The organism is Mesorhizobium sp. LCM 4576 (assembly GCF_001854815.1).
Taxonomy (GTDB): domain Bacteria; phylum Pseudomonadota; class Alphaproteobacteria; order Rhizobiales; family Rhizobiaceae; genus Mesorhizobium; species Mesorhizobium plurifarium.
Genome location: NZ_MDDT01000031.1, coordinates 57,672 through 115,342 on the forward strand (window position 1 = coordinate 57,672; position 57,671 = coordinate 115,342).

The 57,671-nt window shown below is 63.7% G+C and carries 54 protein-coding genes (2 of these 54 cut by a window edge); 23 read left to right on the forward strand and 31 right to left on the reverse strand.

Annotated features, from left to right (window positions below):
• Both LCM4576_RS19695 and LCM4576_RS19700 read right to left on the reverse strand, forming a co-directional pair.
• A protein-coding gene (locus LCM4576_RS19695) for a prolyl oligopeptidase family protein (protein WP_071034096.1) crosses the window boundary here: on the reverse strand, window positions 1-616 show its beginning. Its footprint begins 1,454 nt before the window's first position; 616 of the gene's 2,070 nt are visible here — the first part of the coding sequence; its start codon is at window positions 614-616; its stop codon lies beyond the left edge, outside the window.
• Window positions 617-689: 73 nt separating this feature from the next.
• Window positions 690-1,847, reverse strand: a complete 1,158-nt coding sequence (locus LCM4576_RS19700; RefSeq protein WP_407067386.1) for an MFS transporter — start codon at window positions 1,845-1,847, stop codon at window positions 690-692.
• A gap of 237 nt (window positions 1,848-2,084) precedes the next feature.
• Between LCM4576_RS19700 and LCM4576_RS19705 the strand changes: the two genes are divergently transcribed.
• From LCM4576_RS19705 to LCM4576_RS19720, 4 genes are all read left to right on the forward strand, one after another.
• Entirely contained in the window at window positions 2,085-3,662 is a 1,578-nt protein-coding gene (locus LCM4576_RS19705) for a trimethylamine methyltransferase family protein (protein ID WP_071034098.1), read from the forward strand.
• Between the two features lie 76 nt (window positions 3,663-3,738).
• Window positions 3,739-6,309 carry an FAD-dependent oxidoreductase gene (locus LCM4576_RS19710; protein WP_071034013.1) on the forward strand — a complete coding sequence of 857 codons (2,571 nt, stop codon included), beginning with the start codon at window positions 3,739-3,741 and terminating at the stop codon, window positions 6,307-6,309.
• 182 nt (window positions 6,310-6,491) lie between these two features.
• The gene (locus LCM4576_RS19715; RefSeq protein ID WP_157901221.1) at window positions 6,492-8,003 is read left to right on the forward strand and encodes a glycosyltransferase family 39 protein; all 1,512 of its coding nucleotides are present in this window, start codon (window positions 6,492-6,494) and stop codon (window positions 8,001-8,003) included.
• Between the two features lie 16 nt (window positions 8,004-8,019).
• Window positions 8,020-9,360, forward strand: a complete 1,341-nt coding sequence (locus LCM4576_RS19720; RefSeq protein WP_071034017.1) for a Xaa-Pro peptidase family protein — start codon at window positions 8,020-8,022, stop codon at window positions 9,358-9,360.
• Here the strand turns inward: LCM4576_RS19720 and LCM4576_RS19725 are convergent.
• Both LCM4576_RS19725 and LCM4576_RS19730 read right to left on the reverse strand, forming a co-directional pair.
• Window positions 9,328-10,164: a phosphate/phosphite/phosphonate ABC transporter substrate-binding protein gene (locus tag LCM4576_RS19725; RefSeq protein ID WP_071034019.1), complete on the reverse strand. Its 837-nt coding sequence runs from the start codon at window positions 10,162-10,164 to the stop codon at window positions 9,328-9,330. The genes LCM4576_RS19720 and LCM4576_RS19725 overlap by 33 nt on opposite strands.
• A 76-nt stretch (window positions 10,165-10,240) precedes the next feature.
• Window positions 10,241-11,242 carry a fatty acid desaturase gene (locus LCM4576_RS19730; protein WP_198540273.1) on the reverse strand — a complete coding sequence of 334 codons (1,002 nt, stop codon included), beginning with the start codon at window positions 11,240-11,242 and terminating at the stop codon, window positions 10,241-10,243.
• A 248-nt stretch (window positions 11,243-11,490) separates the two neighbouring features.
• Between LCM4576_RS19730 and LCM4576_RS19735 the strand changes: the two genes are divergently transcribed.
• The 3 genes from LCM4576_RS19735 to bmt all read left to right on the forward strand — a co-directional run bounded on the left by LCM4576_RS19735 (window position 11,491) and on the right by bmt (window position 14,116).
• A complete protein-coding gene (locus LCM4576_RS19735; protein WP_071034020.1) occupies window positions 11,491-12,348 on the forward strand; it encodes a helix-turn-helix domain-containing protein in 858 nt (285 codons plus the stop codon).
• Between the two features lie 65 nt (window positions 12,349-12,413).
• On the forward strand, window positions 12,414-13,016 hold the full coding sequence (locus tag LCM4576_RS19740) for a DUF1989 domain-containing protein (RefSeq protein WP_083361443.1): 603 nt from the start codon (window positions 12,414-12,416) through the stop codon (window positions 13,014-13,016).
• Between the two features lie 83 nt (window positions 13,017-13,099).
• Entirely contained in the window at window positions 13,100-14,116 is a 1,017-nt protein-coding gene (gene bmt, locus LCM4576_RS19745) for a betaine--homocysteine S-methyltransferase (RefSeq protein WP_071034024.1), read from the forward strand.
• Window positions 14,117-14,127: 11 nt separating this feature from the next.
• Here bmt and LCM4576_RS19750 read toward each other — a convergent pair whose 3' ends face one another.
• The 6 genes from LCM4576_RS19750 to LCM4576_RS19775 form a co-directional block, all read right to left on the reverse strand.
• The gene (locus LCM4576_RS19750; protein ID WP_071034026.1) at window positions 14,128-14,400 is read right to left on the reverse strand and encodes a hypothetical protein; all 273 of its coding nucleotides are present in this window, start codon (window positions 14,398-14,400) and stop codon (window positions 14,128-14,130) included.
• Window positions 14,401-14,539: 139 nt separating this feature from the next.
• Window positions 14,540-16,720 (reverse strand): VWA domain-containing protein, encoded by a 2,181-nt coding sequence (locus tag LCM4576_RS19755; protein ID WP_071034027.1) that lies wholly within the window; start codon window positions 16,718-16,720, stop codon window positions 14,540-14,542.
• Between the two features lie 2 nt (window positions 16,721-16,722).
• Window positions 16,723-17,286 carry an RNA polymerase sigma factor gene (locus LCM4576_RS19760; protein WP_040981864.1) on the reverse strand — a complete coding sequence of 188 codons (564 nt, stop codon included), beginning with the start codon at window positions 17,284-17,286 and terminating at the stop codon, window positions 16,723-16,725.
• A 222-nt stretch (window positions 17,287-17,508) separates the two neighbouring features.
• Window positions 17,509-18,240 (reverse strand): dienelactone hydrolase family protein, encoded by a 732-nt coding sequence (locus tag LCM4576_RS19765; RefSeq protein ID WP_071034028.1) that lies wholly within the window; start codon window positions 18,238-18,240, stop codon window positions 17,509-17,511.
• Between the two features lie 107 nt (window positions 18,241-18,347).
• Window positions 18,348-19,037 (reverse strand): 4Fe-4S dicluster domain-containing protein, encoded by a 690-nt coding sequence (locus tag LCM4576_RS19770; protein WP_071034029.1) that lies wholly within the window; start codon window positions 19,035-19,037, stop codon window positions 18,348-18,350.
• A gap of 89 nt (window positions 19,038-19,126) precedes the next feature.
• Window positions 19,127-20,701 carry a trimethylamine methyltransferase family protein gene (locus LCM4576_RS19775; RefSeq protein WP_071034030.1) on the reverse strand — a complete coding sequence of 525 codons (1,575 nt, stop codon included), beginning with the start codon at window positions 20,699-20,701 and terminating at the stop codon, window positions 19,127-19,129.
• A 270-nt stretch (window positions 20,702-20,971) separates the two neighbouring features.
• Between LCM4576_RS19775 and LCM4576_RS19780 the strand changes: the two genes are divergently transcribed.
• Window positions 20,972-21,670, forward strand: coding sequence for a B12-binding domain-containing protein (locus LCM4576_RS19780; RefSeq protein WP_040982454.1), 699 nt, complete (start codon window positions 20,972-20,974; stop codon window positions 21,668-21,670).
• An 85-nt stretch (window positions 21,671-21,755) separates the two neighbouring features.
• On the opposite strand, the gene LCM4576_RS34940 is transcribed toward LCM4576_RS19780, so the two are convergent.
• Entirely contained in the window at window positions 21,756-21,890 is a 135-nt protein-coding gene (locus LCM4576_RS34940) for an entericidin A/B family lipoprotein (protein ID WP_083361444.1), read from the reverse strand.
• A gap of 53 nt (window positions 21,891-21,943) precedes the next feature.
• On the opposite strand from LCM4576_RS34940, the gene LCM4576_RS19790 reads away from it, so the two are divergent.
• Window positions 21,944-22,576, forward strand: coding sequence for a DUF1638 domain-containing protein (locus tag LCM4576_RS19790; protein ID WP_040981874.1), 633 nt, complete (start codon window positions 21,944-21,946; stop codon window positions 22,574-22,576).
• 12 nt (window positions 22,577-22,588) lie between these two features.
• On the opposite strand, the gene LCM4576_RS19795 is transcribed toward LCM4576_RS19790, so the two are convergent.
• Window positions 22,589-23,503, reverse strand: a complete 915-nt coding sequence (locus tag LCM4576_RS19795; protein WP_071034034.1) for an NAD(P)-dependent oxidoreductase — start codon at window positions 23,501-23,503, stop codon at window positions 22,589-22,591.
• A gap of 125 nt (window positions 23,504-23,628) precedes the next feature.
• On the opposite strand from LCM4576_RS19795, the gene LCM4576_RS19800 reads away from it, so the two are divergent.
• The 6 genes from LCM4576_RS19800 to LCM4576_RS19825 all read left to right on the forward strand — a co-directional run bounded on the left by LCM4576_RS19800 (window position 23,629) and on the right by LCM4576_RS19825 (window position 28,248).
• Entirely contained in the window at window positions 23,629-24,204 is a 576-nt protein-coding gene (locus LCM4576_RS19800; RefSeq protein ID WP_040981878.1) for a DUF4893 domain-containing protein, read from the forward strand.
• 94 nt (window positions 24,205-24,298) lie between these two features.
• Entirely contained in the window at window positions 24,299-25,081 is a 783-nt protein-coding gene (locus tag LCM4576_RS19805) for a formyl transferase (protein ID WP_071034102.1), read from the forward strand.
• 135 nt (window positions 25,082-25,216) lie between these two features.
• Complete coding sequence (locus tag LCM4576_RS19810) at window positions 25,217-25,519, forward strand: virulence factor (RefSeq protein WP_040981879.1); 303 nt, start codon at window positions 25,217-25,219, stop codon at window positions 25,517-25,519.
• A complete protein-coding gene (locus tag LCM4576_RS19815; protein WP_071034036.1) occupies window positions 25,512-26,102 on the forward strand; it encodes a methylenetetrahydrofolate reductase C-terminal domain-containing protein in 591 nt (196 codons plus the stop codon). The genes LCM4576_RS19810 and LCM4576_RS19815 overlap by 8 nt, the downstream gene beginning before the upstream one ends.
• On the forward strand, window positions 26,099-27,190 hold the full coding sequence (locus tag LCM4576_RS19820; protein WP_071034038.1) for a methylenetetrahydrofolate reductase: 1,092 nt from the start codon (window positions 26,099-26,101) through the stop codon (window positions 27,188-27,190). Before LCM4576_RS19815 ends, LCM4576_RS19820 begins: the two co-directional genes overlap by 4 nt.
• Before the next feature lie 80 nt (window positions 27,191-27,270).
• Window positions 27,271-28,248: a methyltetrahydrofolate cobalamin methyltransferase gene (locus tag LCM4576_RS19825; protein ID WP_071034040.1), complete on the forward strand. Its 978-nt coding sequence runs from the start codon at window positions 27,271-27,273 to the stop codon at window positions 28,246-28,248.
• A gap of 79 nt (window positions 28,249-28,327) precedes the next feature.
• Here LCM4576_RS19825 and LCM4576_RS19830 read toward each other — a convergent pair whose 3' ends face one another.
• The gene (locus LCM4576_RS19830; protein ID WP_244510850.1) at window positions 28,328-28,570 is read right to left on the reverse strand and encodes a hypothetical protein; all 243 of its coding nucleotides are present in this window, start codon (window positions 28,568-28,570) and stop codon (window positions 28,328-28,330) included.
• Between the two features lie 101 nt (window positions 28,571-28,671).
• Between LCM4576_RS19830 and LCM4576_RS19835 the strand changes: the two genes are divergently transcribed.
• Window positions 28,672-30,741, forward strand: coding sequence for an ASKHA domain-containing protein (locus LCM4576_RS19835; RefSeq protein ID WP_071034042.1), 2,070 nt, complete (start codon window positions 28,672-28,674; stop codon window positions 30,739-30,741).
• 7 nt (window positions 30,742-30,748) lie between these two features.
• Here the strand turns inward: LCM4576_RS19835 and LCM4576_RS19840 are convergent, their stop codons facing one another.
• Window positions 30,749-31,789: an acyltransferase gene (locus LCM4576_RS19840; protein WP_040981891.1), complete on the reverse strand. Its 1,041-nt coding sequence runs from the start codon at window positions 31,787-31,789 to the stop codon at window positions 30,749-30,751.
• A gap of 292 nt (window positions 31,790-32,081) precedes the next feature.
• On the opposite strand from LCM4576_RS19840, the gene LCM4576_RS36835 reads away from it, so the two are divergent.
• On the forward strand, window positions 32,082-32,267 hold the full coding sequence (locus LCM4576_RS36835; protein WP_071034104.1) for a hypothetical protein: 186 nt from the start codon (window positions 32,082-32,084) through the stop codon (window positions 32,265-32,267).
• A 310-nt stretch (window positions 32,268-32,577) separates the two neighbouring features.
• Entirely contained in the window at window positions 32,578-33,540 is a 963-nt protein-coding gene (locus tag LCM4576_RS19850; protein ID WP_071034044.1) for an alpha/beta hydrolase, read from the forward strand.
• Between the two features lies 1 nt (window position 33,541).
• Here the strand turns inward: LCM4576_RS19850 and LCM4576_RS19855 are convergent, their stop codons facing one another.
• The gene (locus tag LCM4576_RS19855; RefSeq protein ID WP_071034046.1) at window positions 33,542-34,441 is read right to left on the reverse strand and encodes a LysR substrate-binding domain-containing protein; all 900 of its coding nucleotides are present in this window, start codon (window positions 34,439-34,441) and stop codon (window positions 33,542-33,544) included.
• A 221-nt stretch (window positions 34,442-34,662) separates the two neighbouring features.
• Here LCM4576_RS19855 and LCM4576_RS19860 point away from each other — a divergent pair, with 221 nt between their 5' ends.
• The 3 genes from LCM4576_RS19860 to LCM4576_RS19865 all read left to right on the forward strand — a co-directional run bounded on the left by LCM4576_RS19860 (window position 34,663) and on the right by LCM4576_RS19865 (window position 36,568).
• Window positions 34,663-34,848: a hypothetical protein gene (locus tag LCM4576_RS19860; protein ID WP_040981897.1), complete on the forward strand. Its 186-nt coding sequence runs from the start codon at window positions 34,663-34,665 to the stop codon at window positions 34,846-34,848.
• 345 nt (window positions 34,849-35,193) lie between these two features.
• Window positions 35,194-35,328, forward strand: coding sequence for a hypothetical protein (locus LCM4576_RS37545; protein ID WP_112099240.1), 135 nt, complete (start codon window positions 35,194-35,196; stop codon window positions 35,326-35,328).
• 301 nt (window positions 35,329-35,629) lie between these two features.
• A complete protein-coding gene (locus tag LCM4576_RS19865; RefSeq protein ID WP_407067387.1) occupies window positions 35,630-36,568 on the forward strand; it encodes a GlxA family transcriptional regulator in 939 nt (312 codons plus the stop codon).
• Window positions 36,569-36,588: 20 nt separating this feature from the next.
• Here the strand turns inward: LCM4576_RS19865 and LCM4576_RS19870 are convergent, their stop codons facing one another.
• The 16 genes from LCM4576_RS19870 to LCM4576_RS19945 all read right to left on the reverse strand — a co-directional run bounded on the left by LCM4576_RS19870 (window position 36,589) and on the right by LCM4576_RS19945 (window position 55,871).
• Complete coding sequence (locus LCM4576_RS19870; RefSeq protein ID WP_071034106.1) at window positions 36,589-37,380, reverse strand: ABC transporter ATP-binding protein; 792 nt, start codon at window positions 37,378-37,380, stop codon at window positions 36,589-36,591.
• A complete protein-coding gene (locus LCM4576_RS19875) occupies window positions 37,377-38,153 on the reverse strand; it encodes an ABC transporter permease (RefSeq protein WP_071034049.1) in 777 nt (258 codons plus the stop codon). Before LCM4576_RS19875 ends, LCM4576_RS19870 begins: the two co-directional genes overlap by 4 nt.
• A 67-nt stretch (window positions 38,154-38,220) precedes the next feature.
• The gene (locus LCM4576_RS19880) at window positions 38,221-39,171 is read right to left on the reverse strand and encodes an ABC transporter substrate-binding protein (protein ID WP_071034051.1); all 951 of its coding nucleotides are present in this window, start codon (window positions 39,169-39,171) and stop codon (window positions 38,221-38,223) included.
• Window positions 39,172-39,318: 147 nt separating this feature from the next.
• Window positions 39,319-40,161 (reverse strand): DUF1194 domain-containing protein, encoded by an 843-nt coding sequence (locus LCM4576_RS19885; protein WP_071034053.1) that lies wholly within the window; start codon window positions 40,159-40,161, stop codon window positions 39,319-39,321.
• 79 nt (window positions 40,162-40,240) lie between these two features.
• On the reverse strand, window positions 40,241-41,182 hold the full coding sequence (locus LCM4576_RS19890) for a phosphoribosylaminoimidazolesuccinocarboxamide synthase (protein ID WP_071034054.1): 942 nt from the start codon (window positions 41,180-41,182) through the stop codon (window positions 40,241-40,243).
• A gap of 58 nt (window positions 41,183-41,240) precedes the next feature.
• The gene (locus LCM4576_RS19895) at window positions 41,241-42,008 is read right to left on the reverse strand and encodes a site-2 protease family protein (RefSeq protein WP_071034056.1); all 768 of its coding nucleotides are present in this window, start codon (window positions 42,006-42,008) and stop codon (window positions 41,241-41,243) included.
• Between the two features lie 99 nt (window positions 42,009-42,107).
• Window positions 42,108-44,669, reverse strand: a complete 2,562-nt coding sequence (locus tag LCM4576_RS19900; protein WP_071034058.1) for an FAD-dependent oxidoreductase — start codon at window positions 44,667-44,669, stop codon at window positions 42,108-42,110.
• 143 nt (window positions 44,670-44,812) lie between these two features.
• Complete coding sequence (locus tag LCM4576_RS19905; RefSeq protein WP_071034060.1) at window positions 44,813-45,571, reverse strand: FkbM family methyltransferase; 759 nt, start codon at window positions 45,569-45,571, stop codon at window positions 44,813-44,815.
• Window positions 45,568-46,800 (reverse strand): hypothetical protein, encoded by a 1,233-nt coding sequence (locus LCM4576_RS19910; RefSeq protein ID WP_071034062.1) that lies wholly within the window; start codon window positions 46,798-46,800, stop codon window positions 45,568-45,570. The genes LCM4576_RS19905 and LCM4576_RS19910 overlap by 4 nt, the downstream gene beginning before the upstream one ends.
• A gap of 12 nt (window positions 46,801-46,812) precedes the next feature.
• Window positions 46,813-48,288, reverse strand: coding sequence for an aspartate aminotransferase family protein (locus tag LCM4576_RS19915; RefSeq protein WP_071034064.1), 1,476 nt, complete (start codon window positions 48,286-48,288; stop codon window positions 46,813-46,815).
• A 24-nt stretch (window positions 48,289-48,312) separates the two neighbouring features.
• On the reverse strand, window positions 48,313-49,320 hold the full coding sequence (locus LCM4576_RS19920; RefSeq protein ID WP_071034066.1) for an NAD(P)-dependent oxidoreductase: 1,008 nt from the start codon (window positions 49,318-49,320) through the stop codon (window positions 48,313-48,315).
• The gene (locus LCM4576_RS19925) at window positions 49,317-49,766 is read right to left on the reverse strand and encodes an EamA family transporter (protein WP_041011856.1); all 450 of its coding nucleotides are present in this window, start codon (window positions 49,764-49,766) and stop codon (window positions 49,317-49,319) included. The genes LCM4576_RS19920 and LCM4576_RS19925 overlap by 4 nt, the downstream gene beginning before the upstream one ends.
• A 123-nt stretch (window positions 49,767-49,889) precedes the next feature.
• Complete coding sequence (locus tag LCM4576_RS19930) at window positions 49,890-51,242, reverse strand: FAD-binding oxidoreductase (RefSeq protein WP_071034068.1); 1,353 nt, start codon at window positions 51,240-51,242, stop codon at window positions 49,890-49,892.
• The gene (locus LCM4576_RS19935) at window positions 51,242-52,675 is read right to left on the reverse strand and encodes a UbiA family prenyltransferase (RefSeq protein WP_071034070.1); all 1,434 of its coding nucleotides are present in this window, start codon (window positions 52,673-52,675) and stop codon (window positions 51,242-51,244) included. Before LCM4576_RS19935 ends, LCM4576_RS19930 begins: the two co-directional genes overlap by 1 nt.
• A gap of 260 nt (window positions 52,676-52,935) precedes the next feature.
• Window positions 52,936-53,199, reverse strand: coding sequence for a hypothetical protein (locus LCM4576_RS19940; protein ID WP_071034071.1), 264 nt, complete (start codon window positions 53,197-53,199; stop codon window positions 52,936-52,938).
• Between the two features lie 182 nt (window positions 53,200-53,381).
• Window positions 53,382-55,871, reverse strand: a complete 2,490-nt coding sequence (locus LCM4576_RS19945) for a mechanosensitive ion channel family protein (protein WP_071034072.1) — start codon at window positions 55,869-55,871, stop codon at window positions 53,382-53,384.
• 194 nt (window positions 55,872-56,065) lie between these two features.
• Here LCM4576_RS19945 and LCM4576_RS19950 point away from each other — a divergent pair, with 194 nt between their 5' ends.
• Window positions 56,066-57,325: a sarcosine oxidase subunit beta family protein gene (locus LCM4576_RS19950; protein ID WP_071034073.1), complete on the forward strand. Its 1,260-nt coding sequence runs from the start codon at window positions 56,066-56,068 to the stop codon at window positions 57,323-57,325.
• A gap of 70 nt (window positions 57,326-57,395) precedes the next feature.
• Window positions 57,396-57,671: the 5' portion of a sarcosine oxidase subunit delta gene (locus LCM4576_RS19955; RefSeq protein WP_071034075.1), read on the forward strand. The gene runs 18 nt beyond the window's last position; only the first 276 of its 294 coding nucleotides appear in the window; its start codon is at window positions 57,396-57,398; the stop codon falls past the right edge of the window.

The window sequence follows — 57,671 nt, forward strand, 5'->3', positions numbered from 1 at the left end:
GTTTTATCACGCGCGGATAGCCGGACTGTGTCTTGTCTTCCTCTTCGAAAGCAGCCGAGACGAGCACCGTGTCCTTGTCCAGCCAGGAAAAGCCCGACTTGGACGCCGGAGCGCGAAATCCGTCCTCGACGAAGGATTTGGTCGCGATGTCGAACTCGCGCATCTCGCTGGCGTCGCCGCCGTCGGGCGACATATAGAGCAGGCAGCGGTTGAAATCGGGATAGAGCCGGCTCGCCCCGCCGAATACCCATTTGATGCCCTCTTTCGCCGAGAGCTGGTCGAAGTCGATGATCGTTTCCCACTCCGGCTTCTCGGTCTTGTAGGAAGCGACGGGCGTGCGCCGCCACAGGCCCAGCGCATTGGTCTTGTCCTGCCAGAAATTATAGACGTGGCCGGCAAGCGCGGCCCCGACCGGGATATTGTCCTCGGCGGTCATCAGGTCGAGCGCGGTTTCGAAAGTCGCCTGGTAGGAAGGATCGCCCTGCAATTCGGCGACGGTGAGCGCATTCTGGCGATGAACCCAGTCCAGCGCTTCCTTGCCGTTGCGGTCTTCCAGCCAGAGGAAGGGATCGTCAGCGGTCAATTCGGGCTGGGTCTTGGTCATCGTGCTGGTCATGCGGGTCTCCATCTGGCGGCCCCGCCTACATCGCGTTCGCTGCGCCGATATTCAAGTGCCGTGGCGGGATCGGCTACAAAACCCGCCTGCGCACGACCGTCGCCGCCGCCAGCGCGGCGCAGATCGCACCCAGCGTGACCGGCAGGCCGGCGGCGCCGATGACATCCATCACGCTGCCGGTGAGCGGCGGGACGATGATGCCGCCAAGGCCCCACATCAGCGAGAAGGCGGCGTTGCCGGCGACCAGCGCCGAGCCGGTGAAGCGTTCGCCGAGCTCGATGATCGACATCGTGTAGATACCGTAGGAAACGGCGCCCCAGATGAAGACGCACCCCCAGATCAGCGGTGTCTCGATCAGCGCCGGCAAAAGCAGGCACCCAAGGATGGTCACGGCGACGCAGCCGAAGCGAACCAGGCGCGCCGTCAGCCTTTCGGCGAGYAGGCCGAGCGGCACCTGCATGGCGATGTTGCCGGCGATCATTGCCGACAGCAGCGCCGACATGCACGCTTCGGGAATGCCGTGATGCGTTCCATAGACCGGCAGTAGCGCCAAGATCGCCTGCTCGAAACCGGCCGCGACGACCACAGCCGACAGAAGCAGCCAGGCCAATGGTATGAAGCCTAGCATAGACACCTTGTTCTCGGGCTCATCGACCTTCGGCAAACGCTGTACAACGACCGCCAGGCAGGCGCCGCAGAAGACGAAAGCAAAAATGCCGACCAGGAAAGGCGGCCAGCCCTCGGTGCCGACGGCGAGCAGGCAGAGCGGCCCGGCCGCGAAACCCGCCGAGATGATAGTGGAATAGATGCCCATGACGCGACCGCGGCGCGACGGCGGCGCCAGCGCGATCACCCAGATTTCACTGAGCACATAGAGGGGATTGGTCACCACGCCGATCAGGAAGCGCAGCGGAAACCACAGATAGACATTCTGCGTCCAGCCGATCAGCGCCAGCACCAGTGCCGAGAGCGCCGCGCAGGTCAGCGCGGTGCGCCCTGCCCCGAAACGGCGCGCCAATCCCGGGATCAGCGGCGAGGACAGGATGAAGCCGACCGGCGTCATCGCCGCCGACAGCCCGATCACCGCCGGCGAAACGCCTTGCCGCTGCAGGATGAAGCTGAGCAACGGATAGGAAAGCCCTTGCGCGATGGCGAACACCGACACGGTCGCGATCACGCCGGTGATCGCGGCCCACTGCACCGTCTCGTCGCGCTCCGCGAGAGCCATCATTCCCGCTCCATTCGCTCGGAGGCTTAGCCGTTGTAGCCGGTTGCCGTAAGCCCCACCGCCGGCGAAAGCGGATGCTCCAGCCAAACCCTGTCAGGAACACTGGCGCTGCGGTGAGGCGCTCGCAAGCTCCCCTTCCGTCATGTCGCTTCCCTCGCCCTAGTGGTCGCCGCCTCCTCACCGGCAGCATTGCCGGCGGTCCATTATGCCGGCCAATTTCGCATTCTCACGAGGCTTTTCATGACTGCCGCCCTTCATCCCGCCGAACCGGCTCTGGCAACCGATCGCGCCCGCCGCGGCGGCCGCGCGGGCAAGCGCGCCGGCGGCTCGGCCGCCTTCGAGCAGCCCGCCTTCCGGCAATTGAAGAACCCGCTGACGCCAACCAAGCTGGTGTCCGACGACGAGCTGGAATCGATCCACCTCGCCTCGCTGCGCGTGCTGAAGGAGATCGGCGTCGACGTCCTGCACGAGGAAGCCCGCCGCATCATGAAGGCACATGGCGCGGACGTGCGCGACGGCTCGGAGCGCGTGCGCTTCGACAGCGACATGATCCTCGAGCTTGTCTCGCACTGCCCGTCTGAATTCACCCTGCATGCCCGCAACTCGGCGCACAATCTGCGCTTCGGCGGCAACAACCTCATCCTGTCGATGATGGCTTCGGCGCCGAACTGCTCCGACCTCGACCGCGGACGCCGGCCGGGCAACCAGGCGGACTACCGCAATTTCCTGCGCCTGGCGCAGATGCACAACATCCTGCAGTGCACCGGCGGCTATCCGGTCGAGCCGATCRACATCCACCCGTCGGTCCGCCACCTAGAGTGCATCCGCGACCTCGCCATGCTGACCGACAAGGTCTTCCACATCTATTCGCTCGGCAAGGAGCGCAACGTCGACGRCATCGAGATCACCCGCATCGCCCGTGGCATCAGCCGCGAGCAGCTGATGGCCGAACCGTCGGTCTTCACCATCATCAACACCAATTCGCCGCTCAAGCTCGACGTGCCGATGATGGAAGGCATCATCCAGATGGCGAGCATGGGCCAGGCCGTGATCGTCACGCCGTTCACGCTGTCGGGCGCCATGGCGCCCGTCACCGTCGCCGGCGCGCTGGTGCAGCAGAACGCCGAGGCACTTTCCGGCATCGCCTTCGCGCAGATGGTCAAGAAAGGTGCGCCGGTCGGCTATGGCGGCTTCACCTCCAACGTGGATATGAAATCCGGCGCGCCGGCCTTCGGCACGCCCGAATACATGAAGGCGCAGCTTGTCGGCGGCCAGCTCGCCCGGCGCTACAACATCCCCTACCGCACCTCCAACACCTGCGCCGCCAACACGGTCGACGCGCAGGCCGCCTATGAAAGCGTGTTCTCGCTCTGGGGCGCCATCCAGGGCGGCGGTAATCTGATGATGCATGGCRCCGGCTGGCTGGAAGGCGGCCTGCGCTGCTCCTACGAAAAGACCATCCTCGACATCGACCTTCTGCAGATGGTGGCTGAGTTCCTCACCCCGCTCGATCTCTCCGAGGACGCGCTCGGCTTCGACGCCATCCAGTCGGTCGGCCCCGGCGGCCATTTCTTCGGCACCMAGCACACGCAGGAGCGCTACAAGACCGCCTTTTATTCGCCGATCGTCTCCGACTGGCGCAATTTCGAGACCTGGACCGAGGCCGGCTCACCGACGGCGATGGAGCGCACCAACAAAGTCTGGAAGGAGCGCCTTGCCTCCTACGAGGAGCCCTATATGGATCCGGCCATCCGCGAGGAACTCAACGACTTCGTCGAAAAGCGCCGCGCCGAAGGCGGCGCGCCGACGGATTTCTGATCATCGTTCGACCGGGCAAATGCCCGCCATTCATCTCCCTTTCTGACTCCACATTGCACAAGACGGAACTATCTTCATGAAATCCCACGTAAAAGCGGTTGTCATCGGCGGCGGCGTCGTCGGCTGCTCGGTGCTCTATCACCTCGCCAAAGCCGGCTGGACCGACATCATGCTGATCGAGCGCTCGGAGCTGACCTCCGGCTCGTCCTGGCATGCGGCTGGCGGCTTCCATACGCTCAACGGCGACCCCAACGTCGCCAAGCTGCAGGCCTACACGGTCCAGCTCTACAAGGAGATCGAGGAGCTCTCCGGCCAGTCCTGCTCGCTGCATCTGACCGGCGGCGTCATGATGGCCGACACGCCGGAGCGCATGGACTTCCTGCGGCTCGCACATGCCAAGGGCCGTTATCTCGGCATGGACACCGAGCTGATCACGCCCTCGGAAGCGAAGGCCATGTTCCCGCTGATGGACGAGAAGAATTTCGTCGGCGCCATGTGGGATCCGGTCGAGGGCCATCTCGACCCTTCCGGCACCACCATCGCCTATTCCAAGGCGGCGAAGAAACTCGGCGCCGAGATCGTGCTGCGCAACCGCGTCGTGGACCTGACGCAGCAACCGGACGGCACCTGGAATGTCGTCACCGAGCAAGGCACGGTGCATGCCGAGCATGTCGTCAACTGCGGCGGCCTCTGGGCGCGCGAGATCGGCCGCATGGTCGGCGTCGAGCTGCCGGTGCTGGCCATGGAGCATATGTACCTCTTGACCGAGCCGATGCCGGAGGTCGAGGAATTCAACAAGTCGACCGGCCGCGAGATGATCGGCGTGCTCGACTTCAAGGGCGAGATCTACACCCGCCAGGAGCGCAACGGCATCCTGCTCGGCACCTATGAGAAGGCCTGCAAGCCATGGTCGCCGGTCAACACGCCGTGGGATTTCGGCCATGAATTGCTGCAGCCCGACATCGACCGCATCGCGCCGTCRCTGGAAATCGGCTTCAAGCATTTCCCCGGCATCGAGAAGGCMGGAATCAAGCAGATCATCAACGGCCCCTTCACCTTTGCGCTCGACGGCAACCCGCTGGTCGGCCCGGTGCAAGGCCTGACCAATTTCTGGTGCGCCTGCGCCGTCATGGCCGGCTTCAGCCAGGGCGGCGGCGTCGGCCTCGCGCTGTCGAACTGGATGGTGCATGGCGATCCGGGCTTCGACGTCTGGGGCATGGACGTCGCCCGCTTCGGCGAATGGGCCACCCTGCGCTACACCAACGCCAAGGTGCGCGAGAACTATTCGCGCCGCTTCTCGATCCGCTTCCCGAACGAGGAGTTGCCGGCCGCCCGTCCCGCGCAGACGACGCCGCTCTACGACACCATGCTCGCCAACAACGCGGTCATGGGCGATTCGTGGGGCCTCGAGACGCCGCTCTGGTTCGCGCCGAAGGGCACCGAGCCGAAGGACATCGTCTCGTTCCATCGTTCCAACGATTTCGGCCCGATCGGCGAGGAAGTGCGCGCCACGCGCGACAAGGTCGGGGTCACCGAGATCGCCAACTTCGCCAAATACGAGGTCTCAGGCCCGGGCGCGGAGGATTTTCTCAACCGGCTGATGACCAACCGCATGCCGAAGGTCGGCCGCATCGTGCTGACCCCGATGGTCAACGAGTTCGGCAAGCTGATCGGCGATTTCACCATCGCCAAGACCGGCGAGGACCGTTTCATGATCTGGGGCTCTTCCGCCGCGCAGAAATACCATATGCGCTGGTTCGAGAAGCACCTGCCCAAGGATGGTTCGGTGCGCATCCATCGCTTCGACCAGACGCTGGTCGGCCTGTCCATCGCCGGACCGAAATCGCGTGACCTGTTGCAGAAGCTGGTCGACGTCGACGTCTCGACCAAGGCCTTCCGCTTCATGGATTTCCGCGAGATGGCGGTCGGCGGCGCGCCCTGCATGGTCAACCGCATCACCTATACCGGCGACCTCGGCTACGAAATATGGATGGCCCCCGCCTATCAGCGCCTCGTCTACAAGGCGATCAAGGAAGCCGGCGCGGAATTCGGCATTGTCGACTTCGGCATGCGCGCGCTGCTTTCGATGCGTCTCGAAAAGAACTTCCCCACCTGGTTCCGCGAACTGCGTCCGATCTACGGCCCGTTCGAAGGCTCGATGGACCGTTTCATCAAGCTCGAGAAGAACGACTTCATCGGCCGCGAAGCGTCGGCCAAGGAGCATGCCGAGGGTCCGAAACTGCGCCGCGTTTCCTTTATCGTCGATGCCATCGATGCCGACGTGATGGGCGACGAGCCGATTTGGGCCAAGGTCTCCAAGGACTACGGCACGGTGGAGAAGCCGCACGGTTACRGCGCGCCGCGCTTCGATGAAACGGGCAAGGAAGTCCGCGGCTCGAAGGCCGCCGAAGGCGCTTCCGCCGTGCGCGGCATCGTCGATGGCGAATGGCGCGTCGTCGGCTGGGTGACCTCCGGCGGCTATGCGCATTACGTCCAGAAGTCGATGGCGCAGGGCTACGTCCCTGCCGCTCTGGCTGAGGACGAAAGCGCCGGCCTGTTCGAGATCGAGATTCTCGGCCACCGCCGCCCGGCCCGCATCAATGTCGAGCCGCCCTTCGATCCGAGCGGCGAGAAGATGCGGACCTGACGCGAGAGCAATTCCAAGAAAAGTGTGACACGGTTTCCCGCCCGGAATTGCGTAAAACAGATAGACAGAGCGGTTTGCCGTTTAGGAAACGGTGAACCGCTCTGGCGAATTGTTGGATTGCGCCGGTCGCCATGGCATGGTTAAGCCCGCTACCGGCGCATCAGCACGAGAAGACAATCCCCTTGCGGCAGCTTGAGAAATGGACCGATTGGCTCTGCGATGAACGGGTCGGTCCATTCAGTGCCGCTGTCGCGCTCGCCCTCCTCTACTGCCTGACACAGATCGCGGTGATGGCGCTGCTGTCCCACGTTGCGGGCACGGGCGTTGGTGTCGACGATTCCGAACAGCTGATGGAAATGCGGTTTCTCGCCGCCGGCTACGGCAGTTCGCAGCCGCCTCTATACACTTGGCTCGCCATGCTTGCGRCCTCGCTGGTCGGAACCAGCGTCCTTGCCCTCAAGATCGTCAAATACGGCTTGCTGGCCGCGGGGCTGGCCGCGTATTTCACCGCCATACGCCGCCTCGGCTACTCGAACCGCACTGCCGCCGCCGGCATGTTCGGGCTGCTTCTGTTTCCTCAGATCTTCTGGGAAATGCAGCACGCCCTCACCCACTCGGTCGCCATATTCTGCTTCACCTCGGTGCTGCTTCTGGCGCTGGTCGAGGTCGAGAAACGCCGATCGACCATCGCCTATGCGTTTTTCRGCCTGGCGACGGCGGCCGCGATGCTGTCGAAATACAACATCGTCATTTTCCTTGCCGCCCTGTTCCTGGCATCCCTCTCGGTTCGCGAAACGCGTGAGGCGATCTTAGATCGCCGTTTTCTGATCAGCCTGGCCGTGGCGATCCTGGCCTGCCTGCCGACGCTCTATTGGAGCCTGACGCATCTGGAAGATCTGCTCGCGCACCAAGGGGGCCTGGGYGTCGCCGAAGGCGGCAGCGTTGCGAAAACGGCACTTCTCGGCATCCGCAGGCTGGCCAACGCGATCGTCAATTTCGCTGGATTGCCGGTCGCGATTTTCGGCGTCGCCTATGGCCTGGCAATAAGAAAGCGGACGGAGCCGCCTCAGCCGGTAAGGTGGCCGGAAAAGCTGTTGTGGCGGGCGATCGTGCTTGGTCTGGTGGTCATGGTGACGGTCGTGCTGGCCGCCGGCATCACCCAGTTTCGCGACCGCTGGATGCTGCCCATCTTCATCCTCCTGCCCGCGGCCTTGGCCATGCGCTTCGAGRCCATGGGCCAGAGGGGCCGAACGACGCAAGCCACCATCGTCTTCGTCGGCGCGCTCCTTGCCGTCCTTGTGCTGCCGCTGAGCTGGTACATGCACCTTGAGGGCGGCGACAACCGCGGCAGCATCGTGCGGCTGGACTACCGGTCGCTTTACGACCAGATCAACGCCGACGGAGCGGTCAAGACCGTGGTCTCGAGCTGGTTCTGGGTCGGCAATCTGCGTCTGGTCGATGCCGACCTCATCGCGCTCGACGACGAGACTCCGGACTTCGCCCACTCGATCCGCGAGCCTGCGGTCCTTGTCCTGACCGACGACAGGGAATCGTCCTCGGATGTCTTCGAAGAATTGGCGAGGGCCGGCTACGCGATGGATACCGTCCATCGCACGATCGAGGTGCCGCAGGCGCTCGGCTTCCCGCCGCGCAAGGTCACGATCACCAAATTGCACAAGAAGACCGCGCCGTAAGATTCGGGGGGAACGAATGGACAAGCTAGGCTTTGGCCGTCACCGCAAGATCATGCCCTTCGAACCCGGCTCGGTCGAGTCGCTGCGCGAGGCCTCCCGCGAGAAGGCGGCCTCGCTCAACCAGCATGTGTTGGGCTATGGCGCGACAGCCGAAGCCGAGTGGGCGGYGGCAGGCATCGCCGCGCCCGATCTGTCGGCGATGYGCGGATACCGGCTGAAGCGCATCCGCGCCGAGCTGAAGCGCCGCGGCTATGCAGGCGCCCTGCTCTATGACCCGGTCAACATCCGTTACGCGACGGACTCGACCAACATGCAGCTCTGGGTCGCGCACAATCCGACACGCCACTGCTTCGTTGCCACCGAGGGCCCCGTGGTGCTCTTCGACTACTTCTCCTGCGAGCACCTGTCCGACCATTCGGGTGTCGTCGACGAGGTGCGCCCGGCCGTGTCATGGATGTATCTCTACAGTGGCGAACTGACCGATGAGAAGGTCCGCCGCTGGGGCGCCGGCATCGCCGAACTCGTTGCCGAGCATGGCGGCGGCAATCGCCGCATCGCCGTCGACCACATCAATCCGGAAGGTGTCGGGGAACTCGCCCGCCACGGCATTTCTGTCGGCAATGGCGAGGCGGTGATGGAGAATGCGCGCCTCATCAAATCGCCGGACGAGATCCTCGCCATGCGCCGCGCCATCGTCGCCTGCGAGGCGGCGATGGGCGAGATGGAAGCGGTGCTGAAGCCCGGCATCTCCGAAAACGAGCTCTGGGCGGAACTGCATCGCGGCAACATCGCGCGCGGCGGCGAATGGATCGAAACCCGGCTTCTGTCGTCCGGCCYGCGCACCAATCCCTGGTTCCAGGAATGCTCCTCGCGCGTCATCGAGAATGGCGACCTCGTCGCCTTCGACACCGACCTGATCGGCCCTTACGGTTTCTGCGCCGATCTTTCGCRCACATGGCTTTGCGGCGATCGGCAGCCGTCGAACGAACAGCGCGACCTCTTCCGCATTGCCGCCGATCAGATCGCCCACAACACGGATCTGATGCGGCCGGGCATCTCCTTCCGCGACCTTGTCGAGCGCTCGGCGGTGCCGCCGGACGATTGCTATCCGACGCGCTACGGCGTGCTCTACCATGGTGTCGGCCTCGCCGACGAATATCCGACGCTGCCGCATGCAAGCGATTGGACCGACGACACGCCGGATGGCGTGCTCGAACCCGGCATGGTGCTTTGCGTCGAAAGCTATATCGGCAGGCTTGGCGGGCGCGAGGGCGTCAAGATCGAGGAGCAGATCCTGATCACCGGGACCGGCAACGAGAAGCTTTCAGCTTACCCGTTGGACGAGCGGCTGCTCTGATCCGCTTTCGACAGAAGCGACGGCCTCGCGCATCATGGCAATGGTTTTTTCCGGTGTCGTCCTGGCGGTGATATAGGGCAAGCCCTTGCGCCGCGCCGTCCAGCCGACGACCTTCACGCCTTTCGCCGCCGGCTCGAAACGCTGCGCCAGCGCCCAGCTCTCGCAGTCGATGGCCGCGATATCGGCCCTGCCTTCCGCGACCGCCACGATCGATGACCGGTGGCCGCCGCTCTCGCCGCGCGAGGCGAAGATATCGAGGCTCTCTCCCATCGCCTCCAGGTCGCGCGTCAGAGCGATCACGCCGGACATCGAATCCGGGTTGTTGAAGATGAAGCGCTTGCCGCGCAGAAGCTCGAGCGGGATAAGGGCGTTGCCGTCATGCGGCGAGGCAACCGGCGCCTCGCCATCCGCGGCCATCACCAGCGCGCTGGAATAGAGTTCCCCTTGCCCGCCTTCGAACGCATCGTAATTCGGCTGCGCGACCACCTGCACATGCCGGCCGAGGCCGAGTTCCATCGGCCCCCAGCAGGTTTGTCCGAAAAGCAGCGCCGGACTGAGCCAAAGCTGATGAAAATCGAGCTCGTCCGCAGGCAGCGTCGCCGGGTCCGGCGCAATCAGCCTGCCGGCGTCATCGAGGATCCCGCCGGGCACCGGCGGCAGTTCGCGGTTGCTGCGCACGATCGTTTCCGGCGCATCGATGCCCCGTTGCCGGAAAGCGTCGCGCAGGCGTGCCCATTGCGCGTCGACCTCGCCGCGCGCTTCGGGCCAGTCATACATCGGCAGCGCCGCAACGAACTTGCTCATGTCGAACAGCTTTCAAAGACAGGCGACCTTCGGCGCCTGCGTTCCGCCGCGAAAAAGCGGGCGCGGAAAGTCGAAATTACTCTTTCGGCGGCTCGGCGGGAACTGGCGCCGTGCCAAGCCCGCTGACATTGCGCGCCCTGACGCGCGGCTTGAAGGCGCGGCCCGGCTCCGGCGCGCGGCGCAGCACCGGATGGATGACCGGCTCCTTGGCCTTGAAGGCAAAGGATTTGATCAGCGCGAAATAGTTCGGATAGATATAGCCGTTGTTCATCCGCAGCCACTCTTCGCGGCGATCGCGAAACATCTTCGGCAGTCTRTACCAGGCAACCGTCGGGCTCTTGTGATGCACGAGRTGCAGGTTGTTGTTGAGGAACAGCAACGACAAGGGCGAGCGCTCGACGATGATCGTACGCCCTTCCGGATGCTCCGACCACTGATGCTCGGCATAGGTGCGGACGGAGATCAGCGACTGGCCGAGCCACACCGGCACCAGTATGTAAAGCCAGAGCGGGATGCCGAAACCCAGAGTCACGATCGGCACAACCACGACAAGGCCGATAGCGTGCAGCAGCCAGGCGTTGCGGATCGTCTTGTCGCCGGCGGCAATCTGCCGGGCGTCGTCGATGAAGAAGCCGATCGACGACAGCCACGGGCCGAGAATGAGGCGGCCGACCATGGTATTGTTGAGCTTGAGCAGGAACTTCATCGTCGGCGGCAGTTCCTCATGTATCCAGAGCGCCTTGTAATAGCTTTCCGGATCGTCCAGCGGATCGGTCAGCCGTTCGTCGGCGTGGTGGCGAAGATGGATGGTCTTGAAGCGCCGGAACGGCCAGACAAGCCCGATCGGCAGGAAGACGAAGGCTTCGTTGATGCGGGCGCTGCGGGTGGGATGGYCGTGCAGCACCTCATGCATCAGCRACGATTGCAGGGCGAGGATCAGGGCCAGCGCGATCGAAGCGATCAAGGGGTGGGATGGCCAGAGCAGGAAGCCGATTGCGAACCATGCGCCGTAGCAGAAGAGCGCGAGCAATACCGTCGGCCATTCGATTGGCGGTGCGCTGCTGCGTCTCTTGTTCATGCCGGTATTCATGCTTGCCATGCTATCGACCACTGCCTTCCAGTCGCCGGAACCCCTCGATTCCTGACAACATTGTGTCAGGAGCCTCCCGTTACATCAACGCGACAAAGCGCACAAACTGTTGCGAATGCGCATTTTTGGCGGCATGTGTTATACATTGTAAACAAATATGGGGATTCATTTCCGCCTGAGCCACGTTCAGATCGGCTCCGACGCAAATTTTTCCTCTCGCAAGCAGGAGCGGCCTGATGGACAAGCGCGATCTATCGACGATCTTCCGGGAGCGGCTGAAATTGCTCTTGACACRCTCCGACCTCAACCAATCGGCCTTCGCGACGGCCGTCGGCATCGACCGTTCGGCGCTGTCGCAGCTGCTGTCCGGCGCCTCGACCCGCCTGCCCCGCGCCGAGACGCTGCTCAACATCGCCGCCGAATTCAAGGTGTCGCTCGATTGGCTGCTGGGCTTGAGCCACGACGAAGGCGTGACCGGCGAAATCCGCGAAAGCCTGGAGATCGAGGAGGCCCCCGACGGCTTCGACCGCACGCTGCTCGCCAAATGGCATGCCGAGGCCGCCGGCACCAAGATCCGCTACGTGCCTGCCGGCATTCCCGATCTTTTGCGCACCGAGGCGCTGATCGATTACGAGGCCGGCATTGCCAATAAGAACCGCGAGGCGCAGGCCGGTGAAACGCAATACCGCATCGACTATACAAGGCGGCCGGAGACCGACATGGAGGTCTRCATGCCGCGCCATACGCTGGAGATCTTCGCACGCGGCCTGGGCGTCTGGGATCGTTTCCCGGAAGCCGAAAGGCGCAAGCAATTGCTGCACATGGCGGCGCTGCTCGATGACCTTTACCCGACCTTCCGGCTGTTCCTCTATGACGGCCGCATGCGCTATTCGATCCCCTATACGATCTTCGGCCCCTACCGCGCCGCGATCTATGTCGGCGACATGTATATCGTGCTGAGCGCCACCCAGCCGATCCRCACCCTCACCAGCCATTTCGACAATCTGATCCGCGCCGCCGACATCAACGCGCATGAGGCAGCAAGCTTCACGCAGAAGCTGGCCGCAATGTCCTTCCCGTCAGGCTCTGTCTGATTGACGGTGCCGATATAATACTGACATCGGCTACTCGGTTGCCGTTCATCCTTTCAGGGAAAACCATGCAGTCATYGCGTCACGTCGTCGTTCCTCCTCAGTCGGGCCGTTCCATGYGCGTCGGGCGCGGCGATCTCATCCGCATCACCGATCCCAAGGGCCAGCAGGTCTCCGACCTCTGGGCGTTCTCGACAGGTGAAAAACTCGACTGGCTGAGCACGTCGCAGACGCGCGACATCACCGAGCGGCTGTTTCCAAAACCCGGCGACCATTTCTACAGCGCCGCCGGCAAGGTCATGCTGACGCTGATCGAGGATGGCTCGCCCGGACCGCACGACATGCTCTACCCGGCGTGCGACAGCGCGCTCTACGAACGCGCCGGCTTGCCCAACCACCCGAACTGCCGCGACAACCTGATGACGGCGCTTGCCGCGGAAGGCATCGACCTGCCCTTCGCGCCCGACCCGGTCGACCTCTTCCAGAATTCCTTGCCGCAGCTGGACGGCACGCTCGTCGTCGAAGCCTCCATCAATCCGCCCGGCGGTTACGTCACGCTGCGCGCCGAACAGGACCTCCTGCTCGTCGTCACCGCCTGCTCGGTCGACCATCACCCGACCAATGGCGATGCCTGCACCGAGATCGAGGTCGAGATCACGCCGGCCGCATAAGGCCTTCGCGGCCGCAAGCTCGTTGACTAGACATAAAGACTTCTTTATATCGTTATTTGAGTTCGAACACGAAAGCCACCGCCATGACCGCGACCAATCCGATTGACGCCCTGCTTGCCGAAAAGGGCGTGCTCCTGGCCGACGGCGCCACCGRCACCAATCTGTTCGCGATGGGCCTGCCGGCCGGCGAAGCGCCCGAGCTGCTCAACGAAACGGCGCCCGAGACCATTGTCAGCCTGCATCAGAACTTCGTCGATGCCGGCGCCGATATCATCCTGACCAACTCCTTCGGCGGCACCCGCCACCGGCTCAAGCTGCATCACGCGCAGGATCGCGTCCACGAGCTGAACAAGCGCGCCGCCGAGATCRCCCGCTCCGTCGCCGACAAGGCCGGCCGCAAGGTGATCGTCGCCGGCTCCGTCGGCCCGACCGGCGAATTGCTGGTGCCGCTCGGCGCGCTGACCTATGACGACGCGGTCGACGCCTTCGCCGAGCAGATCGAGGGCCTCAAGGCCGGCGGCGCCGAAGTCGCCTGGATCGAGACCATGTCGGCGCCCGACGAGATCCGCGCCGCCGCCGAGGCCGCCATCCGCGTCGGCCTGCCCTATACCTATACCGGTTCCTTCGACACCGCCGGCCGCACCATGATGGGCCTGCTGCCGAAGGACATCCACGCCGTCGCCGACGGTCTGTCGCAGGCTCCGCTCGGCGTCGGCGCCAATTGCGGCGTCGGCGCTTCGGATATCCTCGCTTCGCTACTCGACATGACCGAGGCGAAGCCGGAGGCGACCGTGATCGTCAAGGGCAATTGCGGCATTCCCGAATTCCGTGGCAGCGAGATTCACTATTCCGGAACGCCGGAGCTGATGTCCGATTATGTGCGGCTGGCGGTCGATGCCGGCGCCAAGATCGTCGGTGGCTGCTGCGGCACGTCGTTCGCTCACCTCGCCGCCATGCGCAAGGCGCTCGACGGCCACACCAAGGCGGAGCGCCCGACCATCGAGACGATCGTCGAGCGCATCGGGCCGATGCGCAACAAGACGGCAAGCGCTGTTGAACCCGGCGAAGGCCGGCGCGAGCGCAGGCGCAGCCGCGCCTGACAGGGCCTGGGTTATTTGCTGTTTTCGGCGTAGCGTGACAGCGCCGTATTGAAATCGACGACGTTCTCGGCGCTCATCGTCATCAGAGCGCCCGATGCGCCCGGATCGCTGATCTGTTCCAGCATGACGCGAAACCGGTCGTTGTTGAGCGCCGAAAGCGCCGTATTGCGGGCCGCATCGACATCGCTCCGAATGCGCGCCGATTCCGCCGAAGGCGCGGACGATCCCCGCACCGGCGCATTGGCCGCCGTCGCGTTCGCATTGCCGATGGTCGTGATATGCACTGCTGATCCCTCAAAATTCCATCAGCGCTGACTAACAGAAGCTCGTTGCGGCGAGGTTCCGGAAAAGCCGCGCAATTTAACGATTGCAAAAGGGCCGGCAGGATTTTCCTGCCGGCTTTTCGTTGGAGGTCACAACACTCTATTTGTTGCTGTCCAGCGATGAGGCCAGGCGTACCAGCGACAGGAATTCCGCCCTGTAGCCGAACGGATCGGCGCCGCGCGCGGCATTGGCGATCTCGGCGATCCGGTCGTAGCCGAAATTCGCGGTCTGATCTTCGTCGCGCAGCTTCTGCCCGAAGGCAGCGACGGCGACCGAGAAACGCTGGTCGGCGCCGGCCGCGTCGAAGGACTTGACCTCGTTGGCGGCGGTCACCGGGGTGGTGATCAGCTTCGAGACATTCTCGTCCGGCAGCTTATAGCGGATCTTGACGAAGGCATATTCGTCGGCATTGGCGACGCCGCCATTGTCGACCTTGGCCTGGCCGTAGCGCAGCGGATCGACCTGCTCGCCGCCGCTCCCCTTCGGCGTGATCTCGTAGAGCGCCGTCACCGAATGGCCGGAGCCGATGTCGCCGGCATCGACGCGGTCGTTGTTGAAATCCTCGCGCTTCAAAGCCCGGGTCTCATAACCGACAATACGGTATTCCGACACGGTCGCCGGGTTGAACTCGACCTGGATCTTGACGTCCTTGGCGATKGGGAACAGCGTCGAGGACGCGTCGTCGACCAGCACCTTCTGCGCCTCGGCAAGCGTATCTATGTAGGCAGCCGTGCCGTTGYCGTTCTGGGCGATGGTCTGCATCATCTGGTCATTCAGATTGTCGCGGCCGAAGCCGAACACCGACAGGAACACGCCGGTCTTGCGCTCCTTCTCGATCAGACGCTTGAGGTCGTCGTCATCGGTCTGGCCGACATTGAAGTCGCCATCGGTGGCCAGCATCACCCGATTGACGCCCCCCTTGACGAAGGACTGCTGGGCAAGCTTGTAAGCCTCGCGGATGCCTTCCTCGCCGGCCGTTGAGCCGCCGGGTTCCAGATTGTCGATGGCCGCAAGGATCTTCTGCTTTTCCGACGCCTTGGTCGGCATCAGCACCGTGCCGGCATTGCCGGCATAGGTGACGATCGAGACGGTGTCGTCGGCTTTGAGCCTGCTGACCAGGAGCCGGAAGGCGGATTTGAGCAGCGGCAGCTTGTCCGGCTCGTCCATCGAGCCCGAGACGTCGATCAGAAAGACCAGGTTGGCCTTCGGCTGCTCGGCCGGCTTCACGTCGAAACCCTTGATCGCGACATGCATGAGCTTGGTGTGCTCGTTCCACGGCGTCGGCATGACGGTGACCGTCGAGTTGAACGGCGTTGAAGCCGATTCCGGACCCTTCCAGTCATAAGGGAAGTAGTTGATCATCTCCTCGACGCGGACCGTGTCCGGATCGGGCAGAGCGCCTTCCTTCAGCGAGCGCCGCACGAACGAATAGGAGGCCGTGTCGACATCTATGGAGAAGGTCGACACCGGATCCTGCGCGGTTTCGTGGACCGGGTTGGTCTTGAAGGTCTCGATGCGGTTGCGGTTTTCCTCCCGCGGCTGCATCTGGTCGGCCGGCATCGGCGCGGGTTGTACCATCAGCCTGGAATCGGCGACGGCGGGCGGAGACGCCGGAATCGCGGCAGCTGCTCCTGCCGGAGCCTGGTCGGTCCTCGCGGCTTCATCCTTTGACGACGGCGAAAGTTGCATCATCACCCTGCCCGGCGAACCGGCCTTGCCGCCGGCGGCGAGCCGACCGCTTTCGGCAGGCGCGGGCAAAGCCTCGGGCGTCGCTTCCTGCTTGAGCAGGCTGTCGACCTCTGCCGCCGGCTTCGGCGCTGCGGGCGCCGTCTGCGAATTGGCGCGCGTCTCGGTGTCCGCGTCGGCCTTCTTCGCCTTCGCTGGCGCAGCCGCCAGCGGCTCGTTGATCGCCGGCTGTTGCGGCGCGAGCTTCTGCGCCACCGGCTTGTCGGCCACCGTCTCGGTGGCCGTGCCGTTGCCGCCGATGACCCGCGGCTGTTCCTTCAGCATCTCGAAAGCGGCATATCCGGCGATAGGCAGCGCGACCAGCGCGGTGATGGCCGGCGTGGTAATGAGTTTCCGTTGCATGATGTCTCTCCAGAGCTTTTGTGCTCGCTCCGTGAGACGAAGACCTGCGGGCGTTCCTTGGGGGATCGCAGAATTTTTTTCATCGAGGTCGAAGGCCTGCATGGCGGCCGCGAGCGTGCGCGCCTTCGCCTCGCCATCCGGCGCCGGTATAGCGATGTCGCGCAGCCTTTCGAGTTCGTTGTCGTCGACCATGGTCACACTTCCCCGGCTGAACGCATCAGCACCTTCAGCCGTTTCTTCGCTTCATGGATGTGCCAGGAAACCGTCGTCTCCGAGATCGCCATCACCTCCGCCGCCGCCGCGTGGTTGAGACCTTCGCCATAGACCAGCAACACTGCGTCACGCTGCTTGTCCGGCAGCATCCGCACCGCAGTCCATAGCGCCTCGGACGGATCGTCGGCCTCGGCCGATGCTTCACCMGCGATCGACGCATAGGCGCCATAAGCATCGGTCTTGGCGGCGTCGCGGGCACGCTTTCGCATCATGTCGCGCGAAGCATTCAGCGTCATGGCATAGAGCCATGTCGTGAAGGCGCCATTGCCCTGATAGTCGCGGATGGCCCGGCCGAGCCGCACGCAAACGTCCTGGGCGATGTCCTCGGCGTCGGCTTTGCGGCCGCACCAGCGATAGGCGGCGCGATAGACGAAGCCATAGTGCCTTTCGAGCAGTTTGCCGAAAGCCCCCCTGTCTCCGCCCCTCGCCCGCCCGATCAATTCGGCATCGGAGGCTTCGCTGTCGTCCAGCATCATCGCCGTCATTTGCCTGTTGGACGAAGGCTAATGGCCAATCCTTGGGGCGATGGAAAGATTTTTTTGGGGAGGCATTGGGCGCGATGGACGAGGTGCGTCGAGATTCGGGTCAGGCCGAGCCGAAAATGGTGGTTTCCGAGAACCGGAGCGGAGCGTACTTAAAGTACGTGAGCACCGGAAGCGCAGGAAGCCGCCATTTGTAGGCCGGCCTCACCCGAATATCGGCACACCTTATCCCAGCGTCTCTTTGAAGAACGTCGTCAGCCGCTTCCAGTGCCGCTCGGCGCCTGCCTCGTCATAGACGCTGTGATCTTTGATGCACCAGCCATGGCCGACGCCGACATAGTTCTCGATCGTGTGGTCGACCTCTGCCACCCTGAGCGCCTCCGCCAGCCGCRCCGACTGCTCGGGCGGGAAGCTGCGGTCGATGCCGGYGACGCCGATATAGACGCGAGCCTTGATCGAGGCCGCCTTGCGGTGCGGACTGTCGGGCGCGTCGCTGGCGAGATTGCCGCCGTGAAAACTCGCCGCCGCGACGATACGGTCGGGATGGGTAGCCGCCGCGTTCAGCGCCCGCGCGCCGCCCATGCAATAGCCGACGACGCCGACCGGCCCGTCAATGCCTTCGGCCGCGAGCGCGTCGAGGAAGGCGGCGTTGTCGCGAATGGTCATCTCCTGCGTCGTGCCGGTGACCAGCGCCATCAGTTTGGCCTTGGTTTCCTCCACTGTGAAGGCGGTCTTGGCGTCGAACGGGCCGTAGGGCGCGTTGCGGTAAAACAGATCGGGCACCAGCACGGCATAGCCGTGACCGGCGAGCCGCTCGGCCATCTCGTCGAGCACCGGACGTGGCCCGAAGGCGTCCATATAGAGGATGACGCCGGCGCTGGCCTTGYCGGACGGTCGAAAAAGCCCCGCCTTTGCCTTGCCGTCCCTGGTCTCGAACTCGATCTGCTTTCCGGCCATGATGCTCTCCGTTGCGTACCGCGCGTTAGATATCGGCACGCGCCGTTCCGGCAAGCCATTCCCGGAGCGCATTGTTCAAGATTTCGTGCGAACGGCGGCTCCTCTCGTCACAGCCTGGCAAAGGCCGCCATGTGAAAGGCCTGCACCTCAGGCGGATAGCGATAGTCCGTGCCATAGGGGCAGGCATTGCGGTCCAGACAGCCGCCGCCGCGGCAGGGCTCGCCTCGAGCTCCGCGCACATGGCCAAGACAGGCTTCATGCRCAAACCCCTGCACGGAATAGGCGTCCACCGGACAGGATTTCAGGCAGGGTTTTTCGACACATGTGTCGCAAAGATGAATCGATGCATGAGGTTCGGGAATGGAAATCCCGTCCTCGAACAGCAATGCGCCGCGATAGGCATGCCAAAGTCCATAGGTCGGGTGCATGAGGATGCCGAGCGGCGACGGCTTCAGCCTCTCCGCCCGCAACGCCCATTGCTGGAACGGCAGATAGGGCCGGTCGGAAGGCGAAACGGCGCGGGCGCCGAATTCTTGCGCGACCGCGCCGATCACCTCGCGTGACCAGCTGTCGAGCGGATTGGCGATGTCCCTCGCCTGTCGTTCCCGCCAGCGCTGAAAATGCTGCCAGGGCGCCGCACCCGCCTGTCCGATGAGCAGCACCGATCTGGCCGGCGCGCCGTAAAATCCGGCAGGCACCGTCTCATCGTCGCCAAAGCTGAAACCGCCGCGAAGGATCAGACCGTTGGCCGCGAGCGCGGCCGCAATCTCCTCGACCGTGCCGCGCGAAAGAATCATCCCTTCCGGTCCGGGTCGGAGAACGCGCTCCGCCAGACTTCCTTGTGGATGATGTTGGCGACTTTAGCCCGGCCTGACTCGGGCTCCTTTCACGTGAAGGCGTCGGCCATCGAGCCCTTCTTCTTGGCGATGAAGTCCTTCAGCGCCTCGTCGATGGCCGGATCGAGATGCGGCGCCTCGTAGCTTTCCAGCCARCGGCGGGCGAGCTCGTTGGCGCGCTGCGGCGCGGTCTTCTCGCCTTCCGCCAGCCACTGCTCGTAGGAATTGTTGTCGGYGATGTTGGAGCGGTAGAAGGCGGTCTGGAAGTTCGCCTGCGTGTGGTCGCAGCCGAGATAATGGCTGCCCGGCCCGACCTGGCGGATGGCATCCATCGCCTGGCCGTTTTCCGACAGGTCGACGCCCTCGCAGAATTTCTGCTGCATGCCGAGCTGGTCGATGTCCATCATGAATTTTTCGTAGCAGGAGGCGAGACCGCCCTCGAGCCAGCCGGCCGAATGCAGCACGAAATTGGTGCCGGCGAGGATCGTCGAGTTGAGCGTGTTGGCGCTCTCATAAGCCGCCTGCGCGTCCGGGATCTTCGAGGCGCAGAGCGAACCGCCGGTACGGAACGGCAGGCCGAGCCGCCGCGCGAGCTGTGCCGCGCCGTAGGAGACCAGCGACGGCTCCGGCGTGCCGAAGGTCGGCGCACCGGACTGCATCGAGATCGACGACGCGAAGGTGCCGAACAGCACCGGCGCGCCGGGCCGGATCAGCTGCGTGAACGAGGCGCCGGCGAGCACTTCGGCCAGCACCTGCGTCAGCGTGCCGGCGACCGTGACCGGGCTCATCGCGCCGGCCAGGATGAAGGGGGTGACGATGCAGGCCTGGTTGTGGCGCGAATAGACTTTCAGCGCGCCGAGCATGGTCTCGTCGAACACCATCGGCGAGTTGGCGTTGATCAGGCTGGTCAGCACCGTGTTGTTCTCGACGAAGTCGTCGCCGAACACGAGCTTGGCCATAGCGACCGTGTCCTCGGCCCGCTCCGGCGCCGTCACCGAACCCATGAACGGCTTGTCCGAGTAGCGGATATGCGCGTAGATCATGTCGAGGTGGCGCTTGTTGACCGGCACGTCCACCGGCTCGCACACCGTGCCGCCCGAATGGTGGATCGACGGCGCCATATAGGCGAGCTTCACGAAATTCTGGAAATCCTCGATCGTCGCATAGCGGCGGTTGCCGTCGAGGTCGCGCACGAAGGGYGGGCCGTAGACCGGCGCGAAGACGGTCGCGTTGCCGCCGATCTGCACCGAGCGTTCCGGGTTGCGCGCATGCTGGGTGTAGATCGAAGGCGCGGTCTTCAAGAGCGAGCGGCAGAGACCCTTGGGGAAGTGCACGCRCTCGCCCTTAACGTCGGCGCCGGCCTCCTTCCACAGCGCCAGCGCCTCGGCGTCGTCACGGAAGATGATGCCGGTTTCTTCCAGCACCGTGTCGGTGTTCTTCTCGATCAGCGCCAGGCCTTCCTCGTTGAGGACCTCGTAGACGTTGATCTTGCGCTTGATGTAGGTGAGCTGGGTGCCCGGACCGCCGCCCGAACGGGCTGCACGGCGTGCCGCCGCGCCGCCGCTGGCGCCGCGTCCGCGCCGTCCACCCGACGCTTCCTGCTCGACTGCCGCGTTATCGCTCATGATCGTTCYTCCTATAACTTGGCCTGAATTGGCTGGGGCGGCCCATCGTCGCCGCTTCTTGCCGGATCGTAGCCATGCACCCTATTGGAAACGGCCAGCCAGCGCCAACGCCTGTCGCAAAATCGACAAGAAAAGCGCCAATTTTTCAGTCGCTTTCCTTTTGCGGGAAGTCGCAAATCAGCTATGGCTAGCTTGCCCTCGCGGGTTAGGTATTGGCGCATTGATTTTTAGGCTGCCGCAGTGGATCCGAGCAGCAAGGAGCCCGAGAATATGTCCGACGACGAGATCATCCTTTCCGAGCTTTCCGACGACGAACTCGTGCAGCAGATGCATGACGACCTCTATGACGGTCTGAAGGAAGAGATCGAGGAAGGCACCAACATCCTTCTGGAGCGCGGCTGGCAGCCTTATACGGTGCTGACCGAAGCGCTGGTCGAGGGCATGCGCATCGTCGGCGAGGACTTCCGTGACGGCATCCTGTTCGTGCCGGAAGTGCTGCTCTCGGCCAACGCCATGAAGGCCGGCATGGCCATCCTGCGTCCCCTGCTTGCCGCTACCGGCGCGCCCAAGCAGGGCAAGATGGTGATCGGCACCGTCAAGGGCGACATCCACGACATCGGCAAGAACCTCGTCGGCATGATGATGGAAGGCGCCGGCTTCGACGTCATCGACCTCGGCATCAACAACGCGGTCGAGAAATATCTGGACGCCATCGAGCAGCACCAGCCCGACATCATCGGCATGTCGGCGCTGCTCACCACCACCATGCCCTATATGAAGGTCGTCATCGACACGATGAAGGAAAAGGGCATCCGCGACGATTATGTCGTCCTGGTCGGCGGCGCGCCGCTCAACGAGGAATTCGGCAAGGCCGTCGGCGCCGATGCCTATTGCCGCGACGCCGCGGTGGCCGTCGAGACGGCCAAGGATTTCATGAAGCGCAAGCACAACGTTCGCGCTTCCGCCTGACCCAAGGCATCAGGATGGATCGAGAAGAAAAGCCGCGCCTTGCAGCGCGGCTTTTTTGTTCCCAGATGATGGACGAGGCTGCCGATCAGTTGACAGTGTCTTTGACCGCCCTTGCCGTCGATTTGACGTCCTTGCCGACGCCCCGGATGGTGTTGGCGCAGGYGGTGAGTGCAAGCGCGCAAGCCAGGATGGCGATTGGCGCGATGCGTAGCAGTTTCATGGACGGTGTCTCCCTCGACAGATATTAAGCCCCGCAGCGAAAGCCGGCCCGACTTGGTGAAGACGCAAAAAACGGAACCGAATCAAACAGACAGGCTGCTCGTCATCGCCTGCGGGATGATTGCGCGCGAAGTTTTGGCCGTCAAGCAACAGCTAAAGCTCGACCATCTCGAGCTGACCTGCCTGCCGGCCGAGTTCCATTTCTATCCGGACCGCATCGCGCCGGCGATGGACAAGGCGATCGAGAAAGCCAAGGCGGAAGGCTACCGGCAGATCTTCGTCGGCTACGCCGATTGCGGCACCGGAGGCCTGCTCGACCGCGTCATCGAGAAACACGGTGTCGAGCGCATGGCCGGGCCGCATTGCTTTGCCTTCTACCAAGGCGCGGAGGCCTATGCGAAGGTCGCCGACGACGACATGATGTCGTTCTACATGACCGACTTCCTCTGCCGCCAGTTCGAGGCCTTCTTCATCAAGCCGCTCGGCCTCGACCGGCATCCGGAGCTGATCAAGGATTATTTCGGCAACTACGAGAAGCTGATCTATCTCGCCCAGACCGACGATCCGGAGCTCGACAAGGTCGCCGAGAAAGCCGCGGCCATGCTCGGCCTGGTGTATGAACGCCGCTCGACCGGCTATGGCGACCTGACCAGCGAATTGGCGCGGGCGGCACGCAGCACCGCCTGAGAAGGCTGGCCTTCAGACCTCCGCTTCCAGCGCGGCAAGCACGTCGGCAAAGCTCGTCTTGCAGACGAAGCCCAGTCGCTCCCGCGCGCGCGACGGATCGTAGACGCGGTCGATCGACGAAAACATCGTCCAGCCCTTCTTCGCATAGAGCCGGGGATAATCCGGGAAATAGCACGCGACGACGGACGGCGCGTCCGCGATCAGCTCGGCGCAATCCTGCGGCCTGAACGGCGTCGGCGCCGAGACGATGAAGACRTCAAAACCCAGGCTCGGCCCACTCCCCAACGCCGCGACATGCGCCTCGGYCGCGTCCTCCACCGTCAGCCTGCGGAACAGCAATTCGTTGGCCTTGGTGTTGGCGTCCGATTGCTCGATCGCATGCGCCATGTCGTCCGCCTCGGGAAAGAAGCGCGCGGTGCGCAACACCACCACCGGCAATCCGTGTTCAAGGTGGTAGAGGCGGCACAGATGCTCGGCCGAAAGCTTCGTCACGCCATAGATGTTGCGCGGCTCCGGCGACATCTCCTCCGTCAGCCAAGCGGCCTTGCGCGCGCCGCCCTGGAAGCYGGCGCGGATCGCCTGCGAGATCATCAGCGACGTCGTCGAGGTGAAGACGAAGCGCTCGATGCCGCAGGCCACGGCCGCGTCGAGGAGGTTGAGCGTCCCCTGGACGTTGGTTGCAACGAAATCCGTGTTCTCGAAATGCTCGATGTTCGGCTTGTGCAGCGCGCCGCTGTGAATGATGGCCTCGATGCGATTGTCGCGGACAGTTCCGAAGACCAGGTCGCGGTCTGCGACCGAGCCGACGACTTGCGTGCGCGCCGAGAGAACCGGATCGAGACCGACCACCTCATGGCCGAGCGCTTCCAATCGTGGCTGGAGCGCGCTGYCCAGCCATCCGGACGATCCCGTGAGCAATATCCGCATCGATCGAACGCCATTTTTTCCGAGCACACGCTGTTAAGCACGGATGACAGGCGAGCGCGAACCGGTAAGTTGTGCGCCGGTGACGAAAAGAACTGTTCCAGCCATCGATTTGAGGAAACGATTTCATGACCCCTCGCCTGCTTTTTGCCGTCTTCGGCCTCATCGCCCTCACCTTGCCCGCCCATGCCGACGGCGAAGTGCAGAAGCTGATCACCGCCGCCGACAAGGCGCGGCTGGATAAGTATGGCGAAACGCGCAAAGCGGCCCTCGAAGAGGCCAAGGCCGGCAATCCCTCCGAGGTCAAGCAGTTGGATGACCTGCTCGCCAGGCCGCTCGTCGCTTTCTCAGACAAGGACCTCACCGGCAACTGGAAGTGCCGCACCATCAAGGCGGGCGGCATCAGCCCGCTCGTCATCTATGGCTGGTTCAAGTGCAAGGTGACCGACGACGGCTCCGGCTGGCGGCTTACCAAGACCAGCGGCTCGCAACGCACCACCGGCCGCTTCTTCGAYGATGGCGAGAAGCGCTCGATCTATCTCGGCTCTTTCTCGGTGAACAACGACAAGGCGAAGCCCTATGGCAGCGGTCCCGAAAGCGACCAGGTCGGCTACGCTTTCCGCAACAGCGCCACCGAATGGCGGATCGAATTCCCCGCGCCCTATTACGAATCGAAGCTCGACATCATGGAATTCAAGCGCTGAGCCGGGCTTTGGCGGCTGACCGAACGCCTCCGGCACACCAAGGATTAACCCGCCCCGCATAGCATGCGCCCGGTTTTCCAAGCGGGTGCTTGCCGTGGCAGCGTCGGAATCGAGTACGCGACCAATCGTGGTCGTCACAGAAGGTGGCCCGCATATCTGGGCCATCGTCAATGCGCTTGCCGATCGGGCCGGTCCCGTCAACGTCATCCTCGAGAACCCCGAATCCAAAAAGCGCCTACTCATGGGCCGCGCCCGGCGGCAGGGCTGGGTCTCGGCCGTCGGTCAGCTCGGCACGATGGTGCTGACCAGGCTCGGCAAGCGCTTCCTGGCCGGTCACGCCGAGCGACTGATCGCCGAGGAAAAGCTCGCGACCGAGCCACGACAGGGCCAGACGATCATTCATGTGCCGTCAGCCAACGGGCCGGAATGCCTGAAGGAAATCGCCAGCATCGGACCGGGTGTTGTGCTGCTTGCGGGCTGCAGACTGCTGTCGAAGGACATACTGGCCAGGATGCCTTGCCCGGTGCTCAACTACCATGCCGGCATCGCGCCGAAATATCGCGGCATGAATGGCGGCTACTGGGCGCTGGCCTCCGGCGACGCGCAGAACTTCGGCACGACCGTTCACCTGGTCGATGCCGGCGTCGACACCGGCGGCGTGCTGAAGCAGGCGCGCGGCAGGCCCAAGACGGGCGACTCGATCGCCAGCTWCGCGCTGCGCCAGGCGGCGTTTTCACGCGATATCTGCGTCGAAGCGGTGAAGAATGCGCTGGCCGGCAGACTGGAAACGATCGATCCCGGCCTGCCGTCGAAGCAATGGTATCACCCGACGATCTGGTTCTATCTCTGGACCGGCTTGACGAAGCGCGTCTGGTGATCAGCCGGCGACGCATTTCAGCATTCGCTTTGCGCCATCGTCAGCGTCGCTTTTGAAGGGGCGCGCGTCGTCCCATAACAAGCGGCCCAACAGCGCATGCGGCAATGCTCCAACATATCGAGGAGTTGAGAATTCATGGCCGATCTGATCGTCGTCTATTGGCGCGACATCCCCGCCCAGGTCATCGTCAGGAAGGGCCGGCAGAACGCCAAGCGCGAGCTGCCGCTGCGCTTCACCGAAGCGATCGACATGTGCGCCATGCGCACCGGCGCCGGCGGCACCGATGACTATCTGGCCGAATGGCGCAAGGCCGACCCCGTCCCGGTCGGCGACGACATCGAGGCCGAGGTCGAGAAGGCCTATCAGGAACTCGACGCGAAATATGACCGCGAGCGGCTGGTCGCTCTGGTCAAGGCTGGCGGGAAAGAAGATGTCTGAGAAGCAGCCGGCGGTCACCCAGGCCACATTGGTCAAGAAGGCAGCGCCGAAATCCGACTACAAGCCTGCCGACGTGTCRCCGCAGCGCCGCGTCCAGCGCACTTTCGCCGTGCGCCTGTGGTCCATCCGGCACTCGCGATTGCTCGAATGGTTCTACAGCCGGTTCGCCGACGCTTTCCTGTTGTTGCATCCTCTGTGGAAAGGTATCGGCTACGGCCGCGTCGAGGCTCCGGTGAAGTTCGTCGAGAAGCGCGTCAAGGGCTTCATGTTCGACTGCCGCATGTGCGGTCAGTGCGTGCTTTCCTCCACCGGCATGTCGTGCCCGATGAACTGTCCCAAGCAGCTGCGCAACGGCCCTTGCGGCGGCGTGCGCGCCAACGGCAATTGCGAGGTCGAGCCGGATATGCCTTGCGTCTGGGTCAAGGCCTGGGAGGGCTCGCGCAACATGGTGYATGGCGACAAGATCCTGACCGTGCAGAAGCCGGTCGATCAGTCGCTGCGCGAAACTTCGGCATGGCTGAGGGTGACCGCGCAGGCCGCTGCCGCGCGTGAAACGGCACAGACCCCCGGAGCTTCGGCATGACCGCCCTTCAGCGTGACGAGAACCCGGCCGRTATCCACCTGCCGCTCGATCCCCTGCCCGGCCACACTTCGCGCGGCCGGCTGGAGCGCGTGCTGCGCCGCGGCGAATTCGCGGTGACCACCGAGCTCAACCCGCCGGACAGCGCCGATCCGGAAGACGTCTACAACCGCGCCAAGATTTTCGACGGCTGGGTCGACGCCATCAACGCGGTCGATGCCTCGGGCGCCAACTGTCACATGTCCTCTGTCGGCATCTGCGCGCTGCTCACCCGCATGGGCTACGCGCCGATCATGCAGATCGCCTGCCGCGACAAGAACCGCATCGCCATCCAGGGCGACGTTCTGGGCGGCGCCGCGATGGGCGTCGCCAACATGCTCTGCCTCACGGGCGACGGCGTGCAGGCTGGCGACCAGCCTGGCGCCAAGCCCGTGTTCGACCTCGATTCCATGTCGCTGCTCGAAACCATTCGCATCATGCGCGACAACGGCAAGTTCCTGTCCGGCCGCAAGCTGACGACGCCGCCGCAGGTGTTCCTTGGTTGCGCGGTCAACCCCTTCGCGCCGCCCTACGACTTCCGCCCRATCCATCTCGGCAAGAAGATCGCCGCCGGCGCGCAGTTCGCRCAGACGCAGTACTGCTTCGACGTGCCGATGTTCAAAGCCTTCATGCAGAAGGCGCGTGACCTCGGCCACACCGAGAAGCTCTTCCTGCTCTGCGGCGTCGGTCCGCTCGCTTCCGCCAAGACGGCGAAGTGGATCCGGTCCAACGTGCCGGGCATCCACATCCCCGACGCGGTGATCAAGCGGCTGGAAGGCGCGCTGGATCAGAAGAAGGAAGGCAAGCAGCTCTGCATCGACATCATCAACGAGGTGAAGGAGATCCCGGGCGTCGCCGGCATCCATGTGATGGCCTACCGCCAGGAGGAATATGTCGCCGAGATCGTCGATGAATCCGGCGTGCTGAAAGGCCGCCAGCCCTGGAAGCGCGAAATCCGCCGCGACGACCAGATCGTCGCCCAGCGACTCGACCACATACTGCACGACGAGATTACCGAAACCCAGGTGGACATGGTGAAGACCGCGCACTGACAACGCGGCTCGCACGCATTCGCTTGAACCAAATCAGATAACGATATAAAGAACTCTTTATATCCCGACGGAGAGATCGCATGACCCGCACCATCGTCGCCTCGGCGACCCGAGAAATCGTCATCGGCTTCGATCAGCCCTTCTGCGTGATCGGCGAACGCATCAACCCGACCGGCCGCAAGAAGCTCGCCGCCGAGATGGTGGCCGGCAATTTCGAGACCGTCATCAAGGACGCGCTGGAGCAGGCCGCCTGCGGCGCCACCATGCTCGACGTCAACGCCGGCGTCACCGCCGTCGACCCCAACGCCACCGAGCCGGCGCTTCTGGTTCAGACGCTGGAGATCGTGCAGGGCCTGGTCGATCTGCCGCTGTCGATCGACTCTTCGGTGACCGCCGCGATCGAGGCCGCGCTGAAGGTCGCCAAGGGCCGTCCGCTGGTCAACTCCGTCACCGGCGAGGAAGAGAAGCTCGAGGCCATCCTGCCGCTGGTCAAGAAATACAACGTTCCGGTCGTAGCCATCTCCAACGACGAGACCGGCATCTCGATGGATCCGGATGTCCGCTTCGCCGTCRCCAAGAAGATCGWCGAGCGCTGTRCCGACCACGGCATTCCGTCCCATGATGTCGTCGTCGACCCGCTGGTCATGCCGATCGGCGCGCTGGGCGATGCCGGCCRCCAGGTGTTCGCGCTGCTGCGCCGGCTCCGCGAGGAGCTCAAGGTCAACACCACCTGCGGCCTCTCCAACATCTCCTTCGGCCTGCCGCACCGCCACGGCATCAACGCCGCCTTCATTCCGATGGTGATCGGCGCCGGCATGACGAGCGCCATCATGAACCCGGTCCGGCCGCAGGAGATGGAAGCCGTGCGCGGCGCCAATGTGCTCAACGGCACCGACGAGAACTGCACCAACTGGATCCGCACCTATAAGGATTACAAGCCGGCCGAAGGCGGCCATGCCGTTGCCGCTCCGGTCGCGGTGACCGCTCCCGGCGACGGCGCCGCCGCTGCCGGCGGCCGTCGCCGCGGCGGCCGCGAAGCCCGCATGGCCAGGGGATAAGCGCGCAATCGTGAACCGCACCGCAAACAAGGCTGGTCCGATCGCATCGCGGATGCGCTCGGACAGCTCTGCTTTGCGTTCAGGCCACGCCCAATATGGCGTCGAACAACGCCATTCCCGCCCACGATCCGAAGATGCCCGTCACGCCGCCGACGATGAAATCATCGTCATAGGCGGGCCAGCATGCGTGCAGCACCAGGGTTCCGACGATTGCGCCGAGAATCCCGGCGGCGAGGTATTGYGGATTGCGCAGCCACGAGCCCTTGATCACGCGCACCATGGTGAACGCGGTGAAGATGGCGGAGAACAGAATATCCGACATGGTTGGCCCTTGGGTTGGCCCCTGGACCAACGGACTCTCCGCCCAATAGTAAAACGATCCGTTAAACGGCATCGGCAATTGCCATCGAGACACGTGCCAGCATGAATCCTCCCCCCAACATCACCGATCCGCTCGTCCTGTTCATGCCGTCTGGCAAGCGCGGCCGGTTCCCCGTTGGAACGCCGGTCCTCGATGCCGCACGCCAGCTCGGCGTCTATGTCGAAAGCGTGTGCGGCGGCCGCGCCACTTGCGGGCGCTGCCAGATCGAAGTGCAGGAAGGCAATTTCGCCAAGCACAAGATCGTCTCGTCCAACGACCACATCTCGCCCAAGGGCGCCAAGGAAGAGCGCTACGAGCGCGTCCGCGGCCTGCCCGAGCGGCGCCGCCTCTCCTGCTCGGCGCAGATCCTCGGCGACCTTGTCATCGACGTGCCGCAGGATACGGTCATCAACGCGCAGACCATCCGCAAAGACGCCGACACAAGGGTGATCGCCCGCGATACGGCGATCCGCATGTGCTATGTCGAGATCGAAGAGCCCGACATGCATAAGCCGCTCGGCGACCTCGACCGRCTGAAGATCGCCCTGATGAAGGACTGGGGCCTCAAGAACCTCGAATTCGACTTCTATCTGCTGCCGCAGGTGCAGGGCATCCTGCGCAAGGGCAACTGGACCGCGACGGCCRCCATCCACAAGGATGCCGACAGCGACATCGCTCGCGTCATCGCGCTGTGGCCCGGCCTCAAGAACGAAGCCTATGGCCTCGCCTGCGACATCGGCTCGACCACGATTGCCATGCATCTGGTGTCGCTGCTCTCGGGCCGCGTCGCCGCCTCTTCCGGCACCTCCAATCCTCAGATCCGCTTCGGCGAGGATCTGATGAGCCGCGTCTCCTATGTGATGATGAATCCGGACGGCCGCGAAGGCATGACAGTCGCCGTGCGCGAGGCCGTTTCCGGCCTCGTCGACAAGGTCTGCGCCGAAGGCAACGTCCAGCGCGCCGACATCCTGGATTCCGTCTTCGTCGGCAATCCGATCATGCATCATCTGTTCCTCGGCATCGATCCGACCGAGCTCGGCGGCGCGCCCTTCGCGCTCGCCGTCTCCGGGGCGGTGCGCATCAAGGCCTCCGACATCGGCCTGAAGCTCAACCAGGGCGCGCGCCTCTACATGCTGCCCTGCATCGCCGGYCATGTCGGCGCCGATGCCGCCRCCGTCACCTTGTCGGAAGGGCCGCATCGCCAGGACGAGATGATGYTGATCGTCGACGTCGGCACCAATGCCGAGATCGTGCTCGGCAACAGGACGCGCGTCGTCGCGGCCTCCTCGCCCACCGGCCCGGCCTTCGAGGGCGCGGAAATCTCAGGCGGCCAGCGCGCGGCGCCAGGCGCCATCGAGCGCGTGCGCATCGACCCGGACACGCTCGAGCCGCGCTACCGCGTCATCGGCTCGGAGCTCTGGTCCGATCAGCCGGGCTTCGCCGAAAGCGTGCAGGCGACGGGCGTCACCGGCATCTGCGGTTCAGGCATCATCGAGGTGATCGCCGAGATGTATCTGTCGGGCATCATTTCCGAGGACGGCGTCGTYGACGGATCGCTGAGCATGCGCTCGCCGCGCATCGTGCCCAACGGCCGCACCTTCTCCTACGTGCTGAAGGAAGGCGAGCCGAAGATCACCATCACCCAGAACGACGTGCGCGCCATCCAGCTTGCCAAGGCGGCGCTCTATGCCGGCACCAAGCTTTTGATGGAAAAGCAGCACACCGATCATGTCGACCGCATCCATTTTGCCGGCGCCTTCGGCTCCTTCATCGATCCGAAATACGCCATGGTGCTTGGCCTGATCCCGGATTGCGACCTCGACAAGGTCTCGGCTGTCGGCAACGCCGCCGGCGCCGGCGCGCGCATGGCGCTGCTCAACCGCGGCTACCGCCGCGAGATCGAGGAGACGGTGAGCAGGATCGAGAAGATCGAGACGGCGCTGGAGCCGAAGTTTCAGGAGCACTTCGTCTACGCCATGGCGCTGCCGAACAAGGTCGACCCGTTCCCGAAGCTGGCGGCAGYGGTGAAATTGCCGCCGCGCAAGGTGATGAGCGAGGACGGCGCCGCCGGCGACGCCGCCCCTCGCCGGCKCTCGCGCGAGGAGCGCGCGGCACGGCGCGGCCGYGGCTAGGCCAAGCTCAAGCTTGCAGCCGGCCTCGTTCCGCGGCCCCTGCGGCCGCGGCATTGCTTGCCTTCACGACGGTCTTGGGACGTTGCGGATGCARCAGCCCGATCAATGGCTTTTCGACAATCAGATAGAGCATTGCCGAGAGCGCAACCGTGGCGACCAGGATCGTCGCCGGCTGCAAAGCTGAGGGAATCCCGATCCTCAGGACGACACCAGTCGCCAGCACGCCGACCACGACGTGCCACAGATAGATCGAATAGGACGCATCGCCGAGAAATGTGGGCAAGGCGGCCGGCTTGAACGGCCGTGCCCGCTCGGCAAAAACCGCGCCCGCTACGATCAATGCGGCCGGGAGCCCCCAGCGCAAGGCACGAGGCAAACCGGCATCGAACAGCGGGCCGGCCGCAAGCAGGAGGAACCCCGCGCCAACCATCGCCAGCGCCACTCCGAGCGGCAGCCTTGCGCCCCGGAGCCACAGGCTCCCGACGACGACGCCGGCCGCAAACTCGATCACCACAGGATCGGTGAAGGCCTGCGCATATCCCGCGGGCAGGACGAAGTGCAGCGCGACGATGGCGACAAGCGCGCCCACGAGAACGCCGAACCGCCAGCGCTCGCTGAGGAACAGGACGAGCGTGAAAACGAGATAGAACATCATCTCATAGCAGAGCGTCCAACCCTGTATGACGATGGGATGCAGCGCTCCCTCCTGCAGAGCCGGCAGGAAGAACAGCGAGCCGACGAAATTCGCCACACTGAAGAAATGGCCGTAGAAGAACTGCGGCTTGAGCAGGATGCCCGCGGCGGTCAGCAGCGTGACGATCCAGTAGAGAGGCACGATGCGGGTGATCCGGCGCCCCATGAAACGCCAAGGATCGGCCGGCCTGCCGGCCGTCGTCACCCACATGATGAAGCCGCTGATGACGAAGAAGACGTCGACGCCGGCTGCTCCGACATTGAACGGACCGCCGAACTGCTCGCTGACGTGGAAGCAAACGACCGCGCACGCGGCGAGCCCGCGCAGATATTGAATACTATGTATGCTCGTCACGATGCCCTGACCCGTATCGCATCATGCTGCAGTGCACATATCCCACGCCGCATCGCACAATAACAATGCAGCCGGTCGCCTCTGTCAACCGCCGATGGCAGCTATTCCGACCGGGCCGGCACGCCGGCCTGCTCAATTCATTTGTATGCAAATGTTTCCGGATCCGCGCGATCCGGAAACCGAAACGCTGTTCTCGCGAAATCGACCCGATACATGCGTGACGCATCTAGCGGCCATCCAACGGCGGCCAGCGACCATCCTCGGCCGTCGTTGCTCTTCAAGGGAGATGAAAATGTCGATGTTCGGAAATCTCAGCCGCTTCGGTGTCACCATCCGGCAGGCTCATGCCAGGAACAAGGCGATCCGCGCGCTCAACGATCTGCCGGCGCATGTCCAGAAGGATATCGGTTGGCCGGCCTCGCCGCCAAGCGACCCGCAGGCAGTCCTTCATGCGCTGCTTCTGGGCACGCCGCGCTGATGACCTTCGCCGACAAATGCAAGCTGCTCGGCAAGCGCCAGGACCGCAACGTGACTCCGGCCGGCGACAACAGGTTGCGCGCAGCACTGCTGCCGAAGCGGCGCTAGAGCAGTTAAAGGAAAGTGCGCAGCGGTCGGGCTTGGCGACTTCGCCGTAGCCTTCCGTCCGGAATTGCGCGAAACAAAGACACTGGCGCCATCGGATCACGCCGATGTGCCAGGGTGATTCCTTGACATTTCAAACTGAGGTACAATCTTCGCAGAGCGGGGGAAATTCTCTTAGTTGGCTCTGCCGAAGTCCGTGTATCCGCATGCCCAGTTTGAAAAGCCATCTCGTTTCGTTCGTTCTCCGGCACAGCCGCAAGAAGGCGTTTTCCAGTCCCGAGAACCTGCAGCGTTGGATCGCCTACGCCCGCAAGACCGAGGACTATCATCCGCCGGCCTTGCTCAAGGCGCGGCTGAACATCACCGAGACCGAAATCGACGGCTTTCCGGTCTATGAGATCGCCCCGAAGGCGGGCGAACGCCGGCGCATTCTTTACATGCATGGCGGCGCCTATGTTTTTCAGATCACCTCCTACCATTGGGGGCTGATCGCCGAGATGGCCGAGCGTCTCGGTTTCGGCATCACCGTGCCGATCTACCCAATCGCCCCCGAGCACGATTTCCACGACATGTTCGGCATGGTCGGCGACGTCTACCGGCGCATGYTCGAACAGACCGACGCCGAGGACATCGTCTTCATGGGCGATTCCGCCGGCGGCAACATGGCCGTCGTGCTGACCATGATGGCGGCCGAGGAAGGCCTGCCTGCGCCGTCRCATCACGTGCTGATCTCGCCCGGCCTCGATGTTTCGCTTGCAAATCCTGAAGTCTTCGAGGCCGAGCGGCAGGATCCGTGGCTGGGTATTCCGGGTGGGCTGGAAGCGGTGCGGCTCTACAGCGCCGGTTTCGACCGCAAAGACTGGCACATCAGCCCGCTTTACGGCGACTTATCCGTGTTGCCGAAAACGCTGCTGCTGACTGGTTCACGCGACATGCTGACACCGGATAATCTCATCTTCGCCGAGAGGGCACGGGCTGCCGGCGTCGAGGTGGACGTGGTCTATGAGAAAGGCATGTTCCACGTCTGGCCGCTGATCGAGATGCCCGAGGCGCGCCGCGCACGCGACAGCATCGTCGACTTTCTCAGCCTGCCGGCACCGCCCCGTGCTCGGGTGCGGCGCAAGGCAAGGGCTGCCCTCGCCGCCCGCACGRCGCCCGCGGCCGAGTAGCTCAGAACTTGCCGGTTTCCCGGAACAATTCGAACGTCGCCCGGATGTGATCGGCCACGGCCTTCACCGGCGCGCTGGCGTCGGGCGCCACCACCATGGCGAGATTGTAAGTGCCGATCTCGGGCATGYCGTCCTTGGCGCCCAGCGAGACCATCTCGTCGCCGAGGAAGGACTTCGGCAGCGGCGCCACCGCAAGGTCGGCCATGATGGCGGCGCGCTGGCCGGCCGTGTGGGCGCTCATATAGGCGATGCGGTAATTGCGGCCTTCACGTCCAAGCGCTTCCAAGGCCCCGGCCCGCCAGGCGCAGCCTTCCTCCCACAGCGAGACCGGCAAGGGCTCGCGCAGATGCGCGCAGCCGCCCTTGGCGCCGGCCCACACGATCGGCTCGGTCAAAAGCACCTCCGCGCCGATCGCGCTGGTCTTGTAGGAATTGGTGAGCAGCGTGATGTCGAGCGCGCGGTCGTCCATGCGGCGGCGCAGATTGATGCTCTGGTCGATGGTGACGTCAACGGCGATCGAGGGATGCGACTGGGCGAAGCGCTTCAAGACATGCGGCAGCACGCGCTCGCCATAATCGTCGGGGGAACCGAGCCGCACCACGCCGACAATGTCGGGGATGATGAACTTCGACACCACCTCGCGGTTGATCGACAAAAGCCGGCGCGCATAGCCGAGCAGCATCTCACCGTCYGTGGTCAGCGTCACCGAGCGCGCATCGCGCGCGAAGACCGAACGGCCGAGGATGTCCTCAAGCTTCTTGATCTGCATGGAGACGGCCGACGGCGTGCGGAACACCGCATTGGCGGCCGTGGTGAAGCTGCCGGTCTCGGCGATCGCCACGAAGGTGCGCAGCACATCGAGATCAAGCAGCGGCAGCGGATGATTGAGCGGGGCGTTCATGGGAGCCTGCTTTCAATTTTTCTGATGCAATCCATCATTCCATTTCGTTTGATTGAACATCACTCCAGGCGCATAGTCAACTCGATCGATGCGGGATGCTGCCAAAAGCAGCCATGAAACGCCCCTGACACAGTCCTGCAATCGACATGAAATGAAGCTGAAACAGACCTGATTTAACCCAATGACGGGCGCCTCCCTGCCCRCATAGAGGAGAGAGAGAAATGTCTATCCTGTCGTCCATCGGTCGGCTTGCGACCGAATTCAGTGCGGCCCGTGCCCGCTACCAGACCGAACGCGCCATCCATGCGCTGCCGATCGAACTGCAGAAGGATATCGGCTGGCCTGAAGCCGCCGACGTCAAGACCGGCTTGCGCCTCGGTGTCGGAAGCTGGGCCGGAGCGAAGTAATCAAGTGTGTATGAAGTTCTGAAGGCCTGCCGTGTCAGCTCGGCAGGCCTTTTGTTTATGGTTTTTGTTTGCATTCAAATGAGTTTTCCAGCCATGCGGCCGCTGCATGACGCATATGAACCACTCGCATAGCGGGTTAACAGGCCAGTTAAAGCACTGGAAACAATAGGAAATTGTGGGCATATTGCCCGAAAATGTCGCAAACCATGTCGCTTTTCATATCAAGCGCTTCGTTTTTGCGATTTAGTTTTTGCTGAAGTGAGCCTATATCGGCCGCAGCAAAAACGAGCTGCCCCACTCCTTAAGCGAAGGCGACCCGTCTGAGCAACCAAATGGAGATGGATGATGAAGCTCTTTGCCCGCCTGTTCGCCCGCCGCGAAATGAACCTGACGACCGCTCTGGAGCGTCAGCGCCTCGCCAAGACCATGCCTGGCCAGACCGGCGCCGTGGCCGCCGCTCGTCTCGGCTTTATCGCCTAAGACAATTCGGTTACTGAATTCAACGCCGCCCGGCTTGCCAGGCGGCGTTTTTGTATGGGCGTCGACCTGATCTCGGCGCGGGGGACAGCTTGCAGTTGCACGAATTGCCCATTTGCGACCCGTGTCGCAAATTTAATCTTCACTTAGCCGCCTACCCGATTGACAGGAATGGTTTTTCCTGTTGTCGCTATGCTGTTCGCGACATCCTGTTCGCGTCATGGCTGCGTGAGGTTTCCCCGTGAATGCCGTAAAGCACCCGATCAAGAGATCGTTTGTATTCTTCCTCGTTCCCGACTTCACTATGATCGCCTTCGCGACGGCRCTCGATCCACTGCGCTCGGCAAACCGCATGCTCGGCTACGAAGCCTATAGCTGGCGCCTGGCAAGCATCGACGGCAAGYCGGTCCGCGCCTCGAACGGCGTCGAATGCGCCGTCAACACCTCGCTCGAGGAAGAGCGCAGGAAGATGGCCGGACCGGACCGGCCGAACATGGCGATCGTCTGCAGCGGCATCAATGTCGAGCGCTACCAGAACAAGTCCGCTTTCGCCTGGCTGCGCGAGGAGTATAACCGCGGCGTCGCCGTGGGCGGCCTGTGCACCGGCGCCCATATCCTGGCCGCCGCCGGCCTGCTTTCCAACAAGCGCTGCGCCATCCATTGGGAGAACCTGCCGGGCTTCTCGGAAGCCTTTCCGAAAGCTAATGTCTTTGCCGACCTCTTCGAGGTGGATCAGAACGTCTATACCTGCGCCGGCGGCACCGCCGCGCTCGACATGATGCTGAAGCTGATCGGCGACGACTTCGACGAGAGCCTCGTCAACCGCGTCTGCGAGCAGGTGCTGACCGACCGCGTGCGCAGCCCGACCGACCGCCAGCGCCTGCCGCTGCGCGCCCGCCTCGGCGTTCAGAACTCGAAGGTGCTCACCATCATCGAGCTTATGGAGRCCAACCTTGCCGAGCCGCTGTCGCTGATCGAGATCGCCGACCATGTCGATCTTTCCCGCCGGCAGATCGAGCGTTTGTTCCGCACCGAGATGGGCCGCTCCCCCGCCCGCTACTATCTGGAGATCCGCCTCGACCGCGCCCGGCACCTGCTCATCCAGTCGTCGATGCCGGTGGTCGAAGTGGCGGTCGCCTGCGGCTTCGTCTCGGCCTCGCATTTCTCCAAATGCTACCGCGAGCTTTATGCCCGCTCGCCGCAGCAGGAGCGCGTCGACCGCAAGCAACTGCTGGCGGCTTAAGCAGGCAGAGACGCAGTCCTCTAAACAGACTGCGTCTGCGCCGTCCGCATCGCCTCGACGCGGATGTCTTCGGTGAGCTGTGCCTTGAGCGACGAGAATTCCGGGCTGGTCTTCAGCGTGTAGTGGCGCGGATGCGGCAGGTCGACCGGCACGTCCGACTTGATGCGGCCGGGCCGGGCGCTCATCACGATCACCCGCGACGCCATGAAGATCGCCTCCTCGATGTCGTGGGTGACGAACAGCACCGTCTTCTTGCGGCGCTCCCAGATGCCGAGCAGCAGTTCCTGCATCAGCCCGCGCGTCTGGTTGTCCAGCGCGCCGAACGGCTCGTCGAGCAGCAGGATTTCCGGGTCGTTGGCCAGCGCCCGCGCGATCGCCGTGCGCTGCTGCATGCCGCCCGACAGCTGCTTCGGCCAGTGGTTCTCGAAGCCTTTGAGCCCAACCAGATCGACATAGGAAGCAACGATCTCGTTACGCTCGCGCTCAGGCCTGCCTTGCTCGCGTAGGCCGAAGCCGATGTTTTGCGCAACCGTCAGCCAGGGAAACAAAGTGTAGGACTGGAACACCATGCCGCGGTCCGGTCCCGGCCGTGTGACCGGCTTGCCGTCGAGCAGCACGCGGCCTGTGCTCGGCGCTTCCAGTCCGGCGACGATCCTGAGCAAAGTCGACTTCCCGCAACCGGATGGTCCCAGGATGGTGATGAAGTCATTCGCCGCGACCGCGAGGTCGACCGGCTGCAGCGCCTGCACCGGCTCCCCGCCTCCGACCCCGGCAAAGGTCCGCGAGACGCCCTCGATCTGAAGTTTGCTCATGCCAGGCTCCACGGATAGAGCCAGCGATTGAGCGCCTTGAAGGCGAAATCGGACAGAAGCCCGATCAGCCCGATGACGATGATGCCGAAGATGATCTGCCCCGTCGCCAGCCGCGACTGGCTGTTGATGATCATATAGCCGATGCCCGATGACGAGCCGATCAGCTCGGCGACGATCACATAGGTCCAGGCCCAGCCCAGCACCAGCCGCAGCGTTTCGGCGATCTCCGGCGCGTTGGCCGGCATGATGACGCGCTTGACGATGCCGTTGTCGGTCGCACCCAGCGTATAGGCGGCCTCGACCAGGTCTCGCCTCGTGCTGCCGACCTTGACCGCGACGATCAGAATGATCTGGAACACCGAGCCGACGAAGATCACCAGGAGCTTCTCGAGTTCCCCGATACCGGCCCACAGGATGAGCAGCGGAACGAAGGCCGACGCCGGCAGGTAGCGCGCAAAGGATACGAACGGTTCGAGGAAGGCTTCGACCGGCTTCCAGGCGCCCATGGCGATGCCGATCGGCACCGCGACGATCGAGGCCARYACGAAGCCGCCGAAGACACGCCAGATGGTGATCAGGATATCGAGCCAGAACCGGTCTTCGACGAGCAGCCGCCAGCCGTCCTTCAGCATCGACAGCGGATCGGCGAGAAAAATCCGGTTCACATGGCCGCCAAGTGTGATCCATGCCCAGAAGGCCACGAACAGCACGAAGAAGGCGATGCCGAGCACGGTTCGCGTGCCCGGCGCAACGGGGTACAAGGGACGCAGCATCAGGCCCTGTCCTTGAGGAGAAAAGCCGATGGCGGCTTGGCGCCGCCACCGATCGGAGGACGCGAGATCAGTTGGCAACCGCGCTGGTGTCGGCAAGCGTCGTCACATCCGGCGCTTCCTTGATCAGCCCCATCTGCAGCAAGAGCTCGGCGGCCGTCTTGGAAAAGTCCTGGAAATCCTTGGTGAAGAACTGCTTGTTCTCCGCCTTGTCGGCCCATTTCAGGTACTTGGCCGAATCCTCGAACTCCTTGGCCGACTGCTTCACGTCGGCGCCCATGATCTCGTAGGATTTCTGCGGGTCCTTCTTGATCATGTCGAGCGCGTCGAAATAGCTGTCGGCGAGCGCCTTGGCGGCATCGGGATTGGCCTTGAGGAAGTCCGGCGTGCAGCCGACCGTATCCATCACCATCGGATAGTCGAGCGTGGTCGCCAGGATGTGGCCCTGGTCGGCCTTGTCGCGTACGGCCGAGATGAAGGGCTCGTAAGTAACGGCGGCGTCATTCTGGCCGGCCAGGAAGGCCTGCGCCGCCGCGTCCGGCTCAAGGTTGACGACGGTGACGTCCTTGGTCGACATGCCGTTCTTGTTGAGCACCCAGGCAAGCAGGAAATAGGGCGAGGTTCCGGGCGCGGACGAAGCGACCGTCTTGCCCTTGAGATCGGCGACGCTCTTGATGTCGTTGCGCACGACGATGCCGTCGGCACCGTAGGATTTGTCGAGCTGGAAGATCTGCTTAGTGGTGACGCCGCTGGCGTTCCACACCATCCAGGTCTCGACCGTGGTCGCCGCGCATTGCAGGTCGCCGCTGGCAATCGCCAGCGGGCGGCTCGCCTGCGGCACTTTCTTCAACGTGACATCGAGCCCGTGCTTTTCGAAAAGCCCGGCCTGCTTGGCCAGGGTCAGCGGCGCGAAGCCGGTCCAGCCGCTGATGCCGATGGTGAGCGAGGTGGCAGCCATCGCCGGCGCGCTAAGCACGGCGGCCGCCGTCAGCGCCGCCGCGAAAATGGAGGTTCTGTTCATTGTGGTTCCCCTTTTTGTGGTGACGCGAATTGTCTCACAGACCCCAAAAGGCTTGTCAATGAAGCAGAAGCCTCACCGGACGATGGTCCAAGCCAGGGCATGATCCCGGAAAGTGGATCCGGCTTTTCGGAGCAGCTGTTCGATCCGTTATGGCTGCCCCCAGCCGCGGTTGCGCCACATCTTTTCGCCCACAAGGCAGTCCRCTGCCGGCCTGTCGTCGGCGAGCACGAGCGGCGGATGCGCGGCCTCCTCGGCCGCCCATTGCGGTGAAGCCGGACCGGCGAGCTCGAGCACCAGCTTGCGGCGGATCGCTTCCGGGAACTGCGTCCAGTCGTTGACCGGGATCATGAAGGCGCCCGGCCCGCCGATGACGCAGTCGCTGTAATAGCGGTCGAGATTTTCGACGTCGAAGGCGCCGCTGAAACCGCCGCGCGTCATCAGCGGCAGTCCGTTGATGGTGATACCTTGCCTGACCACCTCGTCGCGCGTGAGATCGACCGGCGCGCCCTGGTTGTTGGGTCCATCGCCGGAAACGTCGATGACGCGCTTCGTGCCCTGGAAACCGCTCTCGGCGAACAGGTCGCTGCCGAAGCTCAGCGCGCCAGAGATCGAGGTCCGCCGGGCGCTGTCCGGCGGAAGGGCATTGAGCCGCGCCACCACCTTCTCGGCATCGTCGCGATTGGCGATCACCGTCCACGGCACGACGACGCGCTGCCAGGTCGTGCCCGCCCACTCGACATAAGTCACGGCGATCTTGCCATAGGCGCCGTCCGCGATGGCCTTGAGCACGTTGTCATGGGTGAGCGCCGCGGCGTAGCCGTGGCGCTGGATCTCCAGCTCGGCCGGCGACATGGAGAGCGAAACATCGACCGCCAGCACCAGTTCGACATCGACGGGCTCGGCGGGAGAAGCTGCCGGCGTCAGCCAAAGCGCCAGCGCCAGGGCGGCACCGGCCAAGACGATATGCCTTGCGCGGGCATAAGCGGACATGGACGAAGGTTAGGCGAAAATCGTCCCGCRCAAAAGCCGGGAATTTCCCGGCATTGGATTTTCGGYCGGCGTGGGTCTTCTAGAAATATCGCGCTAGATTCGAACGGATACGTTCCAGCACGGTATCGCCGGAAAGATCAGGCACGAATTTCGCGCCTGTGATCGCTTCATAGGCCTGGATATAGACCGCCGAGGCCTGGTTGATGATCTCGTCCGGAATTTGCGGGATCGGATCCTTGTAGGGATCGCACCGCGCCGACACCCAGGACCGGATGAAATCCTTGTCGAAGCTTCGCGGCCGGCCGCCGCTTTCGAACGCCTCGTCGTAGCTCTGCGCGATCCAGTAGCGGCTGCTGTCTGGCGTGTGGATTTCGTCCGCCAGCACGATTGCGCCGTCCGGCGCGGTGCCGAATTCATATTTGGTGTCGGCCAGGATCAGGCCGCGTTCGGCGGCGCGCTGCTGGCCGCGGGCGAACAGCTGCAGCGCATAGCGCGATACAGTATCCCACTGCGCCTGCGTGAGCAGCCCGTGGTCGATGATCTCGGCTTCCGACAGCGGCTCGTCATGGCCGCCATGGGCGGCCTTGCTGGTCGGCGTGATGATCGCTTGGGGCAGCTTTTCATTGTCGCRCAGCCCGTCGGGAAAGCTGTGGCCGTAGAAGCTGCGTTCGCCTTTCCGGTACTTGGTCAGGATCGAGGTGCTGGTGGTCCCCGCCAGATAACCGCGCACGACCATTTCCACCGGCAGCATGTCGAGCCGCCTGCCGACCACGACGTTGGGGTCGGGATATTCCAGCACGTGATTAGGGCAGATGTCGGCGGTTTCCTCGAACCAGTAGCGCGCCGTCTGGGTGAGGACCTGCCCCTTGAACGGGATCGAGGCCAGGATCGTGTCGAACGCGCTCAGACGATCGGTGGCGATGATGATACGGCGCCCGTCCGGCAGATCGTAGTTCTCGCGCACCTTGCCGTTGTAGCGGTTGGGCAATTCGGGAATGAAGGCGTCGGACAGGATGCGCATGGGGCGTGTTGCTTTCGCGGACTCTGATGGGCCACATAAGCCGCTGGGCCCCTGCACATCAAGCCGGGCGCTGCGGAACGGGCTTCTTCTTGCCGGCAGCGCGAAACGCCCGCCAGTTCGGCCTGAACGAAGGCGGAATCCACAACAGAATTCCGGCTGTTGCCGCAGGCACAATGACCGCGAAGCGCAAAATTGAAAGCACGACGCCGCAGAAGCCGACGATCCGCGTGGCGGTATCCGGGCCGAAACGCGGCGCAAGCAGATGCCTGGCGATCGCCCCGCCATCGAGCGGATAGGCCGGGAGGAGGTTGAGAACGGCCAGAACCGCATTCACCAGGGCGCCAAGCCAAAGCGTCCACCCGAGAAGCGTGTCCGGTCTCGGCGCCGGCGAACTGAAAAGACCGTCCGGCTCGACCGGCAACAAGGGCCGGGCAAAAAGGTAATAGGCAGTCGCGAAACCCGCCGCCAGGATGATGTTCACCAACGGCCCGGCGAAGGCGATCCACGCCCAGCCATAGGGCGAAGCCGCGGCGCCGGGCTTGAACCAGGCAATTCCGCCGAAGAGGTACAGGTCTATCCGTTGGGTGCCGATGCCTCGCCGTCGCGCGGCCCAGACATGGGCAAGCTCGTGCAAAAACACCGACAGGAACAGCAGCGCGGCAAAGATGAGCGTATGAGTCAGGGCGGCCTGGGGACGTCTCGACCACTCATGCAGGAACGGCAAGGCGGCGGGAACGGCAAAGGTCCAGCTGACATGGACGGGAATGTTCCCCGTCATCGTGAAGACGAACGCGTCGTTCTTCCTGTCCCAGCCGAACCGTTGCAAGCTACCCACTCCGCCTGGTGCAAACGCTATGCGAGAATCCTGCTGCGCAAAAGAAAAAAGCCCGGCCGAAGCCGGGCTGTTGCGTCCATCGTCTAGCCCTCAGCTTCTCGGCTTGAGGTTCTCCGGGTCGTAGAGCGGCTTGTAGCCGACGCCGGCGACCTCGACCGGATAGGTCTCGCCGAAATACTCGACCTGCAGCTTGCGGCCTTCCTGGGCATAAGCCCAGGGCAGATAGGCAAGCGCGATGTTCTTGCCGATCGTCGGACCATAGGCGACCGAAGTTGTGAAGGAGCGGCGGCCGAGCTCGTCGACCAGTGTCTCGCCGGTCGCCGGGTCCATCACCGGCATGGAGCCGACCGGATAGCGCGCCACGCCTTTGGAATCGGTGTTCTCGGTCATCACCAGCGTGCACAGCATCGCCGGCTGATGCGCGCGGGCGCGGTATTCCAGATGCTTGGCCTTGCCGCAGAAGTCGTTCTCCTTGACCTTCGGGCGGGCAAGGTCGGCCTCGAGCAGATTGTACTCGGTGAGCAGATCGGCGTTCTGCAGCCGCAGGCTCTTTTCCATGCGGCGCGTGTTGGCGTAGGTCTCGACGCCGAACGGCATCACGCCAGTGGAGCGCAGCGCGTCCCAGACGGCAAGCCCGTCCTCGTAGCGCATATGCAGCTCCCAGCCCTGCTCGCCGACATAGGAGATACGGAAGGCGGTGACGTCCTTGCCGCCGATCCTGATCGGCTTGATCGCGGCGAAGGGAAAATTCTCCGGCGTCAGGCCTTCCGGGTTCTCGACCACTTTCTGCAAGGTCGTGCGGGCATTCGGCCCCCAGATGCCGATGGTGACGTATTTTTCGGTCACGTCGGTGACGGTGGCGTCAAAGCCTTTGTCCTGCGCGGTGCGCTGCATGTAGCGGAAGTCGCGCGGGCCGGCGTCGGCGCCGTCGATCACCCGGCAGCGGTCGGCCATGCGGATGACGGTGAAGTCGGCGCGCACCATGCCTTCCTCATCGAGGAAGTGGGTGTAGATGCCCTTGCCGATATTGTTGTCGCCGCCGATCTTGGCCGCGCACAGCCATTCGAGCAGCGCGACATGGTCGGGGCCTTCGACGTCGTACATCGAAAAATGCGAGAGGTTGACGATGCCGCAATCCTCGCTCATCGCCAGATGCTCGGCATTGGAGACGCGCCAGAAATGGCGGTTGTCCCACTCGTTCTCGCGCACCGGCACGCGGTTGCCGTATTTTTCCAGGAGATGCTCGTTGGCGGCGTAGCCATGGGCGCGCTCCCAGCCGCCCAGCTCCATGAAATAGCCGCCGAGCTCCTTCTCGCGCTCCCAGAAGGGCGAGCGGCGGACGTTGCGGCCCTTGGAGAACGGCTCGCGCGGATGCACCGCCGGATTGTAGACCTTCATCGCCGTTTCGGTGCAGCGGTCCCAGATGAACTGTTCCTGCATCTGGTGCGGATAGAAGCGCGAATAGTCGATCTGGTGATGGTCGATCGACGTGCGGCCGTCGGTCATCCAGTCGGCGATCAGCTTGCCCATGCCCGGRCCGTCCTTGACCCAGATGGCGAYGGCGTACCACAGGCCTCTCACCTTCTGGCTCTCGCCCATGGACGGACCGCCATCGGTGGTCACCTGCAAGAGGCCGTTGAAGGAGTGGCCTTCATTGTAGCCGAGCCCGCCGAGGATCGGCGTCAGTTCCATGGCGCGCTCCAGCGGCGCCATGATCTGCTCCATGTCGAGGTCGCGCTGCGACGGCGACAGCCGCGCCTCATGCTTTTCGAGCAGATCGCGCGGGTGGCAGAGGCGCGGATTGGTCTCCTCGTAATAACCCCATTCGATCTGCCCGCCCTCGGCGGTCTTCGGATCGCCGGTGTCGCGCATATAGGCCGAGTTGCCCTGGTCGCGCAGCAGCGGCCAGCCGATCTCCTTGCCGGTGCCGGCGAACTCGTTGTAGGGGCCGAAGAAGGTCAGCGGATGGTCGATCGGCATGACCGGCAGGTCCTCACCAACCAGAGCCGCGGTGAGCCGGCCCCAGATGCCGGTGCAGACCACCACATAATCGGCCTCGATCGTGCCACGCTCGGTGACCACGCCCTTGATGCGGCCGTTCTCGACGATCAGCTCCTTGGCCGAGGTGTTGGCGAACGCCTGCAGCTTGCCCGCTGCAACCCCTTGGTCGACCAGCTTGCCGGCAACCGTCTGCGAGCGCGGGATGACGAGACCGGCATCCGGGTCCCACAGGCCGCCTTGCACCAGATGCTCCTCGATCAGCGGAAACTTTTTCTTGATCTCGGCCGGCTCGATCAGCCGCGCGCGGGTGCCGAACGCCTTGGCGGAGGCGACCTTGCGCTTGATCTCGTCCATACGGCCATCGTCGCCGACGCGGGCGACTTCGAGGCCGCCGACGCGCGCGTAATGCCCCATCTTCTCGTAGAAATCGATGGAATAGAGCGTCGTCCAGCATGACAGGAAATCGTGGCTGGTCGTGTAGCAGAAGTCCGAGGCATGCGCCGTCGAGCCGATATCAGTCGGGATGCCCGACTTGTCGATACCGACGATGTCGTCCCAACCGCGCTCGATCAGGTGGTGGGCGACGGACGCGCCGACGATACCGCCCAGACCGACGATGACGACCTTCGCCTTTTTCGGAAACTCTGCCATTGCCCGCGACTCCAAAGGGATAGACGGGCGCGTTTGCGCGCCCTTCGAATGGCGCACAATATGCAGAGGACGCGGATTGAGCTACCGCCTGTTTGCGACACGCCGCAAGTGCGGCGCGACGGCTCGTGCGGGGGGTGTTCTTTTCAAGCGAAGGCCCAGATGTCCTCGGCCTGGAAGCCGACCTGGTACCCGGCGGTCTTCAGCTTGACCACGACCTGGCCGATCTCGGCCGCCGGCAGCGCGCCGACCTCGATCTTGATCATGCCGGGGCGGTAGCGCTCGAGGTCGAGCTGCTCGAACACCATCCAGTCGGCGCCCTCGCAGTCGACCAGGAAAGCGTCGATATGGACGATGCCGTTGCGGTCGAGCAGCGTCTGCAGGGTCTCCGACGGCACCTCGATGTCTTTCAGATGGGGCGCGAACTTGTTGAAATTGGCGTCGGCCTCGCCCCAGGCATTCTTGCCCGACATCAGATTGGTGTCGGTGACGGACGAGCAGCCGATGAACTCGATCGGCAGCGTGCCGGCTTCGAGCGCGGCGGCGTCAAACGTATGGACGGTGATCGTGCCCTTGGCCCTGGTCACCGCCACCGGTTCGATGATGAAGCGGTCGGTATCAGGATAGTTGGCGCGCAGCCGCTTCTGATTGTAGGGGATCGGCTCGACCAGCATGGCGCGAGCGCCGCGGATGCTGTGCAGCCACGGCGTCACGTCGTCGAACAGCGCGCCATCGCAGGCGCCGACATTGACCATCTGGAACGGCCGGCCATTGCCGCCGAAGCGCGCCTTGAGCGCCGCCTTGGCAAGGAACTTCGTACCGCGCAACGCCGGCCCGCGATCGAGCAGGCCTGCCGGAAGGYCGAGCGACAACAGGATGCGCGCGAAGCTGGACACCGAGCTCATGACTTATCTCCGGAATTGGCCTGCAGCGCAGCGCGAGGCCCGCCCCGGCTCGCCGCTGCCCACAGCGCCATCAACGGCGCTGCGATCAGCAGGAAGGGCGGCAGAAGGTTGGGGAAATAGATGCGGGTGTCGTGGATCGGGAAGACGGCGAACTTCGCCAGCACGCCGAGCACGAGCGCCGCCAGCAGGATGCCGGCACGGCGGTCGAGTCGGAAGCCGGTGCGCTCGAGCCCGAACCAGCCGGCCAGTGCCAGGACCGAGACGCCGACCCAACTGTTGACGCTGATGGCGCGCACCACCGACGCCGCAAAGGCCTTGAGATAGGCGGCCGCCGAAAATGGCGGGTCGAACCCGTCCATGTTGTAATGCTGCTCGATGCTGGAGAACCACAGATGCGGCCACCAGCCGGGATGCTGGGCCCAGTGCGAAATGGCGAAATAGGCGATGAAAGAGGCTGCGAAACCGGCCAGCGCGCCCCATGCCCTCTCGCGGAAAGCGATAAGCAGCACCGCGAAGATGGCGAGGAAGACGATGTTGTCGGGTCTCGCCATGAAAGCCAGGAAAAGCAGGACCGCCGTCGCCRCCTCGCGCTTGCGCACGTAGGCAAAGAGCCCGCCAAGGAACAGCGCCGAACACAAAAGGTCGGGCGTCGAGGCGCGCGCCGCATCGCCGAAATCGGCCATGATCAGGATTGCGCCGGCGACCGGCGCCAGCGCCAGCGCGCCCTCCGAGCGCAGCCAGGCCAGCGTGATGATGCCAAACAGAAGCACGGAAAACACCTGCACCAGCCRCATCGCCTCGACCGGCGAGACGACATGGCTCAGGCTCGACAGGATTTCCGCATAAAGGAACTTGATCCTGTACATGCCGAGCAGCGAATGGAAGTCGGCGGCATTCTCCGCCATGTGGCTGCGAAAACCGCCGCCGTCGTCGGTCAACGTCTTGTAGTCGCCCGCCGACACGCCACCCTTGACCGTGCTGTAGGCATAGTCATGCAGCGCTTGTGGATCGGGATAGGCGCCCTCCTCGGCAATCGCCAGATAGGGCAGCATGTCCCAGTTGGCGTCGGGCATGAACCAGGCGGTCGCGGCGGTCAGCAGGATATAGAGCGAGAAGGCGATCGCCCCGATCGACGCCGCCCATTTCGCGTAAGCTCCCTCGCCCCACGCCAGGCCGGCGCCGGTCAACCGTTCCAGCGGTTTGGTCGGAGCGGACGGCCTCGTCAGCATGCTCGGCGGCCTCTATTTCCCGACCTGGCTTTTCACGAAATCCTTCACGATCGCCACGATGCCGCGCGACAACAGGTTGTCGAAGGCGTCGACGAAGCCGTCGACATGCTCGGGCTGGCAGATCAGCGGCGGCTCGAGCCGGATAACATTGCGGTTGTATTCGGTGAAGGCGACGAGCACGTCGTAGTCGCGCAACAAGAGCGAGCCGACGAAGCCGGACAGCGAGCCTTTCAACTTGTCGTCGAGCACGCTCACCACCGGTCTGAGCACCATAGGCAGGGTCTGCGARAAATCGTGGAACTCGAGCCCGATCATAAAACCCTTGCCGCGCACATCCTTGATGATCTTCGGATATTTTTCCTTCAGCGCCTGCAGCCGCTGCAGAAGGTACGCGCCGGTCGAGGCGGCATTGTCGATCAGCCCCTCGTCATAGAGCACGTTGATGCCCTCGATCGCGGTGGCGCAGGCCTCGCCCATGCCGCCGAAGGTCGCCATGGCATGGATCATCGCCGTCTTCGGCGTGCCATAGGCCTTCATGTAGACGTCGCGCCTGGCGATCATGGCGCCGACCGCCGCCTTGCCGGCGCCGAGCGATTTCGCCAGCGCCGTCACATCCGGCACCACGCCGTAATGCTCGAAGGCATAGAAGCGGCCCGAGCGGCCATAACCGCACTGAACCTCGTCGGCGACCCACAGCACGCCGTGCCGGTCGCAAAGCGCGCGCAGCTTCTGCCAGTATTCGCTCGGCGCCTGGATGATGCCGCCGCCGCCCTGGATGGTTTCCAGCACGATGACGCCGATCTCGGGATCGCTCTTGAACAGCCGCTCGACGGCGTCGATGTCGGCGAAGGGAACGCGCACGACATTGTCGGCGACTTTGAAGTCGGCGCGGTAGAGCTGTCCGTCGGTGATCGCCAGCACGCCCTTGGTCTTGCCGTGGAAGGAATTCTCGGCATAGACGATTTTCGGCCGCTTCGGCCCTGCGGCGCGCTCGGCGAGCTTCACCGCCGCTTCCATCGCTTCCGAGCCGGAGGAGCCCAAAAACACCATATCGAGGTCGCCGGGCGAGCACTTGGCGATGTTATGCGCGAGCGCCRCTGCGTATTGCGACATGAAGGCGATTGCGATCTCCTGGCGCTTTTCCTCCTGGAATGTCTTGCGCGCTTCCAGGATGCGCGGATGGTTGTGGCCGAAGGCGAGCGAACCGAAGCCGCCGAAGAAGTCGAGGATCTTGCGGCCGTTCTGGTCGATATAGAACATGCCCTCAGCGCGCTCGATCTTGACCTTGTGGAAGCCGAGCAGCTTCATGAAATGCAGCTGTCCCGGATTGAGATGCGCCTTGAACAGGTCGGTGATGCGGGCGACGTTCATCGCCTTGGCCTGCTCGACGCTGATCAGCTCGGGCTTGGCGATGGAAGCGGGCGAAAGCGCCGGCGCTTCGACCAGCGTGCGCGCGCCTGTCTGTTCCGGCTTGGCCATGACGGTCATCTGAAAAATCTCCCCTTCGTCGCCCTATTCGGCAGGCACGTGTTCGGTGGCGACGGCGTGGCCGTCCTTCTTGGCGCGGTATTCGCTGTAGGCCGCGATCAGCATGTCCTCGTCGCGATATTGCGGCGCCCAGCCGAGCTGGCGCTCGGCCTTGGACACGTCGAGCACGCATTCCTCGTCGGCGATCAGATACTGCTCCGGATCCATGATCGGCATGTTCAACAGATCGAGCAGATCGAGCGTGCGCTTGACCGCCCAGCCGGGCGTCGGCAGCAGGATCGACTTCGAGCCGGCATGGCGGATGAGGTCGCCGAGCAGTTTCTTGACCGGCGGCGGGTTGAGGGAGCCCAGATTATAGGCCTCGTTCGGCACGCCGGCTTTCCAGGCCGCGCGGGCGGCCTCCGCGCAGTCGAACACCGAGATGAACTGATAGGGATTCCTGCCCGAGCCGATCATCGGCACGGGAAGATTCCAGTCGATCAGCTTGAACAGCTTTTCCAATATGCCGAGGCGTCCGGGACCGATGATCAAACGCGGCCGAAACAGCGAGATCGACATGCCGCGCTTGCGCCATTCGGCGGCGAGTTCCTCCGTCTTCAGCTTCGACAGCCCGTACTCGCCGAGCGGCGCGACCGGATGGTCCTCGGTCATCGGCAGCACCACAGTGTGGCCGTAGATCATGTCGGTCGTGTAATGGACCAGCTTCGCGGCGCCGGCCTTGTCCATCGCCTGCATGATGTTCTCGGTGCCGTGGAAATTCACCGGAAAGAAGAAATCATGCCGCTTGGCGCGCACCTGGATCGGCGACAGCATCTTGGCCGACAGATTGTAGACCATGTCGTCGGCCTTGAGCCCGACAGCCGCGACCGAGACCGGATCGGTGACGTCGCAGGTGACGAAGCGCATGGAGCGGTAATGCGGCAGGTCGCTCTTGACGATGTCGGCAACGACGACGGTCTCGCCATCGGCGGCGAGCTTGGGAGCAAGATGACGGCCGACGAAGCCGTCGCCGCCGAAAATCACATGTCTCATCGAACGATCTCGCTTGTGCCGATCTTGTCGGGATTGACGGATGCGGTCTGGTCCTCATGCCCGCGACTGCCCATTTCCCTGCCGCTTTGCGCGATCAGGATCGTGCCGACGCAGATGCAGGCGATGCCGGCGATACGCCAGCCATTGAGGTCCTCGCGGAAGACGAAATAGGCAAAGATCGCCACGGCGACATAGGCGAGGCTGAGGAACGGATAGGCGAAGCTGAGCTCGACCTTGGACAGCACGTAGAGATGCGACGCCATCGAGATGACGAAGGTGCAGAGGCCCAGGAACACCCAAGGGCTGAACACGATCTGCAACAGCTTGACGAGCGGATTGACGCCTTCGAAGGAAATCGGCCCCATCGACATCATGCCTTGCTTCAGCATCAGCTGCGCCGCGGCATTGGTCATGACCGTGAAGAGAATGAAGATTATGTATTTCATTGTTGCCACCCCGCCCCTTGGGCGGTCCTATTACAAACCTGCAAATATTTCGTGAAGCCGGACCGGTATTTTGGGTAAACCACGGCGTAACACTTAATTTACCATGGTTTGTTCGATTTTTATCTATTCCGCGGCTTCGGCTCTCCCTTCTCCGACCTCCAGTCTCTTTGCGGTACGCGCCCAGAAACTCGATATGAAAGCCGGGTCGCGAAGCGCCTCCAGCCGCTGCCATTGCGGGAACGACGCGGCAAATGTCTCAGGCCCCATCCGGGCGTCCTTGTAGGGATTGACCGCGCCGCCCGCCTCGACCGTGATGCGGTCGAGCTCGGCGAGCAGCCGCAACGTCCTGTCACCCCGGTTGGGAAAATCGAGCGTCAGCGTGTAGCCGGGCCGCGGGAATGACAGCAGCGCCGGCGAGCGGACACCGCCGAAGCGTTTGAGCACCGTCAGGAACGATCCCTGCCCTGCTCGTCGCGCCGCATCGAGCAGCGCGGGCACGATGCGGCGGGCCTTCTCCTCCGGCACCACGCTTTGGTGCTGGAAAAGCCCGCGCGGCCCATAGAGCCGGTTCCAGTCGCGGACGCCGTCGAGCGGAAAGAAGAAGCCTTGGTAGCTAGCCTGGCGCGGAACCGCGGACTTGCCCTTCTTCCAGCGGTAGGCCGCATTGAAGACGGTGAGAAAGGGCCGGTTCAGCACATTGAATGGCGGCTGCACCGGCACGGAAAGCCGGCTGCCGGCGTGGTCCGCCGCGTGCGAGCCGTGCTCGGCATGATTGCCGGTGAACAGGAGCCCACGCCCGCGTCCGTGGCCGCCGGCAAGCTGATCGATCCAGGCGACGGCATATTCGTTGGCCTGGTCGGCAGCCTCGGCAAGATCGAAGAATTCGCCGAGATCGCGAAACCGCGTCGTCTTTTCCGTTATGTCGAGCGAGGGCACGCGCATCAGCTTGATTGATGCCGACAGGATGAGCCCGGTCAGCCCCATGCCGCCGATCGTTGCCGCGAACAGCCGGACATTGTCGGTTTGCGAGCAGCGATAGGTTTGGCCGTCGGATCGAAGCAGCGTCAAGGCCTCGACGTGGCAGCCGAACGTGCCGCGCCGGTGGTGGTTCTTGCCGTGGACGTCGTTGGCGATCGCGCCACCCAGCGTGACGAACTGCGTGCCTGGAACCACGGCCGGAAAGAAGCCGTAGGGCGCGGCGTGGGCGATGATGTCGCAAAGCAGCGTACCGGCATCCGCCTCGAGCACGCCGGTCTCGGCGTTGAAGGAACGGATGCGGTCGAGCGGCCGCATGTCGACCACCATGCCCGCATCGTTCTGGCAGCTGTCGCCATAGGAGCGGCCATTGCCGTAACCGAGCAGCGATCCGGCTTTCGCCTCGCCGCGCTTCAGCAAGGCGATCGCCTCGTCCGCCGGGATCGCCTTGCGCGCGGGCGACGTCGCCAGTCCGAAGCTGCCGAAGCGTTCCTGGCCCATCACCAGCCCCCGGCGACGAGGAAGACCGCGCCGATGGCGACGACGATCTGGCTGCGCCAGTCGCGGATGATGAAGACGACCGGATCGTCATGCATCTCGTCGCGCCGGGCCAGTATCCAGACGCGCATCGTGAGGTAGAGCACGATCGGCGCCAGCGGCCATATCAGCCAGGGATGCGGATAGAGCTCGCGCACCGCCGGGCTGTCCATGTAGAGCGCCAGGACCAGCGCCGAGGAGAAAGCCGACGCCATGCCGGCCTGCGCGACGATTTCCTGGTCCTCGGTGCGATAACCGCGGCCGGCGATGYGCTCGCCGGGTGGGATGGCCGTGGTGCGCAGTTCGACGAAGCGCTTCACCAGCGCCAGCGACAGGAAGAAGAAGATCGAGAAGGCAAGCAGCCAGAAGGAGACGTCCACGCCGGTGGCGGCAGCGCCAGCCAGAACGCGGATCGTGTAGAGGCCCGCAAGCGTCAGCACATCGACCAGAAGCATGCGCTTGAACGACAGCGAATAGGCTGTGGTGACCGCCATGTAGCCCAAAAGCACGCCGAGGAATTCGATMGGAAGGAAGAGGCTGGCGACGACGCCGATCGTGAGCAGCACCGCAATCGCGCCGAGTCCGAACGGGATCGACAAAGCACCGCTGGCGAAAGGCCGGTTGCGCTTGGTCGGATGCTTGCGGTCGAGCGCCAGGTCGAAGAAATCGTTGAGGATATAGATAGCGGATGCCACGGCGCTGAAGGAGAGGAATGCCAGCAGGCACTCCCAGATCATGTTCGGATTGAAATATTCGTGCGACAGCATCATCGGCACGGCGATCAGCGCGTTCTTCAGCCACTGATGCATGCGCAGCATCTTGATGTAGGTCCTGAGCGTCGGCTTCGGCGCGGGCATGRCCTCGGCCTGATGCGCCGCCTGCCAGCGCCGGGCRCTGYGGTCGGGCGCCACGACCAGCGCGTTGCGCGCGGCGTCGAACACTTTGAGGTCGTGACGGCTGTTGCCGGCATAGTCGAAGCCTGCATCGCCATAGGCGGCGACAAGGGCCGCGCATTTCGTGGCCGACGTCATGTTGTGCGGGCCGTCGGTCGCCAGCACATGATCGAAAATACCGAGATGCGCTGCGATCGCCTCGGCGAACTTACGCGGCGTTCCTGTCGCCAGCACGATCTTGCGGCCCTCCCGATGCTCGGCGCGCAACCGGTCGAGCAGGTCCTGGCGGTAAGGCAGCGAGGCCGGGTCAATATCGATGCGCCGGGCTATCTCCTGCTTCAGCCGGGCCGGTCCGCCGATCAGCCAGAGCGGCAGAAGAAAGACATGGAGCGGGTTCTTCTTGAGCAGGATGAACAGGCCTTCCCACAAAAGGTCCGTTGCAATCAGCGTGCCRTCGAGATCGACCGCAAGCGGAATTGCGTTCCTGTCCGATCTCGCGTCCATTGCCCCGCCCCGATCGAGCGCGGGATTCCGAAACTCCGATCTCGGAAAGGATCACGCGCCAATTCAACCCATGCCGTGTGCCGGCGTCCTCGGGGCAGATATAGCCGGGGATGACGCAGCGAACGTTAAAACGTCCGGTTGCAGCGCGTGGTCATACCGGTTTTCGGGCGTCATCGTTAAGTGTCGGCTACCGGAAACGATAAAAGGCCRGACATCGGTCCGGCCTTTGCCAATCTTGCGGCGCCAACTCGTGGCGAGAGTTACTTGATGCGAGCCGACCCGCCCGAAATTTCGACCGTTTCCGAGCCGGTCAGGGCTTCAAGGTCACCATTGGGCAGGGTGACGAAGCAGCCGTTCGAGCAGAACTCCACCGTCTCGCCGGCGGCGAGCGTCAGCTCGCTCTTGGCGCCGCCTTCGGTCACGACCAAGGTCCGCGTCTGGGCGTCCCTGTTGATCGCGCTGGCGGCGAAAGCCGAACCGCCCAGGGCCAGCAAAGCGATGGCGGCAACGACAGACTTCCACATTGCAATTCCGGTGTTTGCACACCGCCTCTGTTCAAATTTGCAAGGCATTCTCGCCCTTTGCATCGAAGCTTATATGAGATGTTACCTGAACCGCAACTGAATGCCGCATTCATGCCACAATCGGTTTCGGAGGGCCGCAGCGCCGCCATTGCAGGCTGGCCTCACCCGAATACCGATGCACCTCAGCCGGGGTCCGGCTTGCGGCCCTTCCGCTTCGTCTTGGCGAGCCGCTCCCGCTCGGCCGCGGCCTCGGCTTCCAGCCTCTCGCGCTCGGCGAATTCGGCCTCGATCTTGTCGTCGTCGATCGGCCAGGCCTCGTGCTTCTTGGTCTCGACCACGGCGCGCGGCGTCGATGGAATCTCGATCTGCTCCTCCTCGAAGATATCGAAGATGGCGAAGCGGATATCGTTCTGCACGACGCTGCCGTTCATGATGTCGGCCACGAACACCCGGATTTCGAATTCGAGCGCGGCAGGCCCGAAATTGGCGAAGAGGACGAACGGTTCGGGATTCTTCAGCACCATCGGATGGGCGCGCGCAATGTCCGTCAGGATGGCATGGACGCGTTTGACGTCGCTGCCATAGGCGACGCCGACCTTGATGTCGATGCGCCCGAGCTTGTTGCGATGCGTCCAGTTGCCGACCGCATTGTTGATCAGGTTCGAGTTGGGCAGGATCACCGCTTGCCGCTGGAAGGTCTCGATCTCGGTCGCGCGCACGCTGATCTTCCGCACCGTGCCGCTGACGTCGCCCGCGACGATCCAGTCGCCGACCTTGAACGGCCGCTCGGCAAGCAGGATCAGGCCCGAGACGAAATTCGACACGACGTTCTGCAGGCCGAAGCCGATACCCAGCGAAAGGGCGCCGGCAACCAGCGCCAGATTGGAAAGATCGATGCCCGCGGCCGAGATTCCGACCAGGCCGGCAACCGCCACGCCGGCATAGCCGACACCGAGCCGGATCGAGTTGCGCACGCCGGCATCGACCTTGCCGCGCGCCATCACCGAACCGTCCAGCCAGCCCTGGAACCAGCGCGTCAGGAAATAGCCGATGACGAAGACGACGATGCCGCTGAGGATGCCGAGGAAGGAGATGGTCACCGAACCGATCGTGACCCCAGTCGCCAGCTTGTAGGCCCAGGCCTCGATATCGCCGGGCTGGAAGCCCCACATCAACAGGATCAGCGGCAGGAACACCACCACGATCATCAGGTTGATGGCGATGCTGACGACCAGGCCGAGCTGGTCGAGGGCGGTATCCTCGTAGCTTGAATTTTCCGAAAGCCATCGCCCGACCGAAGTGTCGGCGAAGCCGCCCTCCTCGCCGATCGCGCGTGCCGACAGGAAGCCGATATAGGCCGTCACCAGCACGGTGCCGGTCACCACGACCTGGAACGAGACGAAAAGCGCCAGGCCGATATAGCCAAGCAGCGCCGCCGCAATGGTGAACAAGCCGAGGACGATGGCCACGAAGCGAAGCCATGCCGGCCAGGGGCGCCATGAGCCGTCTGCGGCCCTGAACGGCCGCAGCAGTCCCATCAGGATCAGGATGACGCCGACGATGATGGTGGCGACAAAACCCCTGCCGATCGTCAGCGACAGCGGCGAACCCATCTTCTCGTTGACCACCGACAGGAAGTAATTGAACCCCAGCACCAGCGCCATGGCGGTCGTCAGTCCGACCAGCCAGCGCGCCGGGCCGGTAGCGACCGGAATCAGGCGCCAATTGGGCAGGCGCGGTTCGAGCGCCGCGTTGGTCAGCCGGTTGACGCAGAACACCATGCCGATCACCGTCAGCAGGGCATTGAGGAACGTGCCGATATCGCCACGCAACACATTGTAATAGTTGAAGAAGAACACGGCGGAGGCGAAGAAGACGCCAAGCGCCAGGGTCGGCAGCAGCGTCGACCAGAAGGCCACCGACAGCCTGCTGAGATAGGAAGGGTCCTCGACGGTCGGATCGGCCTCGAATATGCGGCCGAACAGGCGCCTGCCGCCGATCAAAAGCACCGCCGCCAGCGCCAGCGCCATGAGCGTCGCCGCAAGGATCGCCTGGAACTTGAACCTGACGGCGAAGGTCAGCCAGGACGACACCGCATTGTAGAGGCCTGTGAACTGGTCATGCGCATCGGAAAAGGCCTGCGGGCTCAGCGCGTCGGTCAGATCATAGTGTTTGGTGATGACGCTGCGGAAAAGCTCGCTGCGCATCGCCGCGATCTTGTCGACCAGCCCGTTGACGCGGATCGACAGGTTTTGCGCGCTGGCGACGACCGCGTTGATCTGAGCCTTTTCCGAGGCGAGCGCGCTGCGCTCGTTGCTGACGATCACCGGCTCGGCAGGTTGGCCCTGCGCCGGCGGCGGGCCGAGCACCTCGACGCGATTGTTGATGTCGGTCAGGCGCTGCCGGAATGCCAGCGCGCTGTTCAGCGCCGCGCGCGAAATGTCCTCAAGCTGCAACCGGATGTCGACAAGCCCGGCATCGTCCTGGTCGGGGTCGCTGAGTTTCTTTTCCAGGCCATCGGTCTTGGTCGTCAGGTCCTGGATGGCCTTGGTCTGATCGGCGATGAGCTGCGAGGAACCATGGCCGATCGCCTGYGCCGACGCCTCGAGCGCCGGCTGCCCGAAGACAGCGACGATAACGACCAGAAGCAGGCGCAGCAGGCGAAAGAACATGATTGTGTTGGCGACTCGCGGCCGAAAAATCCTCGAAATTTCCGCCTTTGATAAAGACCRGCCTATCGGGCGGCAAGCCGTCCCGATCGCATCGGCGAGAGTCGGCCTGGCGAAAAGCGATGGCGTAATCTTGGCTTTGCGCTTCCCGCCTGCTCTATAGTCTGCCGCCTCGCATCAAAAGGACGATGGGAAGAATGGCGGAATATTCAGCCTTTTCGCTGCTCAAGAACGCGCTGACCGGCAACAAGGATTGGAAGCCCGCCTGGCGCAAGCCGGACCCCAAGGCTTCCTATGACGTGATCGTCATCGGCGGCGGCGGCCACGGTCTTTCGACCGCCTATTACCTTGCCAAGGAACACGGCATCACCAATGTCGCGGTGCTGGAAAAAGGCTGGCTCGGCTCCGGCAATGTCGGCCGCAACACCACAGCGGTGYGCTCCAACTATCTCTTGCCGCAGAACACCCGCTTTTACGAGCATTCGATGAAGCTGTGGGAGAACCTCTCGCACGACCTCAACTACAACGTCATGTTCTCGCAGCGCGGTTGTCTCAACCTCGCRCACACGCCTGCCCAGCTCGACGATTACGCCAGGCGCGGCAACGCCATGCGCCATCTCGGCGTCGACGCCGAACTGATGAATGTCGACCAGATCAAGCGGCTAGTGCCGGCGCTCGACGTCTCGGGGTCGGCGCGCTTCCCGGTCCTTGGCGGGCTGATGCAGCCGCGCGCCGGCACCGCCCGGCACGACGCGGTCGCCTGGGGCTACGCGCGCGGCGCAGACCGGCGCGGCGTCGACATCATCGAGAACTGCGAGGTGACCGGCTTCCTGCGCGACGGCGGGCRCATCACCGGTGTGACGACGACACGCGGCGAGATCCGCGCCAAGAAAGTCGCGCTCGCGGTTGCCGGCAGCACCGGGCACGTCATGCAGCTTGCCGGCATTTCGCACATGCCGATCGAAAGCCATGTGCTGCAGGCCTTCGTCTCGGAATCGTTGAAACCCATCGTCGACACCGTTCTCACCTTCGGCATGGGCCATTTCTACATTTCGCAATCCGACAAGGGCGGCCTCGTCTATGGCGGCGACCTCGACGGCTACAACAGCTACGCCCAGCGCGGCAGCCTGCCGATCGTCGACGAGGTGATGAGCGAGATGCTGGCGCTGTTCCCCGGCCTGGCCCGGGTGCGCATGCTGCGCTCATGGGGCGGGCTGTGCGACATGACGATGGACGGCTCGCCGATCATCACGACCGGTCCGCTGCCGGGCATGTATCTCAATTGCGGCTGGTGCTACGGCGGCTTCAAGGCGACGCCTGCCTCGGGCTGGTGCTTTGCCTACACCATCGCCAAGGACGAGCCGCACGAGTTCAACGCGCCCTTCACGCTCGACCGTTTCTATCGTGGCTTGATCATCGACGACAAAGGCCAGGGTGCGAACCCGCGGCTGCATTAGGGAACCATGATCCCAAAAGTGGGAACCGGTTTTTGGAAAAGATCATGGTTGAACAAGAAGATACAAGAAAATGCTGATCACCTGTCCCTATTGCGGGCTGCGCGACGTCATCGAATTCACCTATCAGGGCGACGGCAACCGCGAGCGGCCGCAGCCCGCCTCGCAGGATCTCGACGCCTGGAATGCTTATGTCTACGACCGGCTGAACCCGGCCGGCGACCACAACGAGATCTGGCAGCATTCCGGCGGCTGCCGCGCGCATCTGAGGGTCGTGCGCAACACCATCACGCATGAGATCCTGAGCACCGAATTCGCGCGTGGCGGCCACAAATCTGCCGACAACAGG

Coding starts and splice junctions, on each gene's coding strand:
- LCM4576_RS19725 (WP_071034019.1), bottom strand. CDS start 10,164: ATGAGCAAGTTCGTTGCGGCGCTGCCGATGTATGACTGGCCCGAAGCG.
- LCM4576_RS19780 (WP_040982454.1), top strand. CDS start 20,972: ATGTCCGACGACGAGATCATCCTTTCCGAGCTTTCCGACGACGAACTC.
- LCM4576_RS19810 (WP_040981879.1), top strand. CDS start 25,217: ATGGCCGATCTGATCGTCGTCTATTGGCGCGACATCCCCGCCCAGGTC.
- LCM4576_RS36835 (WP_071034104.1), top strand. CDS start 32,082: ATGTCGATGTTCGGAAATCTCAGCCGCTTCGGTGTCACCATCCGGCAG.
- LCM4576_RS19860 (WP_040981897.1), top strand. CDS start 34,663: ATGTCTATCCTGTCGTCCATCGGTCGGCTTGCGACCGAATTCAGTGCG.
- LCM4576_RS37545 (WP_112099240.1), top strand. CDS start 35,194: ATGAAGCTCTTTGCCCGCCTGTTCGCCCGCCGCGAAATGAACCTGACG.
- LCM4576_RS19870 (WP_071034106.1), bottom strand. CDS start 37,380: ATGAGCAAACTTCAGATCGAGGGCGTCTCGCGGACCTTTGCCGGGGTC.
- LCM4576_RS19880 (WP_071034051.1), bottom strand. CDS start 39,171: ATGAACAGAACCTCCATTTTCGCGGCGGCGCTGACGGCGGCCGCCGTG.
- LCM4576_RS19920 (WP_071034066.1), bottom strand. CDS start 49,320: ATGAGACATGTGATTTTCGGCGGCGACGGCTTCGTCGGCCGTCATCTT.
- LCM4576_RS19925 (WP_041011856.1), bottom strand. CDS start 49,766: ATGAAATACATAATCTTCATTCTCTTCACGGTCATGACCAATGCCGCG.
- LCM4576_RS19930 (WP_071034068.1), bottom strand. CDS start 51,242: ATGGGCCAGGAACGCTTCGGCAGCTTCGGACTGGCGACGTCGCCCGCG.
- LCM4576_RS19940 (WP_071034071.1), bottom strand. CDS start 53,199: ATGTGGAAGTCTGTCGTTGCCGCCATCGCTTTGCTGGCCCTGGGCGGT.